Origin of the sequence: Henriciella aquimarina, assembly GCF_002088975.1 — a bacterium.
In the GTDB taxonomy this organism is placed as follows: domain Bacteria; phylum Pseudomonadota; class Alphaproteobacteria; order Caulobacterales; family Hyphomonadaceae; genus Henriciella; species Henriciella aquimarina.
This window is the reverse complement of the sequence record NZ_NCST01000023.1, coordinates 1-40,425: the sequence shown is the minus strand read 5'-3', so window position 1 is coordinate 40,425 and position 40,425 is coordinate 1. Positions and strand designations below refer to the sequence as shown.

Genomic DNA, 40,425 nt, shown 5'->3' with positions numbered 1-40,425 from the left:
GGGGACAAGCGCTGGGGCCATGTCGGCATCGTCGTCGCCGTCGCGCCCGCCATCGTGGTGCACGCCGATACCGGCACGGGCGCCCCGGCCCATCCTGCGCCCGCCCCCGGCGAAACGGTGGGCGAGGTCCGTGCCGTGCCGCTGGCTGATTTCCTCGGCGATGTCGACCATGCCGGCGTCTTTCGCCTGTCCCTCAGCCCCGAAGCACGCACCCGCATGATCGCCTGGGCAGACGAGGCGGCCGCCACGCACACCCCGTTCGACCGGGGCTACAGCCTCGAGAGCGCCAACAATCTCTATTGCACCGAACTGGTCTGGCGCGCCCTCTCCCAAGGCCTCGGTCACGACGCCCTGCCGGAAAAGAGCCACCGCCTGGGGCGCACCTATGTCGCCCTGTCGGACCTGTCCCTGCACCCGCTGGCGCAGGAAGTGCTGGAGGTCGACTGGGCGCATCGGGCCGAGTGAGACCACCGGTGTAAAAACAGACGGAAAACATGCCTCTCGCCAGGCCCGGTTTGACTCCGCGGCCTCAATCCCTACGCTTCTCTCCACACATGTCTTGTCGAAATCAGAGCTGCCCGGGCGTCCGTTCGGGCAAAGATAAGTGCGGCCGCGCGCGGTCAATTTTACAGATAGCCGAGACGCGCCCCACGCCGCTGCTGGCTGTTTCAAGATCTATTTTCGATTCATTTTCGATCGACCCATGGAGGTCCAATGACTGATTACAATCCCGATAAAGGCTATATCGCCCTGCTTGGCTGGAGCCTGAATGCCATCGACGCGATGGAGAAGTTCGACCGGCGCTATCTCATCGTCGCGCCGAGCTGGGCCAAGGAATATGCCGAAGCCCATGACATTCCCTTCCTCGCCTGGGACTTCGAGCGCCTGAATGAGAAATCCTTCGAGATCGCGCAGACCCTGAAAGAGATGGGCATCGATGTCGCCGTCCCGCTGTTTGAAGAGACGGTCGAATGGGCCGGTGCGATCAACAGTGTGTTGCTCGACAATCCGCGCCTGCTCGGCCAGTCCATGCTGCTGCGCGACAAGTCGCTGATGAAGCGCCGCGCCCAGCTTGGCGGTATCCGGGTCGGCATTTTCGAAGAGGCCCATGACCGCGCCGACGTGGTGCGCTTTCTCAAGCGCGTGAACCAGACGCTGCTGAAGCTCGACGGCGACACCAACGACCCGATCCACTTCAAGGCGTTCGATCTTGCCGGCTGCATGGGCCACCGCGTGGTCCGCACAGCCGACGATGTCGACGCGATCCCGGACGAGGACTTCCCCGCCCTGATGGAAAGCCACCTCGACGGCTGGGAGTTTGCCGCCGAAGCCTGGATCCACAATGGCAAGGTCCGCTTCCTCAATATTTCCGAATATGTCCGGCTCGGCTACTCGGTCTTCGTGCCCGCGAGCCCGGACCTCGAGAAGCTGCGCGACAAGGTCCAGGCGGAAATCGAGAAACTGATCAAGGCGTTCGACATCAAGTTCGGCTTCATTCACCCGGAATATTTCATCGCGCCCGACGACGTCATGTATTTCGGCGAGGTCGCCTACCGCCCGCCGGGCTTCAAGGTGTTCGAGCTGCTTGAGCGCGTCTACGGGTTCAATGCCTATCAGGGCATGGTGATGATGTTCGACCCGAAGACGACCGAGGAAGAGATCGAGGCCTTCTTCCCGACACCGGTCGAGGACGCAGACGGCTATGCCGGCTGTTTCGGTGTCTATCCACGCAACCGTGTCGTCTCGAAACTCTCCATCCCCGAAGAGACGGAAAACCACCCCTATTTCGAGTGGCATGAACTCTCCGAACCGATGGAGCAGAAGGTCGCCAAACGCTCGGCCTTCGGCAACCATTGGGGGCTGGTCTACTTCCATGGCGAAGACGCCGAGACGCTGCGCGATCTCCTGAAAGAGCAGGAAGAGCTCGACTTCTACGTGTAGTCGCCATGCCAAGCCGCGTGCGCCTGCTGGTCAGGCCGCCGCGGCTTCGCTAGCTTTCCAGTTTCGAATCGCAAGAGTTGGGTCCCGTGAGCCAGGCAAGTCCATCCCCGTCCAGTGCAGGTCTCGACGCATCGCTGTTGAAACGGCTGGATAGCGCCATCAGGCGGCTCGACAATACAAGCGACAAGCTCAAGCTGCGCCAGCAGCAGCCGCTCCTGCAGCAGGTCGAGCGTGTGCTGCTGTCGCCGGGCGGGGTCGGCGCCTGCCTTGAACGGATCGTGGCCATGGACAAGGCCGGCGTCTTCGCCGGCACCGACTGGGACCACCCCGCCCATCTGAAGGCCGGGCTGGTGCGCCGCACGCTTGAATCCGCGGATGGCTCCGCGCTCGTTCTGGAAGCCCTCAGCGAGCTTCGCTTCCTCGCGATTGCGCGCGGGCAGTATGAGCATGCCGAAATCGCCGCCGACCATGCCCGCCACTTCCTGTCTCAGGTGCTGGGGCTCAATCTCGAATGGCTCTTCGGCACCGAAACCGAGGTGTCCCGGCGCCTCAGCGGCGACTGGGCGGCCGCGCTGAAAAGCCTGTTCGAGACCATCGCCGAAGACATCGGCTACGGGCACATCTTCGATGCCGTCATTTCGGAAATCTGGCGCATCCTGGCCCAGCGCCCGATCCAAACCGACAGGATCAAGGCCATGGTCGCGGAGCTTTCGGTCTGGTCGAAGGCCGGATCGATCGAGCCGTCTTCCTCCGGCTGGGGCGCGGACCGCCTGACCAGCGCACTGTTTGCGCCGACGAATGAGTGCCGGGAAGATCCGGGCGCCGAGGCCTATGCGGCGAAGCTGCCGACACTCGACGACAATGCGCTGACCCAGGAAGCCGCCGGCATGGCGCGCGCGATGCACGATACAGGGTTGGTGTCGGCCTATCATGCCGTCCTGCTGCGCTACCTGATGAACGACCGCCCCGATCTCGTGGCCGAGTGTCTCGGCCTGACGGCGACCGGACGCGAGAATTATATGGCCTATCGCAGCCTCATCCATGCGCTGATGGACAAGGCGATCCATGTCGAGACGGCGCAGGCGATTTACGGCCTGGCCCTGCTGCTCGAACGCGGGCTGCTTCACCTGCCGCCGACCGTCCCGGCGCTCTGGCGACAGTGCACGCTGAAGCTCGCGCCGGCAGCGCGCCAGAGACTGGTCGAGACGTTCGGCCCGGCGCCCGAGCCTGAAGCGCACCTGCTGGCGGGCGTCATCAGCGTGCTGGGCCAGCCCCTCGGCGTGGGACAGGGCAACAACCCGACCTGCCAGGCCGCGCGCGCCATCGCCATGTGGGCCTATACCGATCCCGACTATCTGCTGCAGCTTGTGGCCTGGGCGGCGCGCGACAATGAGGTGCATATGCCGTTCGAGGGCACGACCATCTCGTCGGGCGCGCTGTGGGCGGGTCTGGCGCAGGGCGCGCTGCTAGATGTCGATCCTGTCTCCGCCATCCTCGTCCCGCATCTCGACCGCATCTATATGGAGATGGGCCGCATGTGCGCCGGGCGCGAAGGCGACCCGCACCGCTGGATCAATCCCGAAATGCATGGCTGGTGGGTGGCCCGCGGCTTTGACATCGTCGTCGACGTCCCGACAGGCCAGCTCGTCGATATCGACGGCTTCGTGCGCCGCTTCTATGCCGCCTTCCATCCCGATTACAACGGCAACCAGCCCGTCATCCACCCAAGCCCGGCCGGCATCGCCGTAACCGACAGCGCCGCCCGCTTCGTCGGCTGGCATGCCATCGCCATCATCCGGGTCGCGCGCGATCCGTCCGGCGACGTCCGCGTCTATTTCTTCAACCCGAACAATGACAGCGGGCAGGACTGGGGCGATGGCGTCATCGTCTCGACGGCCGGCAATGGCGAATTCTATGGCGAGTCCTCTGTCCCCATCGCCGACTTCGCCTCGCGGCTCTACATTTTCCATTGCGACCCGATGGAACAGGGCCCCGAAGACGCCGTCGACGGCGCGGACATCGACAAGGTCCGCAACCAGATCGTCTCAAGCTGGGGCCGCGACCGCACGGGATAAGCTCAATCCCGCTTTCGCGAGCAGATCGGTGGTCTCCGCCAGGGAGCGCTCCAGCCCGAAGCACCTCCCCTCTTGCGCGCCACAACACATTTGTTATCTCGTAACACCATGCGCGGGCTATCCCCCTCCCTGTCGGTGAAGTTCCTTCTCGCCGCCCTGTTCCTCTGGGTGCAGGGCGCGGCGATGTTCGATGCTGCCGCGCATGGCGAGCAGCCGCACAAGCACTATGGCGTCTCGTGTGAGTTGACCAAGGCGGTCTCCGCCGAAGTCGCCCTGCTGCCGGCCGCGCCGGCTCTGCCCAAGCCCCCGCGCGACTTTGTGCGCACCGAGCAGCCGACGCTCGACTTCAGGCCCTGGTCGCATCCGCCGGGCCGCGCCCCGCCGCCGCGAAGTCCGCCCCACACCGATCAATAGAGTCGAACACCGCCTGTCTGCCGGACGGGCCCGTTTCCTGTTGATCGAAAGACTTCCCTCTCATGACTTCCAGACTCCTGCGCCGCACGCTTGCGGCGACCCTGCTTGTGGGCGCGAGCCCGCTGGCCTTTGCGCAATCGGCCGATGAAGAGGCCCCCGCAAAACTGAAAACCGTGATCGTCTCCGGCGTCGGCCCGCAGCGCGAAACCGACGAGATGATCGGCAATGCCAGCGCGGTCAGCCGCGACGACATCGTCCACACGCTGCAGGCCTCGCTCGGCAATACGCTCGATTCCGAGCCCGGCGTCTCCACCACGCATTTCGGCCAGGCTGCCAGCCGCCCGGTCCTGCGCGGGCTCGGTGCCGAGCGCGTCCTGGTGCTGACCAATGGCATCGGCGTGATCGATGCCTCCGCCGCCTCGCCCGACCACCAGGTCGCCGCTGACGGCATCGACGCCGAAAAGATCGAGATCCTGCGCGGCCCGGCCGCGCTCGCCTATGGCGGCCAGGCCATCGGCGGCGTCGTCAACGTTATTGACGGGCTGATCGTGGAAGAGCTGCCGGAGAAAGCCATCTCCGGCGAGCTTTATGGCGCCTATAATGGCGTCAGCGAAGGCACCGAAGGCGGCGGCAAGGCGCGGTTTACCACCGGCCCCTTCGTGCTGTCGCTGTCGGCCTCTGCACGTGACTTCGATGATTATGACATTCCGAGCTTTGCCGAGTCTGCGGCCCAACGCGCCAGCGAAGGCCACGAGCATGAAGAAGATCACGAGGGCGAAGCTGGCGAGGATCATGACCATGAGCATGAGGAAGAGTCTCGCGACACGATGCCCAATTCCTTCGTGGAAACCGAATCCTTCGCCGCCGGGCTTTCCTGGATCGGCGACAATGCCTTTGCCGGGGTCGCGGTACGCCGCCAGACCTCGAAATACGGCCTGCCCGGCCATGATCACGCCCATGAGCATGAAGGTGAGGAAGAGCACGAAGGCGAAGACCATGAGGAGGAACATGAAGACCACGGCGAAGAGCAGCCCTTCATCGACCTCGAACAGACGCGTATCGACCTGCGCGCCGGCATGGGCCTGAACGCGGGGCCCTTCACCGATCTCGCCGCCACAGCCTCCTTCGCCGATTATGAACATACCGAGTTCGAAGCCCCCGGCGAACCGGGCACGCGTTATGAAAGCGACGGTGCGGAAGGCCGCCTCGAGGTTGGCACCGATGTCGCCGGCTTCGACGGCGCGCTCGGCCTGCAGGTGATCGACAAGACGCTCGATGCCTTTGGCGACGAGGCCTTCATCACCAAGACCGACACGACATCGGCCGGCCTCTTCCTCTACCAGACCCAGGAGTGGGATGCCGGCTTCGGCATCGAGGGCGGACTTCGCTATGACAGGACCGAACTCGACAACGCCACCTTCGGCAAAAAGGACTTCAATCTCGCCTCCGGCTCCTTCGGGGTTCACCAGCACTGGGACAATGGCTGGTTCGTCGGCGCCCAGGCGAGCTGGACCGAACGCGCGCCGAACGAGAGCGAACTCTTCGCCGACGGCGCCCACCTCGCCACCAGCCAGTACGAGATTGGCGATACGGGCCTTGATAAGGAACGCGGGCTCAATTTCGAGGGGACGGTCCGCTGGCGCGGTGAAGGTGTCAGCTTCGGCGCAAACGTCTTCCATACGGACTTTGACGGCTTCATCTACCTCGCCCCCGGCACCACAATGGTCGATGGCGCCGTTGTCGACGAAGTTGACGGCCTGCACGTCTACCGCTTCAGCCAGCAGGATGCGACCTTCCAGGGCGGCGAGGTCTATGCCGATTACGAAACCTCGGACCGCTCCTTCGGGGCGATCTGGAGCGGCAAGGCAAGCATCGATTTCGTCGACGCCGAACTGGATGATGGCAGCAATGTCCCGCTCATTCCGCCAATGACATATAACTTCGCGCTCGATGGCGACTGGGGCCTCTGGACAGCCGGTGCCAGCGTCACCATCGCCGACGAGCAGGACGATCCGGGCGAGGGCGAACTGCCGACCGGTGGGTATACGACGCTCGACCTGCGCACGGGGCTGAACGTCTCCGAACTCGGCTTCGGGCAGGCCGGCACCGAGGTCTTCCTGGAAGCGCGCAACGTGACCGATGAAGAAGTGCGCTATGCCACTTCGGTGCTGAAGGACACCGTCCCGGCGCCCGGCCGCAACATCCGCGCAGGCGTGCGGATGGTGTTCTAGGTCTTTCCCCTCTCCCGCAGCCGGGAGAAGGGTGCGCGCGAAAACCAATCTCGATACAAAACAAAAAACCCCGGCTCCGAAGAGCCGGGGTTTCTTTTCATCCCCTCGCGGGCTGCCTTACTGGCAGGCGAGACACTCGTCATAGTCGGTCTTCGGCAGCTCCATGCCTTCGACCTTTTCCTTGTCGGCCGCCCCGGCAAAGCTGGCACGCTGGACCGATTTGGAGCGGCAGTAATAGAGCGATTTCAGCCCCTTCTCCCAAGCCGACCAGTGCAGCATGTGCAGGTCCCACTTGTCGATGTCGGCCGGCAGGAAGACATTGAGCGACTGGCTCTGGCAGATATAGGGCGTGCGGTCGGCGGCCAGCTCGATGATCCAGCGCTGGTCGAGCTCGAAGGCGGTCTTGAAGACGGCCTTTTCGTGCTCGTCGAGGTCGTCGAGATGCTGCACCGAGCCTTCATGCTCGAGGATCGATGTCCAGGTTTCCTCGGTGTCGAGGCCCTTCTGCTCGAGCAGGCGCTGCAGCTGCTGGTTCTTCACCGTGAACGAGCCCGACAGCGTCTTGTGGGTGTAGACATTGGCCGGGATCGGCTCGATGCCCGCAGAGGTGCCGCCGCAGATGATCGAGATCGACGCCGTCGGCGCGACTGCCATCTTATGGCTGAAGCGGGCCATCATGCCGGCATCGCGGGCATCCTCGCAGGGGCCGCGCTCCTTGGCGAGCTTGACCGAGGCCTGATCGGCACCGGCGCGGATATGCTTGAACATCTTCTCGTTCCAGACCTTCGCCATGGCGCTTTCCATTGGCACGTTCATGGTCTGCAGGAAGGAGTGGAGGCCCATCAGGCCGAGACCGACCGAACGCTCGCGCTTGGCGGAATAGACCGCGCGGGCCATCTCGTCCGGGGCGCGGGCGATGAAATCTTCCAGAACATTGTCGAGGAAACGGAAAACGTCTTCCAGGAAGTGTTCATCCTTCGACCATTCGAGGAACTTCTCCGCGTTCAGCGAGGAGAGGCAGCACACCGCCGTACGGTCTTCGCCGTTGTGATCGACGCCGGTCGGCAGGGTGATTTCCGAGCACAGGTTCGACTGGTGAACCTTGAGCCCCAATTTCCGCTGATGCGCTGGCATGGCGTTGTTCACCGTGTCGGTGAAGAGCAGGTAGGGTTCGCCGGTCTGGATGCGCAGCTCGAGAATCTTCTGCCAGAGCTTGCGCGCATTCACCGTGCGCAGCACTTCGCCGGACTTGGGCGAACGCAGACCGAACTCGGCATCGTTGCGCACCGCTTCCATGAACTCGTCGGTGATGTTGAGGCCGTGGTGCAGGTTCAGGGACTTGCGGTTGAAGTCGCCCGACGCCTTCCGGATCTCCAGGAATTCCTCGATTTCCGGGTGGTGGATGTCGAGATAGCAGGCCGCCGAGCCGCGGCGCAGCGAGCCCTGGCTGATCGCGAGCGTCAGCGAGTCCATCACGCGGATGAAGGGAATGATGCCGGAGGTCTGCCCGTTCTGGCCGACCTTCTCGCCGATCGAGCGGACATTGCCCCAATAGGTGCCGATGCCGCCGCCATTCGAAGCCAGCCAGACATTCTCCGTCCAGGTCTCGACGATGTCGTCAAGCGAATCGCCGACCTGGTTCAGGAAGCAGGAGATGGGCAGGCCGCGGTCGGCGCCGCCATTGGACAGCACGGGCGTGGCCGGCATGAACCAGAGCTTCGAGATATAGTCATAGATGCGCTGGGCGTGGTCCTGATCGTCGGCAAAGGCCTTGGCGACGCGCGCGAACATGCCCTGATAGCTTTCGCCGGGCAGCAGGTAGCGGTCTTCCAGCGTCTTCTTGCCGAAGTCGGTCAGCAGCGCGTCCCGCGAGGGATCGATCTCGATTTCGATCTCGGAGACCACCTTCAGCTCCGGGCGGACCTCCCCCTTGGGCTTGCCCCTGCGCAGGGCGGCTTTCGTGGTGGTGGCAACATTGCTCGCAGACATGGTCTAACCTCTTCGATCGGCCCGTAAAATATAGGGATCGAGCCACTGGAGCGCCATATGCGGTGCTCCAGCTCTTCCCCAGCACTAGATATAGTGTTCTTAAGGTTAAGGCTTGGTCAATGGGAAGAGCGGGTGTTTCCGCATCTAAGCCGTGGATATCCTGTAAAAGGAAAGTTAACACGCAGCCCCGATGCCCGCCACGATTGGCAATCAGCCGTGCACAGATTTCTGCCCGTCTGTGGATGACTCCAAAAAAAATTTTTAGCGCGCCGGGGTCTCTGCGCCGGACTCATCGGGATTCGATGCGAATCGCTCCTCGGGGAAGAGCCGGGCGAGCGACTGATTCCATTCATAAAGCGCCGGCCAGTTTCCTTCGCCATTGTCCATCAGGCCGAGCCGGACAATGACGAGATCGCGCGATGGGACGACCCAGATCGTCTGGCCTTCAAACCCTTGCGCGGAGAAGACATCGAAGGGCGGCGAGGTCGCTGCCTGCGCCGCCGGCACTGGCGTTTCAACCGCGCCAAGCCACCAGCCGGCCCCATAGACATTGGCGTCTGTAACGTCCGGATTTGTCCGGGAAAAATCGACCCAGCCTTGCGGCAGCAGGCGCTCGCCCTCCCAGACGCCGTCGCGGAGATAGAGGTATCCGAACTTCGCGAAATCTCGCGCCGAGGCCCAGATGAGGGAGCCGCCGAGATAGGTGCCGGCGGCGTCGAATTCAGGCTGGGCGTCCATGCCGATCTCATCGAAGAACCGCAAATGCAGGCTCATCGCGCACGGTCCCTGCTTCATGATGGGCAGCGGGTTCGCCGTTTCTTCCGGCGATGCATCCAGGACGCGTTCAAAGCACGTCTTCGTGAAGGCCATCGAGGAAGGCGTGAGATCCTCCGGCCCATAGGCCTTGCCGGTCGCGTTAGGGGGTGCGGCTCGTGCGACCTCCTGCAGCGCCCGCCCGATCAGGTGAAAGCCGGCTGTCGAGTAGTTCCAGACCGTGCCGGGCGCGTGGATCGGCGCCAGCTCGGACACAATATATTGTGTCACGTCATACCGGCCGGGCCCATACATCATCTGGACGACATCATTGGTCTGAAGGCTTTCCGCCCCGATCTCGGTATAATCGAGCCCGTCCGTCATGGTGAGCCACTGGCGCCAGGTGATTTCGGCGCGCGGGTCGCCCTCTTCGAAGGGCGAGGGCATGGGGCTGTCGATATCCTCAATCAGACCGAGCTCTACCGCCCGGCCGACCAGCGCCGAGGTAATCGATTTCGCCATGCTCCATGAGACCTGTTTCGTCTCCGGCCCGAACCCGTCGGCATAGGCCTCCAGCACGAGGCGCCCGTGATGGATGATGACCACGGATCGTGTCTCGCCCATCTCATCGCCGACCTTGCGCGCCATGGCGTCCTCGACCAGCGCCTCGATCTCGCCAGCTGTGTCGACCGGCAGCGGGCCGGTTTCCCAGCCATCGGTCGGCCAGGCGAGGCCATCGGGGTGCGGCGGGAGCGGCACAAGATCCTGCGCCGAGGCCAGCGTCGCCAGCATGATGGCCATTGCGCCGGCGATCACGGACTTGCCCAACATGGCTTGCCTCCCTAACCGTTGTCATCGAGGGCAGATTAGGGGCGCGCAATGAAGCTCGTCAAAATCTTTGCGGTGGGGCTCGCCATCATCGGACTCGCCGGGGCGCTTGTCTGGCAGGTCTGGCTGAAGGACCAGGTCGCCTATGCGAAGGTGGCCACGGCCTATGGCGCCAAGATGGTCTGCTCCTGCCGCTTCGTGGCCGGGCGCGAGATGGAAAGCTGCAAGGGCGACTTCACTGCGGATGTCAGCGCGGTCACCTTTTCAGAAGACGGCGAGACCATCCGGGCCAGCGTTCTGGGTGGCGTCATCAGCGCAGAGGCCGATCATGAAGAGGGGCTTGGCTGCGTGCTGGTCAAGCCGGGCTGAGCTCTCCCCGCCCGCTCAGGGCAGGACAGGCGTACCGCCGAAGGCATCCTCATAGTCAGCCTTCAGGACATCGGCAAAAGCCTCATACGGCACGCCGACCTCATAGACGCCCTCGGCATAGGCGCCGACTTCATACGGCGCGAAATGATAGATCAGCCCGCCGGCCTTGTCGGCCTCGGAGGAGCGGGCAATCGTGAAGCCCTGATACATGCCGGAATTGTCCGCGAAGGCCGGATTGACCCAGGATTCCAGCATGTCCTGCTCATTGAAATTGGTGTCCTTGAGCCGCTCGCGCTTGGCTTCCAGCAGCCCTTCCTTGAGCGCGATCGTGACCTTGGTGCGGGCGGTCTCGACGTCGGCGAAGAAATCCTCGAACGTCATGACCTTTTCGCCATTCCGGTCCCAGTTGAGGACGTCGAAGCCGACATTCGGGTGCGCCCCGCCGGTATAGGTCGCATAGGTGCCGAGGAAGCCGGCGAGATGGCCTTCCGGCGGGCCGACCTCGATCCAGTTCACATCGAGCGAGTGCGGGCGGAATTCGAACCCTTTCTCGGCGGCGGCTTCCTTGTCGGCCTGGGCAGCCGCGATGAAGGCTTCGGTGCCGCGATTGGCGCGCTTGCGGATCTCCTCGGCGAGCGCCGGGTGCAGCTCTTCTATGTCGTCCGGCAGGCTGATATCGATCGTAGCCGCCTGCTCGCCATTGACGACAGCGACCTTCGGATCGGTGTCGAACAGCTCGTCGGTGCTCGCATCCGTGCCCTTCGCACTGGAAGAGGCCTCAGGCGGCTGGGGCGCGTCGGCCTGCTCTGCACCACAGCCTGTCATGGCGAGCATGCACGCTGAAACTATCCACGAAAACCGACCCATAAGACCCCTCGAAACATATATGCGTCAGGGTGTTATAGACTCAAAAGCTCCGGATCACCACCTTGAGCTGTAATGTTAATGGTTAATACACGCTCTGCCGCAAATCGCAGCATATAGTGGGGGCCACCTGCCTTCGGCCCGGTGCCGGAAAGGCCTTCGCCGCCGAAAGGCTGAACGCCCACGACCGCGCCTGTCATCGACCGGTTCACATAGGTATTGCCGGCATGAACCGCGGCCCGCACCTTCTTCGCAAAGCTGTCGAGACGCGAATGCACGCCAAGCGTCAGGCCATAGCCCTTGGCTTCGAGTTCGGCGCCCACCTCGGCGATATTGTCCGGATCGTAGCGGATGACATGCAGCACCGGGCCGAATGTCTCCTTCTCGATCTGGTCCAGCGAATTGAGCTCGATAATGGCCGGGCCGAAGAAGTGCCCGCCCGCCGGCGCGTCCATCTGCTTGATGAGGGTCGCCTCGCCTTTCATGCGCGCGACATAGTCGGTCAGCATCTGGTGGGCCTCTTCATCGATCACCGGGCCGACATCGGTATCGGCCTGGCCGGGATGGCCGAGCTTCAACTCATCCATCGCGCCTTTCAGGCTCTCGATCATGAAATCCGCCGTGGCATGCGGCAGGAAGAGGATGCGCAGCGCCGAGCAGCGCTGCCCGGCAGACCCGAAGGCCGAGCCGAGCACATCGTCGACAACCTGTTCGCGCAGCGCGGTGGTGTCGACGAACATGCCGTTCAGCCCGCCCGTTTCCGCGATCAGCGGGATGATCGGGCCTTCGCGCTCGGCCAGTGTCTTGTTGATAAGCCGCGCGGTATCGGTGCCGCCGGTAAAACAGACACCGCCGACCCGCGGGTCTTTCGTCAGCTTGGCACCGACGGTCTCACCGCGGCCCGGCACAAGATGCAGCGCCTCGCCCGGCAGGCCCGCGGCATGGAACAGCCGCACCGCCTCATAAGCGATGAGCGGGGTCTGTTCGGCGGGCTTGGCGACCACGGTGTTGCCCGCGCCCAGCGCCGCCGTGATCTGGCCGGTGAAGATGGCGAGCGGGAAGTTCCAGGGCGAGATACAGGCAAACACGCCGCGCCCGTGCAGCGAGATATGGTTGGTCTCGCCGGCCGGCCCCGGCAGGCGCGTCTGGCCTTCGAACTTCTCTTCGGCCTGCACGGCATAATAGCGGCAGAAGTCGACCGCCTCACGCACCTCGGCGACACCGTCGACAAAGGTCTTGCCACCTTCTTCCGCCATCAGGGCGCAGAGCCGGTCCATATTGCTTTCCAGCGCGTCGCCCATGGCCGCGAGAATCCGCGCGCGCTTCGCCCCGCCGAGCTTGTCCCAGTCGGGCTGGAATTTCACCGCCGCATCGAGGGCAGCATCGACATCGGCCTCGCTCGCCTCAAGCACCGTGCCGAGCGTACGCGACAGGTCGAAAGGCGGGCAGACGGGCTGGCCGCCTTCTGTCTTCGGGTCGCCCGACAGGATCGGGCCGGCGACCAGCGCCGGGCCGGTTTCCAGCTTGGCGACATTCTGCTCAAGCACGGCGCGTTCGCTGGTCTGCGAGAGGTCGACCCCCAGCGAATTCTTGCGCATCGGCCCGTAGAGCCGGGGCGGCGTCGGGATGCGCGGATGCCGTCGCGGGCCCGCCTCGACCTTGGCGATCGGATCGTCGACAACCTTCTCCACCGGCACGTCCGGATCGAGGAAGGAGTGCACGAAGGAGGTGTTCGCGCCATTCTCCAGCAGGCGGCGCACCAGATAGGGCAGCAGGTCCTTGTGCGCCCCGACCGGCGCATAGACACGCACCTTGCCGCCCTTCTCGGCGGCGCCATAAAGCGGCTCGCCCATGCCGTGCAGGCGCTGGAACTCGTAATGCGTGATGCCCTCGGCTTCGGCCATCATCAGGATGGTGGCCAGCGAATGGGCATTGTGGGTCGCAAATTGCGGATAGAGGCGCGGGCTCGCCATGATGAGGGCGTGCGCGCAGGAGAGATAGTTGAGATCGGTGGCGTGCTTGGTCGTGAAGACCGGGAAATTCACGACGCCCTCTTCATGGGCGTGCTTGATCTCGGTGTCCCAATAGGCGCCCTTCACCAGCCGCACCATGAGGCGCATGCCGGTCTCCCCGGCAAGCTCCGAGAGGCGCTCGATCACGGCGTGGGCGCGCTTCTGATAGGCCTGCACGGCAAGCCCCAGCCCGTCCCAGCCCTTCAGCCCCGGCTCCCGCATCAGCTTTTCCAGCAGCTTCAGCGAAATGACCAGCCGGTCGGCCTCCTCGGCATCGATGCAGAGATTGATGTTGTGCCTGGCCGCTTCCTCGGTGAGGGCCAGAAGCTTCGGATACAGCTCTGCCACCACACGCTCTTCATTGACCGCCTCATAGCGCGGATGCAGCGCCGAAAGCTTGACCGAGATGCCGTTCTTTTCTTCCGGGGCATAAGAGGGGTCGCCATCGGCGCCGACCGTCTTGATCGCCTCCATATAGGACTGGAAGTAGCGCTCGGCGTCCTCGGCGGTGCGCGCACCCTCGCCCAGCATGTCGAAGCTGAAATTCGCCGCGTCACCGGCCTTGATCATGCGCCGGCCGCGCTTCAGCGCTTCCTTGACCGATCGTCCGAGCACGAACTGTTCGCCCATGATGCGCATGGCCTGAAGCATCGCGGTACGGATGAACGGCTCACCGCTTTCGCGCACCAGCTTCTCGACGAAATTGGACGGCCCCTTGCGGGCATCCTCCGGCGGGCCGATGACCCGGCCGGTCAGCATCAGGCCCCAGGTCGAGGCATTGACCAGCCAGCTGTCGGACTGGCCCTTGTGGCTGCCCCAGTCGCCGGAGCGGATCTTCTCGGCGATCAGGTCGTCGCGCGTCTCGGCATCCGGCACGCGCAGCAGCGCTTCGGCCAGGCACATCAGCGCAAGGCCCTCGGAGTTGGACAGGCCGAACTCCTCCAGGAAACTCTCCATCATCCCCTTGGGCCGGCCGGCCGCGCGGGCGCTTGTCACCAGCTCGCGGCCACGGCGCACCGCTGCGGTTCGCGCGCGCTCGTCGAGCGGAAAGGTCTTGAGAATATCGGCGACCAGGGCTTCTTCATCGGCAAATTTCTGCCGGTCGAGGCCGTCCCAGTCAGCGGTGGATGTGTTTCCGAAATCAGGCATGGTTGTGCTCCAATCGCGAACCTGCTGCAATACTATTCCGATTACAACTATCCGCCGGGTTTACGCCTGCTCGAATGCGCCTAAAAGTGTCGCACTGAGGTCCGGACTGAAGGAGACCGAATGCGTATCATGCTCATCACCGACGCGTGGGAGCCCCAGGTGAACGGCGTCGTGCGGACCATGAAGCGCGTCATCGCCGAATGCGAGGCGATGGGCCATGAGTGGGAGATCGTCTCCCCGGCCGACGGATTCCGCACCGTCCCGCTGCCGACCTATAGCGAGATCAAGCTCGCCCTGTTTGCGCGCAAGGCGATCACCGAACGCTTCGAGAGCTTTCAGCCGGATGCGGTGCATATCGCCACCGAAGGCACGCTGGGCCTGGCCGGCCGCGCCATGTGCCTGAAGGAAAAGCACCCCTTCTCGACCAGCTATCATACGCGGTTCCCGGAATATGTCTCCGCGCGCTTCCCGGTGCCGACGGCCTGGGGCTATGGCTATGTGCGCTGGTTTCACAAATATTCCGGCAAGGTGATGGTCGCCACGCCGTCGATGCGCAAGGAGCTGGAGACGCACAACTTCCACAATGTCGTTTCCTGGACGCGCGGGGTCGACATCGACCTCTTCCACCCCTCGCGCCGCATCGAGGAAGGCCAGCCGGGCGACCCGTTCGAGGGATTGCCACGTCCGATCTTCCTGAATGTCGGGCGTGTGGCCGTGGAGAAGAATATCGAGGCCTTTGCCGAGCTCGACCTGCCGGGCACCAAGGTCATCGTCGGCGAGGGCCCGCAGCTGCTCGAGCTGAAGCGGAAATATCCCGAGGTGAAATTCCTCGGCGCCCGCTTCAATGAGGAGTTGGCCGCCTGCTTCGCGAGCGCGGACGTCTTCTGCTTTCCCAGCCTGACCGACACGTTCGGCCTCGTCATCCTCGAAGCCATGGCGAGCGGCACGCCGGTCGCCGCCTTCGATGCACCGGGCCCGCGCGACATCATTCCGGGCTCCAATGCCGGCGTCATCGGTGAGGATCTGCGCCAGGCCTGTCTCGACGCGCTGGACCTGTCGCGCGAAACCGCCCGCACTTATGCCGAGGGCTATAGCTGGCGGGCCTGTGCGGAAGCCTTCATTGACAATCTCGACCCCCTGCCCGTGCCGGAGCGCAAGCGTTTCTGGCAAAAGATCAGGCTGCGCCGGCGCAAGCGCAAGCCGCCGGTGGGGAGCCCGCCCGGCGCGTGATAGCTCCGCCTCCACCGGCTGCGATCAGCAGGCTGATGAGGGACTACGCCCCCGATCTTGCCGGCGAAACTGTTACGCAATTCCAGGGCGAAGGAACGGACAATTATCTTTTCCGGATCGGGACCGGCCACTGCCTGCGCGTGCCGAAGTCCGAAGCCTCGATCCCGGGGCTCGTCAGCCGCGAGGCCATGATCCTGCCGCGTCTGGAAGAGATGCCGCTCGAAACGCCCGGCCTCGTGGTGAAGGGGCTGTTCGATGCGCCTGACAGCTGGCCCTGGCTGCTCTGCACCTGGGTGGACGGCGAAACCATGGAAGACACCGCCTGGACGGCCTCGCCGCGCGAAGCCAGCCGGCTCGCCCTCTTCCTGCTGGAGCTGCAGGGCCTCGACCGCACCCGCGCCGCTGCCGCCGGGCCTGACAACCACTATCGCGGGGTCGACCTTCAGGCGCGCGACGGGCCAACCCGGCAGGCGATTACCGCCCTGGCCGACGAATTCGAGGAAGACGCGCTTTTAGCCGTCTGGGACAAGGCGCTGGCAGCGAAGCCCTGCCGCGCCGAGGACCAGACCTGGCTGCATGGCGACCTGAATCCCGGCAATATCCTGGTGCGCGGCGACGGGCTGGCCGGGGTGCTGGACTGGGGGCTTTCCGGGGTCGGCGATCCGGCGTGCGACCTGATGGCCGGCTATACGCTCTTCAATGGCGAGGCCCGCCCGGCCTTTGCCTCAGCCATGGGCGCATCGGCTTCGGACTGGGACCGCGGACGCGGCTGGGCCCTGTCGGTCGCGGCCATCGCCCTGGCGGAATATCGCGGCAGCGGGGCGCCCTGCGTCGCGCGCGCCCGCCACACGCTCAGGGAGGTGTTGAGCGAGCCCGTCTAGCTCTCGGCCGGCTCCATCACCTCAAGGGCGAGGGCATGTTCGCGCTCGCTTTTACGCTCTTCCGCCGACAGCGGGATGAGCCCCTTGTCGACAAGATAGCCGGTCGGGCCCCAGGCATCTTCCTGGGTGAATTCGTTGATATAGCCCTCGATGCCCGGCACGAGCGGGACATTCTGCTTCTTCACATAGAAGAACATGGAACGCGAAATGCCATAGGCACCGCTGGCGATCTGCTGGAAGGTCGGGTCGGTGCCCTCGATATGGGCGCCTTTCAGCCGGTCGAGATTCTGCTCCAGGAAGGAGTAGCCCATGATGCCGATACTGTCGTCATTCTTCATGAGCGTCTGGACGATGGCGGTGTCGTTCTCGCCGGAGTCGATCCAGGCGCCGTCATTGCGGATCGTGGTCGCCTTCTTCGCGAAGAGCTCGCCATCCGTCTCCTTGATGGCGGCCATTTCCGGCACTTCCTCGGCCCCGCCCTCAAGCGCGAGTTCGGCGAAGGCGTCGCGTGTGCCCGAGGTCGGCGGCGGGCCGGACACGAGGATCGGCATGTCGGGCAGATGGTCGGCAACATCGGCCCAGGTCTTGTTCGGGTTCTTCACCCAGCCGCCTTGGCCGTCGGGCAGTTCGGCCGCCAGCGCGCGGTAGATCTCGGCCTTGGAGAGGTTGAGTTCCGGGGCGCCCTTGGCATTGGCGAGCACGATGCCGTCGAAGCCGATCTTGATCTCGACAATCTCGGTCACGCCGGCCTTTCGGCAGAGCTCCAGCTCGGAATCCTTCACCCGCCGGGAGGCGTTCGAGATCGAGGGCTGGTCCGGACCGATGCCGTTGCAGAACGCCTTGAAACCGCCGCCGGTGCCCGTCGTCTCGACAATCGGGGTCGGATATTCGGAAATCGCGCCGAACTGTTCGGCCACCGTGGTCGAGAAGGGCGCCACCGTCGACGAGCCGACAATCTTGATCGCCTCATCCGGGGAGGCGGAAAACACCGGCAACGTGCCCGAGGACGCATCGATTTCAGACAGGTCCGTCTCCGGCGAGCAGGCCGCCGCCAGAAGGCCCAGACTGAGGGTCGCAAAGAAAATCCGCATGGTTCGGCCTCTCCAGCATTCGAATCGGCATCCGATTATCGAAGTTTTATGACAGTCAGATGCGCGCAGGGACGCTTTCTTCACCCGAACTGTCATCGAGGGCAATGGCGACCGGGAAGCCGAAGCTGCGGCAAACCTTGACCAGCCGCTGGCTGGCGGCCGGATCGTCGGTCAGGAAAACCCGCCCCCCGGGCCGGTCATTCGCCGCCCGCTTGCCCGTCTCGCGCGACAGCACGCGCAAGGTCTGGCGAGCAATCGCCGCGCCGGAATCGATATAGCGCACCGGGCGCGGCGCGCTGGCGGCGAGCTGGTCGCGCACCAGCGGGAAATGAGTGCAGGCGAGCACGATGGTGTCGAGCCGGTCACCATCCTCGGCCTCGAAAATCGGCTGCTGGGCCGCCGCGAAGCCCGCCGCGTCATACGGTTCGCCGGCGGCATGGGCCTCGGCCAGGCGCACCAGCTCGATGCTGCCATGCAGGATAACGGTCACATCGCGGGCGAACTCATTGATGAGATCGGCGGTGTACTGGCGCCGGATCGTGCCCGGCGTCGCCAGCAGGCCGATCACGCCGGTCTTGCTCTCGGCCGCCGCCGGTTTGATCGCCGGGACCGTGCCCACCACGGGAATATCGAGCCGGGCGCGCACCTCGTCCAGCGCCAGCGTACTGGCAGTGTTGCAGGCAATCACGAAAATGTCGGGCCGCGCGCGCTCGACCAGGCGGGCGGCAACCTCCGGCAGGCGCGCCCTCAGCGCATCGTCGGACTTGTCGCCATAGGGAAAAAAGCCGGTATCGGCAGCATAGTCGACCGCCACACCCGGCGCGCGCGCCATGATTTCGCGCGCCACCGTCAGCCCGCCCATTCCGGAGTCGAAGACGAGCACGCGCCCGCTTTCGGGGACGGGCATCAGACGGCTGGACAGGGTCTTTTCGCTCGGCATGGGCATTCTCCGGCCAGCATAGGATGCTTCGCGGCCGGCGTTAATATGACGTGCATTGCCACAGAATCGCCGCGCCCGGACATCCCGCGCAGTCCCCACAGAAGGCCCCTGCGGCACCGCCCGTTCCAAAAAGCTTGCCATTACGGCGAATTGCGCTTATGTTGCAGTGCAGCATACGTGTAAAGGATCGCATGATGACGACCGCACCCGCCAAACTGAACCCGATCGATCTCCTGACGGAATCGGTCGCTGCTTGGACCGATTTCAGCCGCAGCGCCGGCGAAGCCTGGATCGAAACCGTTTTCTCGATGCATCCCGATTCCGAAAAGACGACCTCGGAAGATCTCACCCGCGATGTCTTCCGCAAGCTCGCCGACCTCAATCTCCAGCACTGGGAGAACGCCGCCAAGGTGATCGAGGCCATGCCGGGCTGGATGCGCTGGCCGCAGACCGTGCCCGGCGGCGTCATGACCGACTGGTTCGACCGCATGCGCCGCACCGGGCCGACGACGGATTTCTCGAACTATTTCGACATGTCGAAGTTCATGACGGCCACCAATGCCGACGCGCTGCGCCGCCCGCTGGGCCTCGAAGCGCCGGAAGGTGACCCCGATGACCTGACCCGCATCAAGGGCATCGGCGCGAAACTGTCGAAAACGCTCAACGATCTCGGCATCTACCACTTCCGTCAGATTGCCGAATGGGAAGACGCCGAAGCCAAGTGGATCGACGATTTCCTCGCCTTCAAGGGCCGCGTGGCCCGGGAACAATGGATCGAGCAGGCGCAGAAATTCTCCGCCAACGGCTCGCTGCACTGATCCGTCTGGCGACTTTACCGCCACAACACCGCCGTGAAAGCCGGGCCGGAACACCCCGCCCGGCTTTTCATTTTCAGGACGCCCCCGGCAGGAACCCGTCATCGCGCTCCGGCGCGGCGGGAGCGGCCACCGCCTTGCAGATCTGCTGCAGCGCCGGCTTCAGGCCCTCTTCCAGCGTCGGGTGGTAGAAGGGCTTCTCCAGCAGGTCGCTCGCCCGCGTCCGGTTGTGCATTTCCCAGGTGAGAAGATGAGCCAGATGCTCGATATCCGGCCCGGCCAGCCTTGCCCCGGTCAGCCGTCCGTCACGGGCATCGGCGAAGATCTCGCAGACGCCCTGATTGCGGCGCATCGCCTTGGCGCGGCCCTGATCGGCATAATCGGTCTGCCCGCACACATCTCCATCCGCGCCTGGCGTGCCGACGACCGCCATGTTTGGTTCGGTGAACATGATCTGCAGGGGTATCTTGCGGCGCATGGGCTGGACCTGCGGAAAGCCGGCGGCGTTGACCCCGGCAATCGTGCCTTCCGCTGACGCCTCATGCAGGACGGGCTGGTCATGATTGGCGTCCCCGGCGATGAAAATCGGCGCGTCGCCGCACTGCATCGTATCGGCGTCAAAGACCGGCGCGCCATGGTCGTCGAGCGCGAGCCCGGCCGCCTCCAGCGCTAGCCCGTCCAGATTGGGGGCCCGGCCGGCTGCAACAAGCAGATGATCGAACGTCGCCTCGCCCGTCTCCGCTCCGCTCCAGCGAAGGCGCACCCCGTCCCCGGCCTGTTCGGCCTCCGGCTCCACGCCAAGATGCAGCGGCATCTCCTTGCCAAGCGCTTCGCGCAGCGAGGCTTCGACCGCGCCTTCGGGCAGGCCGGCCAGCGTCTCGCCCATATCGAACACCTCGACGCGCACGCCGAGCCGGGCGAGCGCCTGCGCCATCTCAAGACCAAGCGGCCCGGCCCCGATGACACCAACCGATCTTGGAAGGTCGGGCCTGTCGAACAGCGTCTCGTTCGTAATGATCCGGCCTTCGACCGGCTTGAAAGGCTTGGGGATGACGGGGTGGGCGCCGGTGGTGATCACGACGGCCTTCGCCTGCACGATGCGCCCGTCATCGAGCGCCAGTGAGGTGGGGCCGGTAAAATGCGCCCGGGCCTTGAGACAGACGCCATCGGGCAGCCCCGCAATGGACTCCTTCGTCGCATCGACGAAGCGGTCGCGCTGGGCCTGCAGGCGCTGCATCACGGCCGGGCCGTCAATCTCGGGCTCCGGCAGGTGAATGCCAAAGCCCTCGGCGGTGCGCGCATTGTGGGCGGCATTGCCCGCCGCGATCAGCAGCTTGGACGGCATGCAGCCCACCGTCGCGCATGTGGTCCCGGCAAAGTACGGGTCGATCAGCAGGGTTTGCGCCCCGCTGTCGCGGGCATGCCGCTCGGCGGCGAGCCCGGCCGTGCCCGCGCCGATAATGGCCACATCGGTCTGGATATCCGCCACGCCTTGCTCCTTTTGCAGTCCTGCAAAAGGCAAGCGGCTTGGGGCGCGTCAGGTTCCGGCGGGCTGAGGCTAATTGAATTGGCTACAGCAAAGAAAAAAGACCGCACTGAATAAAAAACCAGAGGTCAAAGATAAATATCACAACCCAATCATTAAGCATATCATGCAAATAGCAGTGAATACTATCCCAGCGAAGAAAAGGCCGCCACCAAAAATCATGACTCGATCTTCCCCTTCATCGCTCCATGTAGCTTGGACTTCTTTTGCCAACCGCTCAAATAGCTTTTCCTTTAGAGTTCGATACTCTTCTGACTCCACATCCACTTTAGGCTGCGTATTATCTCCAAGAGTCTGTAAAAAGAATAGGTTACCCGCAATTCCATTAACTGCGGCCACTCTCTCCATATTAATAAAAAAAAGAAGGCCAAAAAGAATAAAAGAAAGAACGTAGCACACGACTGCAATTACCAAGAACAGGCTTCCGAAAAAGCTAATACTTAGATCGCTAGAAAAAACCGCCCCAACGAGAACTGTTATAATCGCGCCAACGACAACACCAAAAACTTGCGCAATCTTCGACCTGCTCTCGTTGCACTTCACAAGATATGCAACAGCTTGACCAATTTCATCCACAACCCACCTCCGCACAATTTCTTTTAGAAAATTATCACAAACAATCTACTTAACATAGAGGTCGGTGCGCCGGTCGCGGAAGAAGCCCCAGGCGGCGCGGTGGCGGTCGAGGAAGTCGAGGTCGAACTCGGCGGTGATGACGCCCTCCTCATCGCGGCCAAGCTCGGCGGCGATTTCGCCGGCATGGTCGGCGATGAAGCTCGTGCCGTAGAAGACCTGGCCGTCCTCGTCGCCGGTGCGGTTCGCGGCGACAACCGGGATGACGTTGGAGACCGCATGCCCCTGCATCGCCCGGCGCCAGCGCGCGGCCGTGTCGAGATCGGCGTCATGCGGTTCGGACCCGATGGCGGTCGGATAGAAGAGGATGTCGGCGCCCATCAGCGTCATGGCGCGGGCGGTTTCCGGGAACCACTGGTCCCAGCAGATACCGACCCCGATGCGGCCCTTCAGCGTGTCCCAGACGCGGAAACCGGTATTGCCCGGGCGGAAGTAGAACTTCTCCATATAGCCCGGGCCGTCGGGGATATGGCTTTTGCGGTAGACGCCAAGCGGCGTGCCGTCGGCATCGATGATGACGATGGAATTATAGTATTCCGGCCCGTCCTTCTCGAAGATGGAGACGGGGATGACAACGCCCAGCTCTTTCGCCAGCGGCTCCAGCTGCTCGACGGCCGGATGCTCCGCCCACGGATAGGCGGTGGCGAAGTATGTCTCGTCCTGCACCTTGCAGAAATAATGGTCGCAGAAGAGTTCCGAGGGCAGGATGACGTCGGCGCCCTGCCCGGCGGCCTCGCGGATGAGGCCTTTCACCTTGTCGATATTGGCCTGCATGTCCTGGCTGAACGAAGCCTGGATCGCAGCGACCTTCAGGGTACGGCTCATGTCAGCACTCCTTCGAGTTCGGGCACCTGCTGGGTCATGCAGTGGAAGCTGCCCCCGCCGGTGAGAATATGGTTGGCCGGCAGCGCGATCACCTCATGCTCCGGCATCAGCGCCTGAAGCTCGGCCAGCGCCAGTTTCGAATGCTCATCCTCATAGATGGGCAGGATGACGCGGCCATTCGAGATCAGGAAATTCATGTGGCTTGCGGGGATCGGCTCGCCCTCCTCATCCTCCAGCCGGCCCGGAGACGGGATGGTCGAGACCTTGAGTTCGGCCGCGCGCAGCTCATCCTCGATCTCGCGCAGGATCTCCGCATTCGGATCGTCGGTCCCCGAGGGCGTCTGGCAGAGGACATGGCCGGGCGCGATGAAGCGGGCGACATTGTCGACATGGCCGTCGGTGTGGTCTCCCTTCAACCCGTCGCCGAGCCAGACGATGCGGCTGACATTGAACGCCTGCTTCAGCGCGGCTTCGGCCTTCTCCTCGGTCCAGCCCGGATTGCGATTGGGGTTCAGCACGCACTGGCGCGTCGTGATCAGCGTGCCTTCGCCATCCTGTTCGACGGCCCCGCCCTCGAGCACGAAGTCGAGCCGTTTCAGCGGATGGCCTTCCAGCCGGGCGATGGCAGCGGCGGTTTCGGTGTCGCCTTCCAGCTCATATTTGCCGCCCCAGCCATTGAAGGTGAAGCCAAGCCCTTCCAGGCGGTTGCGGTATTTCATGAAGACCGGGCCGATATCGCGCAGCCAGATGTCGCCCATTGGCGCGTCGAAAAGTTCGGCCAGCTCGCCCACCTGATCGGCGGCTTCGGCGCGCGAATGCGCCGCCCCGATCACCAGCTTCACCCGCACCACCGGCGCCAGCGCCTTGACCAGCGCGGCGATCTCGCGCTGGGCGCCGTCATAATCGTCCGCCCAGGCCTCTTTCAGGTGCGGCCAGCCGACCCAGACGGCGGACTGGCGGGCCCATTCGGGCGGGGCAAAGGCGATGGTCGTATCGGTCATGCTTCGCGACTTGCCATAGCTTCCCGAAAAGAGAAAGGGCGGCCCACACGGAGCCGCCCTTCCAGGTCTGTTCTGTGTCCAGACGAGGTCTAGAACTGGTACTTCGCACCGATGCGGAGGGTCCAGACGGACAGGTTGTTCGTCTTGCTCTCCGGGTTGGCGTCGTTGAAGCCGCTATAGACATACTGGCCGTCGACGATTTCCGCGCTGACGATCTCGGTGTCCTGCGGGAAACCGGCCTGATAGTAGGCGCCCCAGTCGTCGTTGAGGAAGTTGCCGACATTCTCCATGACCGCGTAGATCTTGGTCTTGTGGCCATTGAGTGCGCCTGGCAGCTCCTGCTCGAGACGCAGGTCGAAGCGGTTGTTCCACTGGCCGTCGCCCGAGTTACGCTCGGCGATGGAGCCGCGGCCCAGATCGTAGCCGTCGGTGTAGCGGAAGAAGGCATCCCAATCGATGTCGGAGGCCGCATAGTTGACCAGCGGGTCGCTGGAACCATCGGTCGGGACATAGACCAGCGAACGGCCGAACGTGTCATCACCGAACGGCGAAGCGCCGGAGTAGGTGAAGGAGTACGGACGCGCCTGGAAGGCCTGGCCGAACAGGGTCGCGCGGGTCGCATAGTCACCGAAGAACCGCTTCTCCCAGGTCACGCGGGCCGTCCAGCGATGCGGGATTTCGTAGTTCGAGGTGGCAACACCCGGATTGTTCGGATCGACGACCGAGACGTTGGACCAGTTCGAATAGGCCACCGACGAGGTCATCGGGTTCACATCCTCGGCATCGGTGTAGGCATAGCCGAGCGACCAGTCGAAATCACCGAAGTCGGTATCGAACGCGTTGGACAGCGCGAAGGAGGCCACGAAGGTCGAGCCTTCATCGGTGTTGGTCAGGACGAAGTCGTCGGTGTCCTCGTTGTAGATGGGGCGGCCATCCGGCGCAGTGTCGATCTGAGCCAGCGAGATCGCTTTCACCAGCGGAGCTTCGTTGACCTTCGAGAAGAGGACGTCACCGTCGAGGCGATAGCCCGAGCCGATATACGGCGTGTCGAAGTCATAGGTGAAGCCGAAGGCGTACTTCCATTCCGACGGAATCTCGAAGTCCGGGTGAAGCGCGTTGACCGGGCCGCTGACCGCGCCGTTGGCAACTTCGTCATACATCTCCTGCGGGATGCCGAAGATCGGCGTGCCCGCACCGGTCTCGTCAGCCGTGACCGGGTTGGCGAACAGATCGTAGTCGAAGCGGTTGGCTTCGTACAGCGTGACGCCGTTATTGGAGTAGTTGTTGGAGATCCAGACGTTCGGGTTGCCGCCGGAGTAGAGGCCCATGCCACCACGGAAGGACAGGTTCGGCTGATAGTCCCAGGTGAAGCCGAGACGCGGCATCAGCAGGTCGCGGCCGTCCATGGTCTCATCGTTGGCGAAGCCGTAGGTGTCCTGGAAGTCCTGGTTGAAGTTCGGCTTGTCGTCGGAGGTGTAGAAGTCATAACGCAGGCCGGCGGTGACGGTCAGGCCGTTCGGGCCCGTCCACTCATCCTGGGCGTAGAGCGTGTTGACTTCATACTTGAACGACGCGCCGCCATCGACGGCGTTGTTGGTGCCGGCCGCGTTCTCATAGATGACGCGGGAAGCCAGGCCGTTGCGGAAGTCGTCGATCGAGTCGAAGCGGAACTCACCTTCGGATTCCTGGACGAACAGGTTGAAGATGTCATATTCCAGACGCTCGCCGCCAAAGGTGAAGTTGTGGTCACCGTAGGTGTAACGGCCCAGCGCCTTGAAGTTGGCGACCGAGTATTCGAGCTGGTTGGAATGACGCGAGTCGTCAGCACCGAGATAGATGGTGTTGCGCTGGTTCGTGCCATCGACAGCTTCGGTGTTCAGGTCGGTGATCTGCACTTCACCGAAGTCCGTGCCGGCGACCGACTGCTGCAGGAAGGTCACGTCGTTATAGGAATAACGCAGCTCGGTGGAGAAGTTGTCCGTCCAGTCCGAGAAGAGCTGGCCGGAATAGGCCTTCAGCTCGGCACCCCGGTTATAGAGGTGGTTGGCGAACTCGAACTCGTTGTCGTCACCGTCGGACTCGCTGAGGCTGAAGCCTTCATTGTAGTTGTAGGTGACAGACGCACGGTGGTTGTTCGTGATGTTCCAGTCGAGACGCAGGAGATACTTCTCGTCATCGGTCCCGGTCGAGGTCGGGATGCCACCCGGATTGTAACCGTAGACGTCCTGGGCGATCTGAGCGATCTCGTCGAACTCGGCCTGGGTGAAGCCTTCGACGACCTGGCCGGAGCCGCCTTCCGGCGTGCGGTTGATCTCGGCACCCGGGCCTTCGTATTTTTCATAAGCACCGAAGAAGAACAGACGGTCCTTCAGGATCGGGCCGCCGAGCGTGAAGCCGTAGCGCTTCTCTTCGAACGGGGAGGCCTCATAGTCGTTGCCTTCGGTCTTGTCGCCGACCATGCTGTCGTCGCCATAGTCATAGAAGGCCGACCCGTGGAATTCGTTCGTGCCCGACTTGGTCACCGCGTTGATGTTACAGGCGGTGAAGGAGCCGTATTCGACATCGAACGGAGCAAGCTCGACGGAGACGTTCTGGATGGCGTCGAACGGGAACGGCATCTGTTGCGTCGGATAGCCGTTCGAGTTGAGGCCGAACCCGTCATTCAGGCCGATGCCGTCAACCGTGAGCGAGTTGAAGCGCGGGTGGGAACCGGCACACTGGATCGAGTCGTTGAAGGATTCGTCGAGATAGACGCGCGGGTCGAGACGGACGATGTCCTTCAGGTCGCGGTTGATGGCCGGGGCTTGCTCGATGTCTTCCAGCGAGAAGGTGGCCGACGGGCCGATGGCCGTCTGGACGAGGCCGCCAGCGGTCGAGGAAACCGTCACGACTTCCATGCGGGCTTCGGCGTCGTCACCGGCGGCGTCTGCCGTGCCGGCGAAAGCGACTTCCACATTGGCAACTTCACCGAGCTGCAGGGTGACGTCGGTGATGCGGGTCGTCTGATAGCCCGGTGCGGAGATCTCGATCGTGTAAGGACCGCCGACGTTCAGGCCACGGGCCTGGAACTGGCCGGTTGCGCTGGTGGTCGACGAGTTGACCGCGCCGGTCCGGGTGTCGATGACACGGACCGTGGCGCCCGGAACGACATCGCCGGACGGAGACACGACATCACCGCGGATGCCGGCCGAGGTGACCTGCGCTTCGGCAGGCGCGACGATGGCTGCAGTGGCCATGATGGCCGCAGCGACGCCGGAATAAAGCTTCCAGTTGGACATGAAGAACCCCTCTTCGGTTGAACGGCTTCGGGCACCATCTGACTAACCGACCAAAGCCAATTGCCCGCGCCTCTATTCCTGCCTTGCAACACTTTTGTGACACTCTTGTTACGGTTCTGTGCAGCGCAACATTGCGCCGAAAATGCTTGCAAAAAAGCCACACCCGCAGAGGCGCTCTGGCCAATCGCGCCCGCCCGCGCTAGCAGCAGAAGAAATGGTAAATTTGCGCGACGACACTCAGACCGCAGCCCGCCTTACAGCCCTGATTCTCATCGGGCTTCTGGGCGTGAGGCTGGTCTGTATCCTGTTGTCGCCACTCGAACTCTATGCCGATGAGGCGCAATACTGGCGCTGGGGACAGACGCTGGAATGGGGTTATTACTCCAAACCGCCGCTCATCGCCTGGCTGATCCATAGCTCCACAGCGATCTTCGGCGACACCGCCTGGGCGGTGCGCCTGCCTGCCCCTGTCCTGCATACCATCGCCGCCTGGTGCCTCTTCCTTCTGGGGCGCGACCTTGGCGGCCCGAGGGTCGGGCTGATGGCCGGGATCGGCTATGCGCTGATGCCGGCGGTTTTCCTGTCCTCGACGGTGCTGTCGACCGACGGCGTGCTGATGCCGCTCTGGGCGCTGGCGCTCTGGCTGCTCTGGCGCGTGCGCCAGGGTGAGGCGGGATGGCTCGGTTATGCCGGGCTGGGGCTCGCCGTGGGTGCCGGCTTTCTCGCCAAATATGCCATGCTCTATTTCGCGATCGGCACCGGGCTCGTCATGCTGATCGATCCGCCGACCCGGCGTGCACTCCTGTCGCTGAAGGGCGCGATCGCGCTGGCGCTGATGCTGGCCGTCTTCGCCCCGCATCTTGTCTGGAATGCCCAGAACAGCTTCGCCACGGTCGGCCATACGGTCGACAATGCCAATCTCGGCGGCGAGCTGTTCAATCCCGGCCATGCGATCAAGTTCGTGACCGACCAGATGGGCGTGTTCGGCCCGGTCAGCTTCCTCGCCCTGATGGCCGGGCTGATCTTCATGCGGGCCAGCGTCTCCGGCGAGCCGGCCCGGCGTGAGCTCTGGCTGATCTGTTTCACCGTGCCGGTGCTCGTCATCATTCTCTTCCAGGCGGTTCTCTCGCGCGCCCATGCCAACTGGGCCGCGACCGCCTATCCGGCCGGCTCGGTCCTGATCGCGCTCTTCTTCCTGCGCGCACAGGCCAACCGCCCGCTCTGGTTCTGGATTGCCGGGCTGACGGCCATCGGCATCCTGTTCGTGCCGGACTTCACCCTGCTGACGCGCGTGATCATCGGGCTCGTCCTCGCCCTCGTCATCCTTGTCGCCGCCTGGCTCTCGCGCTTCCGGCCGGAGGGCCTGTTCTGGACCGGCCTGTCGATCCATGCCGCCCTCGGCCTGGCGATGAGCATCGTGCTGATGGCCCCACAGGTCTTCGCCGCGCCGCTCGGCCTCGACAATGCGCTGAAGCGCACGCGCGGCTGGGATGCGCTTTCCGACCAGCTCGTCCGGTTCACCGAGGAGACCGGCACGCCAAGCGCGGTCTTGGTGGACGAGCGCGAGATCTGGCACGGGCTCGACTTCTATCTGAAGGACCGTATCGACGCGCCGCTGCTGCTCTGGCGCTATCATGAGAGCCCGCACAGCTTTGCCGAGCGCCAGCCGCTCACCGACGCGCTGGACAATGATGTGCTGATCGCGAGCTACCGCCCCGGCCTGCGCCCGGCCATCGAGGCCGATTTCGAACGTTTCGAGAAAGTCGGCGTGGTCAGCGTCGATCTCGGCACCCGGTCGAATGGCTGCCCGATCGTGCGCGAACTCGTCCTCTATCGCGCCTCCGGCTATGACCAGCTGCCGCGCACACAGGCCTGGCTGGAGCGGTTCGAGGACCAGACCATGGACGCGCCCCCGCCCTGCCCGCCAGCCGATTGACCGTTCCCCCGTTGAATAACGCCCCTCAATCCCGGACACTTGCCACGACATGAGTACGCTGAAGGCCGTTCTCGGGCCGACCAATACCGGCAAGACGCATTACGCCATCGAGCGGATGATGGGCCACAGCACAGGCATGATCGGCCTGCCGCTGCGCCTGCTCGCCCGCGAGGTCTATGACCGTGTCGTCAAGGCGAAGGGCGAGAATGCCGTCGCCCTCATCACCGGCGAGGAGCGGATCGAGCCGCCCAAGGCGCGCTACTGGATCTGCACGGTCGAGGCGATGCCAATCCAGAAACGGGTCGAGTTCCTGGCCGTCGACGAGATCCAGCTCGCCGAGGACGAGGATCGCGGCCACGTCTTCACCGACCGCATCCTGAATGCGCGGGGCACCGCCGAAACCCTGCTGCTCGGCGCCGAGACGATGCGCGGCGTGCTGCGCGACCTCGATCTCGATGTCGACGCAACCACGCGTGAGCGCTTCTCCGAGCTACACTATGCCGGCCCGGCCAAGATCACCAAGCTTCCCAAACGCTCCGCCGTCGTCGCCTTCTCGGCGGATCAGGTCTACGCCATCGGCGAGCTGTTGAAGCGCCAGAAGGGCGGCGCGGCCATCGTCATGGGCGCGCTCAGCCCCCGCACCCGCAACGCCCAGGTCGAGCTCTACCAGTCCGGCGAAGTCGACTATCTCGTCGCCACCGACGCCATCGGCATGGGGCTCAACCTCGATGTCGACCGCATCGCCTTTGCCGCCCGCTCCAAGTTTGACGGGCGCCGGCACCGCTGGCTCTCGGCGGCCGAAGCCGGCCAGATCGCGGGCCGCGCCGGGCGGTTCCGCAGTGATGGCGAGTTCGGCGAGACCGGTGACTGCCCGCCCTTCGAGGAAGATGTCATCCGCGCCATCGAGGAACATCACTTCGAGCCGGTCGACTCGCTGCAATGGCGCAATTCCGATCTCGACTTCCGCTCCATCAAGACGCTGATCGCCAGCCTGTCGCGGCCCTCGGGCCACCCGGCCCTGCGCCAGAACCCGCATGCGCTGGACGAATGGATCCTCAGGCGCATGGCCGAGGATGGCGATATCGGCCCGGAGGTGCGCGGCGAGAAGAATGTCCGCCGCCTGTGGGACCTTGCCCGCCTGCCTGATTTCAGAAAGGCCGGTCATGAAGGCCATGGCCGTCTTGTGCTCGGTCTCGCCGAAACCCTGGCCGACCCGGATGCACGCCTTGGCGACACGGCCATGGCGATGCGGCTGGAAAACCTCGAAACCAATGTGCCCGACATCGCGACCTTGCAGCACAGGCTTGCCATGATCCGCACATGGACGTATGCGGCCCACCGCGATGACTGGCTGGAGAATCCGGCCTATTGGCGCGAAAAAACCCGTGAAATTGAAGACAGGTTGTCTGATGCCCTTCACGGCGCGCTCACATTGCGCTTTGTTGACCGCCGGACCACGGCCCTGCTCGCCGGCCTCAAAAGGGAAGACCTGCTCGTGACCGAACTGTCAGACAATGGCGAAGTGACCGTCGAAGGCCATGTCGTCGGCAAGCTTGTCGGCCTCCACTTCGAACCCGCTTCGACCGCCCAGACGCTGGAAGGCCGCGCCGTGCGCTCGGCCGCCGTCTCCGCGCTCGGGCCGATCATGGCCGAACGCCTCGGCGAGATTGCCGGCGCCCCGGCCGAAGCCTTCACGCTGACCGATACCGGCACCATCGCCTGGAAAGAGGCCGACATTGCCCGCCTCCAGCCCGGGCCGGACTGGCTGGCGCCCAAGGTCGAACTGATTGGCGCCGATGACGCCGAGGCCCATCGCAAGGACGCGGCCCTGAAACGGATCGAGGAATGGCTCGGCACGGAAATGATGCGCGTCCTGCCCACCCATGCCAAGCTGAAGACCGGCGAGACCGGGAAGGAGCTTGAAGGCATGGCCCGTGGACTGGCCTTCCGCCTGCTGGAAAGCGGCGCGGCCATCGACCTGCGCGAGGAAAGCCCGCCGCCGCACGTCACCAAGGAACAGCGTGAGGCGATGAAGGCCGCCGGCCTGCGCTCAGGCCGGGTCGCTGCCCACATTCCCGAAGCCCAGAAACCGGCCGCCCAGCGCATGATCGCCATCCTGCAGGCCAGCCAGACCGGCGAGACGCGCCGGGTCGCCCCGGAGGGCGCCGGCTCCTTCCCCCTCGACGGCGAATGGGCCGAAAGCGAACTGCATGCGCAGGGCTATCTGCGCTTCGGCAAGCGCGCCGTGCGTGCCGATCTCGCCGAGCGGCTCGGCTGGGAGATTTCCAAGCGCCGCCGCGAAGCCGGAACGCCCGCCTTCGAACTCCCGGCCGAACTCGCCTCGGTCGTCTCGTGTCCGGGCGACGAGTTTCCGGCCATCGTGAAGGGCTTCGGGCTTGCGCCCGCCGAGAAGGACCCGGAGACCGGCGCCGTCACGAAATGGCGCTATCTCTCACGCCACCGCCAGGACAGCGCCCCGCGCGGCCGCAAGCCGGGCGGCGGCAAACCACCGAAAGGCAAAGGAGGCGGCAAGCCTCACAAGCCCCGCGGCAAGGGCCCGCGCCCGCAAGCAGCCCGCCAGCCGGACCCGGACAGCCCGTTCGCAGCGCTCGCCAGCCTGCTACCGCCACCGCCTCCGCCGCCAAAGCCCAAGCCGAAGAAGAAAAAGAAGCCCAAGGCCGAGACCGCGACCAAACCTGAAGCCGCAAACACGCCCGAGGCGGGTGAAAGCAAGACGGAAACCCCCGCCGAGCCGGCTGACAAGAAGACCACCCCGGACAGCGGCGACGTCGCCAATCCATCGACAGGCACACAGTCATAGACGAGCCGGTCCGCCTCGATGTCTGGCTATGGCGCGCCCGGTTTTTCAAGACGCGCGCCCTGGCGGCCGGCTTCGTTTCCGGCAAGGGCGTCCGGCTCACCCGCAATGGCGATACCCGCAAAGTCGGCAAACCGGGCTACAGGCTGGCGACAGGCGATATTGTAAGTTTCCCGCTAAAGGCACAAATAGTGACAATTCGCGTGCTTTCCGCCGGGACGCGCAGAGGTCCGGCGACCGAAGCCCGGACGCTCTATGAAAGCCTGGAAGACGGCGACAAGGGAGAGGCCTGATGCTTGAGGGATTGAAAAAGCTGTTCTCATGGGGCCCTCAACCGGTCCAGCGCGAGATCGACCCGCAGGTCGCCGCCGCCGCGCTGCTCGTCGAGGCCGCCCTGGTGGATGGCGTCTATGCCAATCTCGAGAGCGACCAGATCGCCGAAATCCTGCTCGAAAGCATGGGACTGGATGCCGACCGCGTCGATGAGGTCCTCCGGCAGGGCGAAGAACTCGCCGAGGATTCCACCGGCGCGCACGAGTTTACCCAGCATGTGAAGAAACTGCCGCTGCTCGACCGGGTCCGCGTGATCGAGGGGCTTTACCTGGTTTCCCTGGCCGACGGGGCTGCCTGCAAGTTCGAGGAAGCCTTCATCCGGCACGTCGCGAGCCTGCTTCATGTCGATGACATTCGCCGCGCCCAGGCACGCAGGCGCGCTGAATCGCGCCAGCCGCAGTGATTGACACCGCGCCTGATCGCGGCCACATGCAGCGCGAAAATCATTATAAACGAGCCCAGAAACGCCCATGACCTACATCGTTGTCGACGCCTGCATCCGTTGCAAATACATGGATTGCGTCGAAGTCTGCCCGGTTGACTGCTTCTATGAAGGCGAAAACATGCTCGTCATCCATCCGGATGAGTGCATCGACTGCGGCGTCTGCGAGCCGGAATGCCCGGTCGAGGCGATCAAGCCGGACACCGAGGACGACCCGGATTCAAAGTGGCTGAAGCTCAATACTGAGTACGCCAAGGTCTGGCCCAACATTACCCGCATGAAGGAGCCGCCCGCCGACCGCGAAGAGTTTGCCCAGGAAACCGGAAAGCTTGAAAAGTACTTCAGCGCCGAGCCGGGCGAGGGGGATTGAATACTACACCCTGTCACGTAGCGGTTGTGAAATAGTCGTTTTTCTGATATGTATTAACAGTCAAACTTTTGAGGGAGCCTGCAGCCATCTCCGGACCGACTGAAATTGTCTCCGGGGAAGCGTAGGCTCTTATTGCGTAGAAAGGCACTCATTTCATGGCAAAGCAAGCACAGGGTGATGTTCAGGAACTCGTCTTCGAGATCGGTCAGTCCGTTGTCTATCCGGCCCACGGCGTCGGCAGCGTAACGGCGATCGAGAAGCAGACCGTCGCGGGGATGTCGCTCGAAGTGTATGTTGTCTCCTTCGATCAGGACAAGATGATCCTTCGCGTCCCGACCAATCGCGCCGAGGCCTCCGGCATGCGCGCCCTGGCCGGCTCGAAGCTGGTCGACGATGCCCTGAAGACCCTCGGCGGCAAGGCCCGCATCAAGCGCACCATGTGGTCGCGCCGCGCCCAGGAGTACGAAGCCAAGATCAATTCCGGCGATCTAATCTCGATTGCGGAAGTCGTGCGCGACCTGCACCGCGGCGAAGACCAGCCCGAGCAGTCCTATTCCGAACGCCAGCTCTATGAGAGCGCGCTTGACCGGATGGCCCGTGAACTGGCCGCCGTCGAGAACACCGACCACGAGACCGCCATGGAGCGTCTCGCCAAGTCGCTGGCCAAGAAGAAGGCTGCCTGAGCCAGGCCCTGATCTTTAAAAAACTTTCGGAAAACCCTGCCCTCACCGGCAGGGTTTTTTCTTGGCCGGAAGACAGGCCTGCGGAAAATCCGGCGAAAATGTGATCCGCCCGGCCATGGGCTGCGTAGTCAGGGTGCAGAAAAAAGAATCAGCACCCGGGCAAGGAGCAGACAATGGCCACGTCCATGACATCCGAAACAGCTGATCGGCAGTATGTCAGAACGGCGATGAACAAGCCCATGCTCACTCAGGAGCATGAGCTGGACCTTGCCCTGCGATGGCGCGACGAACGCGACGAAGAGGCCCTGCATGAGCTGACCAGCGCCTATATGCGCCTCGTCATCTCCATGGCCTCGAAATTCCGTCATTACGGCCTGCCCCTGTCGGATCTCGTGCAGGAGGGCAATGTCGGCCTGATGCAGGCCTCGATGCGCTTCGACCCGGACAGGGCGGTGCGGTTCTCGACCTATGCTTCCTGGTGGATCCGGTCGTCCATTCAGGATTTCGTCCTGCGCAACTGGTCGATCGTGCGCACCGGCACGACGGCGGCGCAGAAATCCCTCTTCTTCAACCTCAAACGACTGCGCGCGAAGATCGGCGACACTGACGACACCGTCATCTCACCGGAGAACCGGCACTGGGTCGCCACGCATCTCGGCGTCGCAGAACGCGACGTCGATGCCATGGCGTCGCGCCTGTCGGCCTCCGACCGCTCACTCAACGCGCCGCTCGCCACCGACAGCGAGACCCAGTGGCAGGACCTGCTCGAGGACGAGACCGCCGTCACCGAGGAGCGCGTCATGGAGGCCCGCGACGGCGCCCGCCGCAAGCGCTGGATCGCCGAAGCGCTAAAAACGCTGAACGAGCGCGAAACCCTGATCATCCGCGAACGCCGGCTCACCGACGACACGGTGACGCTGGAAGTGCTCGGCCAACGCCTCGGCATCTCGAAGGAACGCGTGCGCCAGATCGAGCATCAGGCGCTCGGCAAGCTGCGCAAGGCGCTTGTCACAATGGTCGGCGATCCCAACGAGACCGGCCTGCTTCCGGTCTGACACTGTTTTCATCCCTGCAGAAGCCTTAAGGGCCGCAAGCTCACTTGCGGCTCTTTTTTTTGTTCCCATATTCTTTTTGACGGGGCCGCTGCTGAGCGGGGTCCCTAGCGAAAACAGGGTAAGGTGCATCCCGTATGGCCCGGCCCGTAACAACCTTTAGATCTGCCTTTGAAAGGGGATAACAGATGAATTTTGACACCTATACAGAGCGTGCCAGAAGCATACTCCAGTCGGCCCAGACCGCGGCCCTGGCAGCTGGTCACCAGGTTTTTCTTCCCGAACATATCCTCAAAGCCCTGCTGGAAGACCGCGACCGGCTGGCGGCCAATCTGATCCGGTCTGCCGGCGGCAAGCCGGAACTCGTCGAACAGAAAACCGAGGAAGCCCTGCGCGCCCAGCCCCAGGTCAGCGGCGGCGATGCGGGCCTGCGGCTCGACCAGAAAACCGCGAAACTCTTCGCCGACGCCGAAGCCGCCTCGAAACAGGCCGGCGACAGCTATGTCACCGTCGAGCGTATTCTCGTGGCGCTGGCCGGGCTGGCCGGCTCGAAGGCTGCCGAAGCGCTCAAGACGGGCGGCGTCGACAAGGCCGGGCTTGAAGGCGCTGTCACACAGCTGCGCCAGGGCCGCACCGCCGACACCGAGAACGCCGAAGAAGGCTATGAAGCGCTCAAGAAATATACGCGCGACCTGACGGCCGATGCCCGGTCGGGCAAGCTGGATCCGGTTATTGGACGTGACGAGGAGATCCGCCGCACGGTGCAGGTGCTCTCGCGGCGCTCGAAGAACAATCCCGTCCTGATCGGTGAGCCAGGCGTCGGCAAAACCGCCATCGCCGAGGGCCTGGCCCTGCGGATCATCAATGGGGACGTGCCGGAAAGCCTGAAGGACAAGCGCCTGCTCGCCCTCGACATGGGTGCACTGATCGCCGGCGCGAAGTTCCGCGGCGAGTTCGAAGAGCGGCTGAAGGCCGTCATCAAGGAGATCGAACAGGCCGAAGGCGGCGTCATCCTCTTCATCGACGAGATGCACACTTTGGTCGGCGCCGGCAAGACCGACGGCGCCATGGACGCCTCCAACCTCCTCAAACCGGCGCTCGCGCGCGGGGAACTGCACTGTGTCGGCGCCACGACGCTCGACGAATACCGCAAATATGTCGAAGGCGATCCGGCGCTCGCACGGCGTTTCATGGCCGTCTATGTCGATGAGCCGACCGTCCAGGACACCATCTCCATCCTGCGCGGCCTGAAGGGCCGCTACGAGGCCCACCACGGGGTCCGCGTTTCGGATGCAGCCATCGTTTCGGCGGCAACGCTGTCGAACCGCTACATCACCGACCGCTTCCTGCCGGACAAGGCCATCGACCTTATGGACGAGGCGGCCTCCCGCCTGCGCATGCAGGTCGACTCCAAGCCGGAAGCGCTCGACGAGATCGACCGGCGCCTGCTGCAGCTGAAGATCGAGGCCGAAGCCCTGAAGAAGGAAAAGGACCAGGCCTCGAAAGACCGGCTCGCCGCCATTGAGGAGCAGATCGAGGATCTGCAGGCCCAGTCCGACGAGCTGTCGACCGCCTGGGCGGCCGAAAAGGACAAGCTGAAAGGCGCCGCCTCTGCCAAGGAAGAGCTCGACCGGGCGCATGCCGAAATGGCCGAAGCCCAGCGCCGCGGGGATCTCTCGCGTGCCTCGGAGCTGAAATACTCCGTCATCCCGCAGCTCGAAGAGCGGATCGCGGCGGTCGAAAAGGCCGAGACCGACAATGGCGAAGCCCAGGAAGGCCTCGTTTCCGAGGTCGTGCGCCCGGAACATGTCGCTGCCGTCGTTTCCAAGTGGACCGGTATCCCGGTCGACAAGATGATGGAAGGCGAGCGCGACAAGCTGCTGCGCATGGAAGACGCCCTGCACAAGCGGGTCGTTGGCCAGGACGAAGCGCTGGCGGCCGTCTCGAATGCGGTGCGCCGCGCCCGGGCAGGCCTGCAGGATCCAAACCGTCCGATCGGCTCCTTCCTGTTCATCGGCCCGACCGGCGTCGGCAAGACGGAGCTGACCAAGGCGCTGGCGGAATTCATGTTCGACGACGACACCGCCGTGCTCCGGCTCGACATGTCGGAGTTCCAGGAGAAGCACTCGGTCGCCCGCCTGATCGGGGCGCCTCCGGGCTATGTCGGCTATGAGGAAGGCGGCGTGCTGACCGAAGCCGTCCGCCGCCGGCCCTATCAGGTCATCCTGTTCGACGAGGTGGAGAAGGCCCATCCGGACCTCTTCAACACCCTCCTGCAGGTGCTCGATGACGGGCGTCTGACCGATGGCCATGGCCGCACGGTCGACTTCCGCAACACGATCATCATCATGACGTCGAACCTGGGCGCCGATGCGCTCGCCAGCGGCGATGCCGGCGAGATCAGCGAAGCCCAGCGTGAGGCGGTGATGACAGCGGTGCGGGCCCACTTCCGGCCGGAATTCATCAACCGGATCGACGAGATCGTCTTCTTCAAGCGGCTCGGCCGCGCGGAGATCGACCATGTTGTCGACATCCAGATGGACCGGCTCTCGAAGCTGCTCGCCGACCGCAAGATCAAGGTCGATCTTTCGGAGGCCGCCCGCACTTGGCTGGCCGACCGCGGCTACGACCCGGTCTATGGCGCCCGCCCGCTGAAGCGGGTGATCCAGAAGGAGCTTCAGGACCCGCTGGCCAGGCTGGTTCTCGAAGGCAAGGTGCCTGACAGTTCGACGGTGACCGTCGATGTCGAGGGCGATGCGCTCTCGATCAACGGCGTGCCGAACGACTTTGCCAAGGGCGCGGCCGCCCTGAACTAGGCGGCCCTGCCCCATTGCCTGCAAACCCGGCCACCCGGCGCGTTTGACGCGCCGGGTGATTTTTTCGGAGAGACAATCCTCTCACGCGAGGGGTTTGGCCACCTCCCCTTACGGCAACAAGGGACGTCAGCGAGACGCCGGCAAGCCATAAATTATTTCAATCCCGTCAAACTGTTGTCACTGCTACAGATCCGACTCCATGCAAATGTGCATGCCTGATTTACAGCTTTATGCACTTCACAAATGCTGCAGGTGCGAGATGTTTATTGTGCACCCGCGAAATACGTGGGGCTCAATCGCGGACAACGATCCGCTAGCTCAACACAAGAGGGCTGATAAAATGAAATTTCGCGTTTCCTCCTCCATCCTTTTCGCAATGGCTGTCTTTGGTGGCGGCATGGCTCAGGCCGATGACCTCACCGAAGTGAATGCCGAACTGACCTTCGACAAAAGCAAGCTGGCGACCGAAGCCGGCGCTGCTGAAGTGCTGGCCGACTTGGAAAACCAGGCTCGCACGCACTGCCGCAAGGTTTCCATGGTGACCGTCGGCCTCTCCGTCGACGAAGTCTGCGCCAAGGACATGATGGTTCAGGCCGTCGACATGATCGGCAATGCCAACCTCACAGCACAATATGCCTCTTCGGACTATTACGTTGAGGGTGTGTCTGACCGGATGCAGCTGGCCGCCCGCTAAGGCTTGAGGCCAAACTGCTTCCAACAGAAAAGGCTCCAGCCCAACGTCCCGGGCTGGAGCCTTTTTCGTTTACGGCGCTTCTTTTTCCCTGAAAAAGCCCGCCCGGCTCAGGGCGCCGGCGGGGCGCTTCCATCGGTGTCGGAAGGCGTGTCGCCACCGGAAACCAGCGTCATGCCGCCTGCATTACGCATCGCATCGATGGCATTCCGGCGCGCCTCGAAGGCCTTCATGACCTCAGGCGTTTCCGCCAGCTTGCGCCCGGTCGGCAGGTCCAGCGTCATGGCGTTGACCTGCTTGTCATTGACCAGGACTTCATAATGCAGGTGCGGGCCTGTCGAGGCACCGGTCGAACCGACATAGCCGATAATGTCGCCCTGGCGCACGCGCTTGCCGGAGCGGATGCCGGGGCCGAACTTGGACAGGTGGGCATAGGCGGTGTCATAGCCATTGGCGTGGCGGATGCGGACATAATTGCCATAGCCGCCATAGCGGCTGGACCGCTCGATCGTCCCGTGGCCGGCGGCATAGACCGGCGTGCCGGTCGGCGCGGCGAAATCTGTGCCCTTGTGCAGCTTGTTGTAGCCGGAGATCGGGTGGCGGCGATAACCGAAATTGGACGACAGCCGCGCGCCATTGATCGGCGTCTTCATCAGGAATTTCGTGGCTGCCTCGCCATCGCGATTGAAATAGTCGGTCGCGCCGTCATCGCCGGGCGTGAAGCGGTAATAGCCCTTGTCGAGCGCCTGCCCGTTGATCGCGGCATAGAGCACATTGCCCGTCTCGACCGGGTTGCCGCGCTCATCGACCATTTCCTCATAGACGATCTCGAAGCGGTCGCCGGGATGGATGTCGCGCTGGAAATCGACGTCATAGGCAAAGACGCGCGCAAAATCGACGACCTGCTGGTCATGCGCGCCCTGGTCGAGGGCGGCGGCATAGATGCTGGTCTCGATGGTCGTCTCGATATGCTTGGGCACCGGCTTGGTGTGTGCGGTAAGCACCAGCGGCGTATAGGCCCCGTCGCTCTGGCGCTTGGACAGGATCTGGCGTCCGCTCTCGGCCGAGACCGACAGCGAGGTCAGCTCGGCGGTCTGCGGCGCGCCGCGGAACTGGGCCGTCACCGTCAGGCCGGGGCGCACCCGGCGCGGGTCGATCAGCTCGGCATCATAGAGCGCCTGCAGCGAGCGCGCGGCCGCGGAGGGCTCTGCGCCAAGGTCGGTGACCAGCTCGATCAGCGTCTCTCGCGGCTTAAGCTCGGCGCTGCGGCTTTGCGTTTCGGCCGATTGTGTGAACTCTTCAGCCGACAGGACCGTTGTTGCCAAGGGTGTGGCCAGCTGAACAGCGGGCGGGGTCTGCGCCTCGGCGCGTCGCGATTGCGCAACGAAATACAGGGTCGACAGGCAAGTGGCGGTTGCCACGGCGCCCAGCAGGACGAGACTGGTCATGCCACGGGAAAACTGGAAATTCAAAAAATGGGCCTCCTCTTGTTCAGCGTGCCTAGCGCGAACGTCTGAGTCAATTTATTGCCCCAATCGGTTGATCTGCTTGCACGTGTTTATCGGCAAAGCTTTAATCAATCCGGCCCGGAAGTGTCTTAAATTCAACATCAGGTGGTGGGCAAGTCACTATATGCCCCTTATTGCAGCGTCTTTTGTTAAATTTCAGGCATCTTAGCGCATGGCAACCTCCCGCTCCAGATCCAGACCCTGGCTCGTTGCCGCCGGCATTCTCCTCGTGGGACTGCTGGTCGCCGGCCTGCTGATCTGGGTTTTCCGGGCCCCGCTCGGCGGCTGGGCAGCCCGCAAATGGTGCTCCAGCCAGGACCTCACCTGCGAACTCGATGTGCGCGGGCTCGGCCTCTCCGGACTGACCGTCGAGAATGTGAAAATCACCGCCCCCGACGGCTCGGTTCCGGTCGAGGCGCAGCGCGCCCGCGTGACGCTGGAGTGGCCGGGCTTTCTCAAGCCCGCCGTCACGCTCGTCGACATCAAGGCCCCGGTCGTGCGCGCAAGCTATCATCCCGACGAGACGGACCAGCCGTTCCGGCTGGGCGGGCTGGAAAAGCTGATGACCTCGGACTCTTCCGGCACCTCCATGGAGATCCCCGAAATCGACGTGTCCGAGGCGCGGATCGAACTCGACACCCCCGCCGGCCCGGTCGTCATGCATGGCACGATGAGCGGCAAGCTGCCCTATCGCGGCACGGTCCAGGCCCGCATCGAGCCGCTGGAGCTGACCTCCGGTGACGATATGCTGGTCCTGCGCGAAGGCGATGTCGATCTCAGCTTTGTCGGCTTCAAGGTGGACGGCTCGGCCCGCCTCGACCTGAAGGCCGCGACCTTTGACGGGCTGAGCGCGGAAAACATCACCCTCGATGCCGAAATGGCCGACACCCTGCAGCCGAAGATTAACTGGC

At 63.8% G+C, this 40,425-nt stretch carries 31 protein-coding genes; 19 read left to right on the top strand and 12 right to left on the bottom strand.

Annotated features, from left to right (window positions below):
- The 5 genes from B8784_RS03555 to B8784_RS03535 all read left to right on the top strand — a co-directional run.
- Positions 1–465: YiiX/YebB-like N1pC/P60 family cysteine hydrolase (locus B8784_RS03555; protein WP_233355950.1), on the top strand; the 465-nt coding region annotated here is incomplete at its 5' end.
- Positions 466–714: 249 nt separating this feature from the next.
- Positions 715–1,941, top strand: a complete 1,227-nt coding sequence (locus tag B8784_RS03550) for an ATP-grasp domain-containing protein (RefSeq protein WP_084396248.1) — start codon at positions 715–717, stop codon at positions 1,939–1,941.
- Between the two features lie 86 nt (positions 1,942–2,027).
- The gene (locus B8784_RS03545) at positions 2,028–4,016 is read left to right on the top strand and encodes a hypothetical protein (protein WP_084396247.1); all 1,989 of its coding nucleotides are present in this window, start codon (positions 2,028–2,030) and stop codon (positions 4,014–4,016) included.
- A 108-nt stretch (positions 4,017–4,124) separates the two neighbouring features.
- Positions 4,125–4,430: a hypothetical protein gene (locus B8784_RS03540; RefSeq protein WP_084396246.1), complete on the top strand. Its 306-nt coding sequence runs from the start codon at positions 4,125–4,127 to the stop codon at positions 4,428–4,430.
- 62 nt (positions 4,431–4,492) lie between these two features.
- Complete coding sequence (locus B8784_RS03535) at positions 4,493–6,661, top strand: TonB-dependent receptor domain-containing protein (protein ID WP_084396245.1); 2,169 nt, start codon at positions 4,493–4,495, stop codon at positions 6,659–6,661.
- A gap of 117 nt (positions 6,662–6,778) precedes the next feature.
- Here B8784_RS03535 and B8784_RS03530 read toward each other — a convergent pair whose 3' ends face one another.
- Together B8784_RS03530 and B8784_RS03525 are read right to left on the bottom strand one after the other, a co-directional pair.
- On the bottom strand, positions 6,779–8,650 hold the full coding sequence (locus B8784_RS03530) for a ribonucleoside-diphosphate reductase subunit alpha (RefSeq protein ID WP_084396244.1): 1,872 nt from the start codon (positions 8,648–8,650) through the stop codon (positions 6,779–6,781).
- 261 nt (positions 8,651–8,911) lie between these two features.
- Entirely contained in the window at positions 8,912–10,234 is a 1,323-nt protein-coding gene (locus tag B8784_RS03525; protein WP_084396243.1) for a serine hydrolase domain-containing protein, read from the bottom strand.
- 48 nt (positions 10,235–10,282) lie between these two features.
- Here B8784_RS03525 and B8784_RS03520 point away from each other — a divergent pair, with 48 nt between their 5' ends.
- The gene (locus B8784_RS03520; protein WP_084396242.1) at positions 10,283–10,600 is read left to right on the top strand and encodes a hypothetical protein; all 318 of its coding nucleotides are present in this window, start codon (positions 10,283–10,285) and stop codon (positions 10,598–10,600) included.
- A 15-nt stretch (positions 10,601–10,615) separates the two neighbouring features.
- Here the strand turns inward: B8784_RS03520 and B8784_RS03515 are convergent, their stop codons facing one another.
- Together B8784_RS03515 and putA are read right to left on the bottom strand one after the other, a co-directional pair.
- The gene (locus tag B8784_RS03515; RefSeq protein WP_084396241.1) at positions 10,616–11,434 is read right to left on the bottom strand and encodes a DUF3298 and DUF4163 domain-containing protein; all 819 of its coding nucleotides are present in this window, start codon (positions 11,432–11,434) and stop codon (positions 10,616–10,618) included.
- Positions 11,435–11,499: 65 nt separating this feature from the next.
- Positions 11,500–14,625 carry a bifunctional proline dehydrogenase/L-glutamate gamma-semialdehyde dehydrogenase PutA gene (gene putA, locus B8784_RS03510; RefSeq protein ID WP_084396240.1) on the bottom strand — a complete coding sequence of 1,042 codons (3,126 nt, stop codon included), beginning with the start codon at positions 14,623–14,625 and terminating at the stop codon, positions 11,500–11,502.
- A 120-nt stretch (positions 14,626–14,745) separates the two neighbouring features.
- Between putA and B8784_RS03505 the strand changes: the two genes are divergently transcribed.
- Positions 14,746–15,855, top strand: coding sequence for a glycosyltransferase family 4 protein (locus tag B8784_RS03505; protein WP_084396239.1), 1,110 nt, complete (start codon positions 14,746–14,748; stop codon positions 15,853–15,855).
- Between the two features lie 35 nt (positions 15,856–15,890).
- Positions 15,891–16,736: a phosphotransferase gene (locus tag B8784_RS03500; RefSeq protein WP_084396238.1), complete on the top strand. Its 846-nt coding sequence runs from the start codon at positions 15,891–15,893 to the stop codon at positions 16,734–16,736.
- Here B8784_RS03500 and B8784_RS03495 read toward each other — a convergent pair.
- A complete protein-coding gene (locus tag B8784_RS03495; protein ID WP_084396237.1) occupies positions 16,733–17,827 on the bottom strand; it encodes a substrate-binding domain-containing protein in 1,095 nt (364 codons plus the stop codon). The genes B8784_RS03500 and B8784_RS03495 overlap by 4 nt on opposite strands.
- A 55-nt stretch (positions 17,828–17,882) precedes the next feature.
- Positions 17,883–18,767, bottom strand: coding sequence for a glutamate racemase (gene murI, locus B8784_RS03490; protein WP_233355949.1), 885 nt, complete (start codon positions 18,765–18,767; stop codon positions 17,883–17,885).
- Between the two features lie 194 nt (positions 18,768–18,961).
- On the opposite strand from murI, the gene B8784_RS03485 reads away from it, so the two are divergent.
- Entirely contained in the window at positions 18,962–19,585 is a 624-nt protein-coding gene (locus tag B8784_RS03485) for a hypothetical protein (RefSeq protein WP_158085559.1), read from the top strand.
- A 73-nt stretch (positions 19,586–19,658) separates the two neighbouring features.
- Here B8784_RS03485 and B8784_RS03480 read toward each other — a convergent pair whose 3' ends face one another.
- The 5 genes from B8784_RS03480 to B8784_RS03460 form a co-directional block, all read right to left on the bottom strand.
- Entirely contained in the window at positions 19,659–21,071 is a 1,413-nt protein-coding gene (locus B8784_RS03480; RefSeq protein WP_084396235.1) for a dihydrolipoyl dehydrogenase, read from the bottom strand.
- 138 nt (positions 21,072–21,209) lie between these two features.
- Positions 21,210–21,704 (bottom strand): hypothetical protein, encoded by a 495-nt coding sequence (locus tag B8784_RS03475; RefSeq protein ID WP_084396234.1) that lies wholly within the window; start codon positions 21,702–21,704, stop codon positions 21,210–21,212.
- Positions 21,705–21,749: 45 nt separating this feature from the next.
- Positions 21,750–22,586 (bottom strand): N-carbamoylputrescine amidase, encoded by an 837-nt coding sequence (gene aguB / locus B8784_RS03470; protein ID WP_084396233.1) that lies wholly within the window; start codon positions 22,584–22,586, stop codon positions 21,750–21,752.
- On the bottom strand, positions 22,583–23,587 hold the full coding sequence (locus tag B8784_RS03465) for an agmatine deiminase family protein (protein WP_084396232.1): 1,005 nt from the start codon (positions 23,585–23,587) through the stop codon (positions 22,583–22,585). The genes aguB and B8784_RS03465 overlap by 4 nt, the downstream gene beginning before the upstream one ends.
- An 89-nt stretch (positions 23,588–23,676) precedes the next feature.
- Positions 23,677–26,865, bottom strand: coding sequence for a TonB-dependent receptor (locus B8784_RS03460; RefSeq protein WP_084396231.1), 3,189 nt, complete (start codon positions 26,863–26,865; stop codon positions 23,677–23,679).
- 214 nt (positions 26,866–27,079) lie between these two features.
- On the opposite strand from B8784_RS03460, the gene B8784_RS03455 reads away from it, so the two are divergent.
- From B8784_RS03455 to B8784_RS03415, 9 genes are all read left to right on the top strand, one after another.
- A complete protein-coding gene (locus B8784_RS03455; protein ID WP_084396230.1) occupies positions 27,080–28,801 on the top strand; it encodes an ArnT family glycosyltransferase in 1,722 nt (573 codons plus the stop codon).
- Between the two features lie 49 nt (positions 28,802–28,850).
- Positions 28,851–31,622 carry a helicase-related protein gene (locus tag B8784_RS03450; protein WP_084396229.1) on the top strand — a complete coding sequence of 924 codons (2,772 nt, stop codon included), beginning with the start codon at positions 28,851–28,853 and terminating at the stop codon, positions 31,620–31,622.
- A complete protein-coding gene (locus tag B8784_RS03445) occupies positions 31,601–31,912 on the top strand; it encodes an RNA-binding S4 domain-containing protein (RefSeq protein WP_084396228.1) in 312 nt (103 codons plus the stop codon). The genes B8784_RS03450 and B8784_RS03445 overlap by 22 nt, the downstream gene beginning before the upstream one ends.
- A complete protein-coding gene (locus tag B8784_RS03440; protein WP_084396227.1) occupies positions 31,912–32,355 on the top strand; it encodes a tellurite resistance TerB family protein in 444 nt (147 codons plus the stop codon). The genes B8784_RS03445 and B8784_RS03440 overlap by 1 nt, the downstream gene beginning before the upstream one ends.
- Before the next feature lie 67 nt (positions 32,356–32,422).
- Entirely contained in the window at positions 32,423–32,764 is a 342-nt protein-coding gene (gene fdxA, locus B8784_RS03435; protein ID WP_084396226.1) for a ferredoxin FdxA, read from the top strand.
- A 155-nt stretch (positions 32,765–32,919) separates the two neighbouring features.
- Positions 32,920–33,447: a CarD family transcriptional regulator gene (locus B8784_RS03430; protein ID WP_084396225.1), complete on the top strand. Its 528-nt coding sequence runs from the start codon at positions 32,920–32,922 to the stop codon at positions 33,445–33,447.
- A 173-nt stretch (positions 33,448–33,620) separates the two neighbouring features.
- Positions 33,621–34,502 (top strand): RNA polymerase factor sigma-32, encoded by an 882-nt coding sequence (locus B8784_RS03425; protein ID WP_084396224.1) that lies wholly within the window; start codon positions 33,621–33,623, stop codon positions 34,500–34,502.
- A gap of 185 nt (positions 34,503–34,687) precedes the next feature.
- Positions 34,688–37,315, top strand: coding sequence for an ATP-dependent chaperone ClpB (gene clpB, locus B8784_RS03420; protein WP_084396223.1), 2,628 nt, complete (start codon positions 34,688–34,690; stop codon positions 37,313–37,315).
- Between the two features lie 340 nt (positions 37,316–37,655).
- Positions 37,656–38,009 carry a UrcA family protein gene (locus tag B8784_RS03415; protein ID WP_158085558.1) on the top strand — a complete coding sequence of 118 codons (354 nt, stop codon included), beginning with the start codon at positions 37,656–37,658 and terminating at the stop codon, positions 38,007–38,009.
- Between the two features lie 107 nt (positions 38,010–38,116).
- On the opposite strand, the gene B8784_RS03410 is transcribed toward B8784_RS03415, so the two are convergent.
- On the bottom strand, positions 38,117–39,478 hold the full coding sequence (locus B8784_RS03410) for a M23 family metallopeptidase (protein ID WP_233355947.1): 1,362 nt from the start codon (positions 39,476–39,478) through the stop codon (positions 38,117–38,119).
- A 208-nt stretch (positions 39,479–39,686) separates the two neighbouring features.
- Here B8784_RS03410 and B8784_RS03405 point away from each other — a divergent pair.
- A partial coding sequence (locus tag B8784_RS03405) for an intermembrane phospholipid transport protein YdbH family protein (protein WP_143435268.1) occupies positions 39,687–40,425 on the top strand: 739 nt, incomplete at its 3' end.

Excerpts from the sequence above, each read along its gene's own strand:
- B8784_RS03550 (WP_084396248.1), top strand. The coding sequence starts at position 715 with ATGACTGATTACAATCCCGATAAAGGCTATATCGCCCTGCTTGGCTGG.
- B8784_RS03540 (WP_084396246.1), top strand. The coding sequence starts at position 4,125 with ATGCGCGGGCTATCCCCCTCCCTGTCGGTGAAGTTCCTTCTCGCCGCC.
- B8784_RS03535 (WP_084396245.1), top strand. The coding sequence starts at position 4,493 with ATGACTTCCAGACTCCTGCGCCGCACGCTTGCGGCGACCCTGCTTGTG.
- B8784_RS03530 (WP_084396244.1), bottom strand. The coding sequence starts at position 8,650 with ATGTCTGCGAGCAATGTTGCCACCACCACGAAAGCCGCCCTGCGCAGG.
- B8784_RS03525 (WP_084396243.1), bottom strand. The coding sequence starts at position 10,234 with ATGTTGGGCAAGTCCGTGATCGCCGGCGCAATGGCCATCATGCTGGCG.
- B8784_RS03520 (WP_084396242.1), top strand. The coding sequence starts at position 10,283 with ATGAAGCTCGTCAAAATCTTTGCGGTGGGGCTCGCCATCATCGGACTC.
- B8784_RS03515 (WP_084396241.1), bottom strand. The coding sequence starts at position 11,434 with ATGCTCGCCATGACAGGCTGTGGTGCAGAGCAGGCCGACGCGCCCCAG.
- putA (WP_084396240.1), bottom strand. The coding sequence starts at position 14,625 with ATGCCTGATTTCGGAAACACATCCACCGCTGACTGGGACGGCCTCGAC.
- B8784_RS03505 (WP_084396239.1), top strand. The coding sequence starts at position 14,746 with ATGCGTATCATGCTCATCACCGACGCGTGGGAGCCCCAGGTGAACGGC.
- B8784_RS03500 (WP_084396238.1), top strand. The coding sequence starts at position 15,891 with ATGAGGGACTACGCCCCCGATCTTGCCGGCGAAACTGTTACGCAATTC.
- B8784_RS03495 (WP_084396237.1), bottom strand. The coding sequence starts at position 17,827 with ATGCGGATTTTCTTTGCGACCCTCAGTCTGGGCCTTCTGGCGGCGGCC.
- murI (WP_233355949.1), bottom strand. The coding sequence starts at position 18,767 with ATGCCGAGCGAAAAGACCCTGTCCAGCCGTCTGATGCCCGTCCCCGAA.
- B8784_RS03485 (WP_158085559.1), top strand. The coding sequence starts at position 18,962 with ATGACGACCGCACCCGCCAAACTGAACCCGATCGATCTCCTGACGGAA.
- aguB (WP_084396233.1), bottom strand. The coding sequence starts at position 22,586 with ATGAGCCGTACCCTGAAGGTCGCTGCGATCCAGGCTTCGTTCAGCCAG.
- B8784_RS03465 (WP_084396232.1), bottom strand. The coding sequence starts at position 23,587 with ATGACCGATACGACCATCGCCTTTGCCCCGCCCGAATGGGCCCGCCAG.
- B8784_RS03460 (WP_084396231.1), bottom strand. The coding sequence starts at position 26,865 with ATGTCCAACTGGAAGCTTTATTCCGGCGTCGCTGCGGCCATCATGGCC.
- B8784_RS03455 (WP_084396230.1), top strand. The coding sequence starts at position 27,080 with ATGGTAAATTTGCGCGACGACACTCAGACCGCAGCCCGCCTTACAGCC.
- B8784_RS03450 (WP_084396229.1), top strand. The coding sequence starts at position 28,851 with ATGAGTACGCTGAAGGCCGTTCTCGGGCCGACCAATACCGGCAAGACG.
- B8784_RS03440 (WP_084396227.1), top strand. The coding sequence starts at position 31,912 with ATGCTTGAGGGATTGAAAAAGCTGTTCTCATGGGGCCCTCAACCGGTC.
- fdxA (WP_084396226.1), top strand. The coding sequence starts at position 32,423 with ATGACCTACATCGTTGTCGACGCCTGCATCCGTTGCAAATACATGGAT.
- B8784_RS03430 (WP_084396225.1), top strand. The coding sequence starts at position 32,920 with ATGGCAAAGCAAGCACAGGGTGATGTTCAGGAACTCGTCTTCGAGATC.
- B8784_RS03425 (WP_084396224.1), top strand. The coding sequence starts at position 33,621 with ATGGCCACGTCCATGACATCCGAAACAGCTGATCGGCAGTATGTCAGA.
- clpB (WP_084396223.1), top strand. The coding sequence starts at position 34,688 with ATGAATTTTGACACCTATACAGAGCGTGCCAGAAGCATACTCCAGTCG.
- B8784_RS03415 (WP_158085558.1), top strand. The coding sequence starts at position 37,656 with ATGAAATTTCGCGTTTCCTCCTCCATCCTTTTCGCAATGGCTGTCTTT.